Raw genomic sequence first — 42,983 nt, 5'->3', positions numbered from 1 at the left:
CCACAGGAAGTGGCGTTCTTAGTCTTTGATCTTAATGCTCGAAAAATTTCCTTTGAAAAATCGTGGCATCCGCCGGAGGCTTTTAACTTTATTGAGTACGATTTCATCCACCAAGAAAATTGTATATTCTTAATACATCCGTACCAACACTATGTAAGGGGTGAATAAAGTTAAATGGGAAAAATGCTAATGATAATGGGGATTCTCCTTTTAGTTGTCGGTTTTGTCATGCATTTTATTGGGAAATTGCCAGGGGATATTGTAGTGAAAAAGGGAAATACAACCTTCTATTTTCCGATTGTTACATCCATTGTAATTAGCATTGTGTTATCATTGATTTTTTATGTATTCGGTCGGTTTCGTTAAAAAGTAAGTGGAAATAAGGTGAAAACATGAAAGTAGATTTATTTGATTTTGATTTACCAGAGGAATTAATTGCGCAAACTCCCCTAGAAGATCGAGAGGCATCAAGGTTAATGGTCGTAGATAAGGAGACCGGTGAAATTGCTCATACTCATTTTCGCACTATCCTTTCATACCTCAATAAAGGAGATTGCCTAGTTTTAAACGATACACGTGTCCTTCCAGCACGACTTTATGGCGTAAAAGAGGACACAGGTGCAAAAGTAGAGGTACTTCTTTTAAAACAAAAAGATGGAGATACATGGGAAACACTTGTGAAGCCTGCGAAACGGGTGAAGGAAGGAACTGTATTAACATTTGGTGATGGAAGATTAACAGCAATGTGTACTGAAATCGGTGATCATGGTGGTAGAATGTTGGACTTTCACTATGAGGGAATTTTTTATGAAGTTTTAGATGCGTTAGGTGAAATGCCATTGCCTCCATATATTCACGAGCAATTGGATGACAAGGATCGGTACCAAACGGTTTATGCGAAGCATCGAGGGTCCGCTGCTGCACCTACGGCAGGACTTCATTTTACAGAAGAGCTTCTTCAGGAAATCCGTGACAAGGGAGTACATACAGCATTTATCACCTTACATGTAGGGTTAGGAACCTTCCGCCCGGTAAGTTCGGATACAATTGCAGATCATGATATGCATTCGGAATTTTATCAGATGACTGAGGAAACCGCAAAATTGCTTAACGATGTGAAAGCTAACGGTGGAAAAATCATTTCCGTAGGAACGACTTCGACTAGAACGCTTGAAACCATTGTGAAAAATAATGGAAAATTCGTAGAGTCCAGTGGTTGGACAAGTATCTTCATTTATCCTGGATATGAATATGAAGCGATCGATGGGCTTATTACGAACTTCCATCTTCCTAAGTCCACACTCATCATGCTCGTGAGCGCGTTAGCAGGGCGCGAGAATATCCTTCGAGCCTATAACGAAGCAGTAAAAGAACGTTATCGTTTCTTTAGCTTCGGAGACGCTATGCTTATTAAATAATTGGAAATTTCGGGTGATGATTCACCATTACCCATTTAAAGGAGACAGTTATCAGTGACAGCAATAAGATACGAACATATTAAGACTTGTAAACAGACGGGTGCAAGATTAGGAATTGTACATACGCCGCATGGTTCTTTTGAAACACCTGTATTTATGCCTGTTGGAACCCTTGCAACAGTTAAGACAATGTCACCTGAAGATCTAAAAGAGATGGGAGCAGGTATTATTTTAAGTAATACCTATCATCTTTGGTTAAGACCAGGACATGAAATCATTAAAGAAGCAGGTGGCTTACATAAATTCATGAACTGGGATAGGGCAATCCTTACAGATTCAGGTGGATTCCAAGTATTTAGTTTAAGTGAATTTAGAGAAATTAAGGAAGAAGGCGTTCATTTCCGCAATCATTTAAATGGAGATAAGCTATTTTTATCACCTGAAAAAGCAATGGAAATTCAAAATGCTCTAGGATCTGATATTATGATGGCATTTGATGAATGCCCTCCATATCCAGCTACCTTCGAATATATGAAAAAATCAGTTGAACGTACGAGCCGGTGGGCAGAGAGATGTCTAAAAGCTCACAGTCGTCCACAAGACCAAGGACTATTTGGTATTATTCAGGGAGGAGAATATGAGGAACTTCGAAAACAAAGTGCAAGAGATTTAGTATCCTTAGATTTTCCTGGGTATGCAGTCGGTGGTTTATCTGTTGGGGAGCCTAAAGATGTGATGAATAGAGTTCTCGAATTTACAACACCGCATTTACCAGATGACAAGCCTAGATATTTAATGGGTGTAGGGTCACCGGATTCATTGATTGACGGTGCAATCCGGGGTATCGACATGTTTGACTGTGTTCTTCCAACCAGAATTGCTCGTAATGGGACGCTTATGACTAGTGAAGGAAGATTGGTTGTGAAAAATGCGGAATATGCACGCGATTTTAGACCTTTGGACGAAAATTGTGATTGCTATACTTGTAAAAATTATAGTCGTGCATACATTCGACACTTAATTAAGACAAGTGAAACATTTGGAATTCGACTTACTACTTATCATAACCTGCATTTTCTGTTAAAATTAATGGAGCAAGTCAGACAAGCGATTCGAGAAGATCGTCTTGGAGACTTCCGTGAAGAATTTTTTGAGCGATATGGTTTCAATAAACCAAACGCGAAAAATTTCTAACAAATATAAATGAAAAAATCACTCGGGAGGTGAAATGAATGGAAGGTATTTTAGGAACAGTTGGTCCGTTAATTCTTATGTTTGCGATTTTCTATTTCTTGTTAATTCGTCCACAACAAAAACGTCAAAAGGCTACAGTACAAATGCAGTCTAACCTTGCAAAAGGTGATAAAGTAATTACAGTTGGTGGCCTACACGGAATTATTGATTCAATCGATGAAAACAAGATAGTCATTAAATCTGGCAATGCGAATCTTACATACGACAAACAAGCAGTACGTGATGTCATTAGGGACTAATTAAATTCAACAAAAAAGAGCGTTTATGCAACGCTCTTTTTTTCTATGCTTCCCTTTTGGTTGGTGTGGTCATATTCACTCCGAAAATTCCACCAATGACAGAAGCCGCTAAAAAGCCACCATGATACAACGATTGCTCCGCTGTGAAAGTACTATCATAGCCTAAGAATTGCACGATAAACACAAAGATGGAATACAAAATCCCAGTTCCGCCACCAATTAGCCAGCCTTTTTCCTTCCCTTTTCCGCCTGATACAAAACCCCCAATAAAAAGCGCAAGGAAAGAAGTACCTAAAATCACCCAAGAAATGGATGATTCTTGAAGTGAAGTAAAGCGCAGTAATAGTGAAATTAGTAAACTTGATACAATGACAATTACAAAAATTGCGACTACACCATAAACCATTGCAACTCCTATTTTTCTCATGTCTATTCTCTCCCCCTCATCTTCACATAACCCTTAGTACGAGCATATTCATGTCCACTATGAATTAGAATAAAAAGTACAAACTTTTCTTGTCCAACAAAGCAGTACTGGAAAAACCTATGAATTATGTTTTTCTTAAATTTGTGCAAAATAACATGTACTATGTTTTTCTTAAATTTGTGCAAAATAACATGTACTATGTTTGTTAATCATTTACTCATTGAGAGGGGGCTTTCGTTATGGGGGAATACCTCGTCATAATGGGGAGGACTGTTTTACTATATATTATTATTCTTATTATTTTTAGGTTAATGGGTAAGCGAGAAATTGGTGAGCTTAGTCTTCTGGATTTAATCGTATCTATGATGATTGCTGAAATGGCTGTAATTGCGATTGAAACGACAGATGATCCACTTTTACATTCCGTAATACCGATGGTTTTACTTATGGTGATCCAATATTCTCTTGCCCTCCTTTCATTGAAAAGTAAGAAAATCAGAGAAATCATCGATGGTCGACCAACCGTAATAATAAACAGGGGTAAAATTGATGAACATGCCATGAGGAAGCAACGTTATAATCTTGATGACCTGATGATGCAGCTACGTGAAAAAAATGTGAAAAATTTAGCGGATGTGGAGTTTGCCATATTAGAGTCTTCAGGTGAGTTGTCCGTTCTGGCAAAAAGTCAAAATCAACCTTCTGATTTATCTGATTATTCAATTGATTTACCTCTCATCCTTGATGGTCAAATCCAAGATGATCATTTAAAGCAAATTAATAAAACGGAAGCTTGGCTGAGGTCTGAGATAAAGAATCTGGGACATAGCGATATTAAGAAAATCTCATTTTGTGGCTATCATCACGGGAAACTACATGTAGATATCAAAGACGAAAAAAGGTAACCGTTTCGGTTACCCTTTCGTCTTTATAACAGCCATGCAAGCTTTGGTCCAATAAATGGTATTCTCTTCACTTCCTCTTTTGTTAAAAGTTTAAAAACAAACAGGAAGACGATATAAATGAATGAAGTTACGCTAATTGCTGCAAGTGTCCTGGTGGCAAGGGAACTGTCTGTTAAAAATAGTTGATAAAAATAGTGTCCACCAATTCCGGAGAGGACCATTGTTATGCCACTCTTAAGATAATCCCGAATATAGAAGCTATAGGAGATGACTTTTACAATCGTTGAAAAATGAAGCAATGTTACAAGCATCATCCCTATGACAATTGCGAGTGCTGCCCCCATTATTCCAAGGGAAGGCCTTGTCGCAAGAACAAAAATAGCAGCAGTTTTAATGGCATTTCCGATAAGACTATTAATCATTGCAGCTTTCGCTAAATCAAGCGCCTGAAGGGTAGCTTGAAGAGGTCCCTGAAAATAAGAAAAAATAAAAAACGGGGCCATAACCTTAATATAGATAGCTGAATTGCTATTCCCATACATAAGTTCCATAACAGGTGAAGCAAACACATATAAAACAACAATTGCCAAGCCACCTGACACGAGTGATAAACGCAACGCCTGTTTAAGGCGGTATTCAATTAATAAGAATTGTTTTTTTGCTGCAGCTTCACTAATTGAAGGAACAAGTGCCGTTGACAGTGAAGTAGTTATAAAAGATGGAAGCATAAGCAATGGTAATGCAAAACCCGTTAACTCCCCATATTGCCTAGTTGCAAGATGGGTAACGACACCTGCAATCGCTAAACTTTGTGCTACTACAATCGGTTCAAAAAACCAGGAGATTGACCCGATTAGCCTGCTTCCCAATGTGGGAACTGCTATTCTTGTTAAATCATTGAACGTTTCTTTTCCGTGCTTAGCAGATTTGAAAAAGTTCTTTCGGATCCGAATTCTTTTTTTTATTTTAAACATAAAGAATAAATAGATTAATGACATTAATTCTCCAACAACTGCTGAGAGCATTGCACCAGCTGCTGCATATTCAATCCCCATCGGTAAAAATGCTTTCGTAAATACATACACTAGCGTAATCCTGACAACTTGTTCGATGACTTGTGAATAAGCAGGCGGCTTCATATTTTGACGGCCTTGGAAGTAGCCACGGAGAACTGATGAAATCGCTACAATTGGAACGATTGGTGATATGGCTAATAAAGGATAATAGGTTCTTTGGTCAGTAAGTAAAGTCTCGGATAATAATGGTGCAAGAAAAATCATCATAGGTGTGAAGATAATACTTAATGTGCCTGTAATTAATAGGGAGACCACTAGGATTTTTTTTATTCTTCTCTTATCTCCCTGTGCTTCGGCTTCTGCTACCAATTTCGATATTGCCACTGGCAGCCCCATTTGGGTTAAGGTAATAGTAAGTACAAATGTGGGGATTGCCATCATATAAAGTCCCACACCTTCTTCACCAATAAGTCGTGCGACAACAATTCTATTGATAAATCCCAATACTCTTGTAATGAGACCTGCGATAATTAAAATTAATGTTCCTTTAAGGAATGTTTGCTTTGACAATTCGTTTTCCCTACCTTCTCAAAAAAGGTGATATCATTTACAATTAACTATATGCATGGTAAGTGGCCAAGCATGACAAGTATTCGTTCGATAGAGATAAAAATGGGAGAGATGACGAGTGAACCAAACAGAGACTCACATGTATGACAAGTTTCGTGAAACAGTTCGTCCTTTTTTAAAAAGTAAGCTAGAGGAATTCAAACTGTACGGATATGATAGTGTGAAAGAGCAAGAACTTTGGGAGTTTTTAAAAAATAAAACATGGAGAAAAGAAAAAGAAATGAAGCTTTTGCATCAAATTGCTAGCGACATTTTATCTATTAAAGTTGGAGACTATATGAACTATGCAACAGTGGAAGCTTTTAAAGCCCCAAATTGGTTTGAAGGTGAAGGAAAAGACGTATTAGAAAAGCTATTATAATTCTTTTTTTAATCTTTTTTTGATGTGGCAAAGTCATTCACAAAAACTGCAATTGACATGAAAATCGCATTGTTTCATAATTATGTGTAGAGATTAAAGGACATGCTCTAATTGTTTGAACTCAAAAATATAAAATTTTGTACGTAGTTTTGTATGTCTAGCTCACGGCCCCATCGGCTCTCTGGTCTAAGTCAATCGCTCCTGAAGGCAAAATCGCCTTCTGTTAGCGCTCGTCTTATGCTTGTCGCCGATAAATGGGCGCCTTGCGCTTTTCTAATTAAAGGAGGATCTACATACTGATGGTAAAAAAAGGCCGCATCGTGGTGTTTTTCGTAATCGTGCTTCTCTTTGGAGCATTAATTGGACTTAATGGTACAGACACCGCAAAAAACATTAAATTGGGACTCGATCTTCAAGGTGGGTTTGAAATCCTCTATGAGGTAACGCCAGCTAAGGAAGGCGACGTCATTGATAGAGAAGCCCTAGTAAGTACGGTAAATGCTTTAACCAACCGTGTCGATGTCCTAGGAGTAAATGAGCCAAATATTCAAATTGAAGGTAAAGATCGTGTCCGTGTGCAATTAGCGGGTGTAGAAGACCAAGATAAGATTCGAGAAATACTATCAACCCAAGCTAAGCTCACATTTAGAGATGTGAACGATAACGTATTACTGGACGGTTCCCAATTAGCTCAAAATGGTGCTAAACAGGCATTCGACCAATTGGGAAAACCAGCTGTTTCTTTAACAGTTAAAAATGCAGATGATCTTAAAAACGCTACACAAAAAGTTCTCGACCAGGCCCCAAACAATTTAATGGTGATTTGGTTAGATTTTGAAGAAGGTGTAGATTCCTTTGAAGCGGAGAGTAACAAACCAAATCCAAAGTATCTTTCAGCTGCAGGTGTAGATCAGGTATTCAACACGAAAACAGTCTCAATAGAAGGTGGCAACTTTACGGTTGAATCTGCAAATGAACTTGCTTCCTTGTTAAACTCAGGAGCACTTCCTGTTGATTTGACAGAAATTTATTCAACTTCGGTTGGAGCAAAATTTGGTGAACAAGCATTAGATCAAACAGTTTTCGCAGGGGCAATTGGAATTTTCTTAGTGCTATTATTCATGGTTGTATATTACCGATTCCCTGGTTTTATTGCTGCCGTTACATTAAGTATCTTTGTATATTTAAACTTACTTGTTTTTGACTGGATGAACGCGGTGCTAACTCTACCAGGAATAGCAGCCTTGATCCTCGGGGTAGGTATGGCGGTCGATGCAAATATTATTACCTACGAAAGAATAAAGGAAGAGATAAAGTCTGGGAAATCCATCTTGTCTGCATTCCGTACAGGTAGTAAAAACTCATTCCTGACAATCTTTGATGCAAACATTACAACGATTTTAGCTGGTGTAGTCTTATTTATTTTTGGTACAAGTGCCGTAAAAGGCTTTGCTACGATGTTAATCGTCAGTATTTTATTAAGCTTCTTAACTGCGGTTTATGGAAGCAGACTTTTACTAGGTCTATGGGTAAATAGTAAATTTTTAAATAAGAAACCAAGCTGGTTTGGTGTTAAACAAAGTCAGATTCGAAATTTAGCTGATGCCGATGAAGAAGGATATTTCCCAACTCGCTTCGATCGCTTTGATTTTGCAAAGCATAAGAATAAGTTCTTCATTGCATCTGGACTTATGGTTGCCGTGGGGATTGTGGTATTGGTAATCTTTAGACTTAATCTTGGAATTGATTTTGTTGCTGGTACCCGTATGGATGTGCTTGCTGACCATCCGATCTCCCAAGAAGAACTTACAGAAGAACTTAGTAAGCTAAATCTAGAAGCTAAGGAAATCGTTATTTCTGGAAATAATAATGAAATAGGGGTTGCTAGATTCGCTGATGAGCTTTCAAAAAATGAAGTGAACGAAGTGAAAGCCCATTTCCATGATCTTTATGGGGCAGACCCTAACGTAAGTACCGTCTCTCCAACTGTTGGAAAAGAATTAGCACGTAACGCAGTTATTGCAAGTTTAATCGCGATGCTTGGTATTATCATCTATGTTGCTTTCCGATTTGAGTGGTTAATGGGATTAGCCGCGATTGTAGCGCTGGTCCATGATGCATTCTTTATGATTGCGTTTTTTAGTGTCACTCGCCTTGAGGTGGATGTCACATTTATCGCGGCCATCTTAACGATTATCGGATATTCAATCAACGATACAATTGTAACCTTTGATAGAATTCGTGAACTATTAAAGAAGAAAAAGCGTATTAAAACATATGAAGATCTTGCAAGTGTCGTAAATATGGGATTAAGACAGACGTTAAATCGTTCCGTTAATACTGCTATTACTGTTCTCTTTACAAGTTTTGCTTTATTATTATTTGGTGGACAAGCAATCACTAACTTCTCATTTGCATTAACTATTGGTTTAGTGGCCGGTATGTATTCATCCATTTTCATTGCGGCACAGCTTTGGTTAGTATGGAAGACTAAGCAAATTACAAAACAACAAACTGTAAAAACAGAAACAGAACCACAGGTATAAAAAGTAAAAAGTCGTGAGTTTTTCACGGCTTTTTACTTTTTCTTGTCTACTTGATGAGTTGCTTTGATTTTGGTTACACTAAAAAGCATGTGTCATATTCTCAAACTTACGTGGGGAGGATGAGGATTTTTTGAAGGAGAAGGATCGATTTAAACAAGCAGAAAAAGCCATCATCATTGGTGTTGTGGGGAATATTTTACTCGCAATAATTAAATGGGTAGTTGGGGTTCAATCCAATAGCCGAGCACTTATTGCTGACGCAGTCCACTCAGCTTCAGATGTAGCAGGTTCAGTCGCTGTTTACATCGGAGTGCGGGCTGCTAAACGACCACCCGATGAGGACCATCCATATGGGCATGGGAAAGCTGAGTCAGTTTCCGCTATTATTGTTGCGGTACTACTAGCACTCGTTGGTTTTGAAATTGGAAAAGCATCCATTGAGGCATTCTTTAAGCCTGTTGAAGTTCCTAAGTCCATGGCTATTTATGCCGTCGTATTCTCAATTGTTATTAAAGAAATCATGTTTCGATATAAATATAATCTTGGTAAAAAGATTAAGAGCGATGCACTCATTATTAATGCGTATGACGATCGTTCCGATGTATTCGCCTCAATTGCAACCCTTGTGGGTATCGTAGGGGCCATAATAGGAGGATACTTAGGGATAGATTGGCTTGTTTATGCTGATCCTGTTGCGGGACTAGTTGTCGCTGTTCTAATTATCAAAATGGCATGGGAATTTGGAACGGAAGCAATACATAATACGTTAGATCATGTTCTACATGATGAAGATACTACGGAATTTAGAAAGCTGGTTATGTCAGTTCCAGAAGTAAAGAAAATTACAGAACTTCATGCACGAGAGCATGGGCATTACGTAATCGTCGATTTGAAAATTTCAGTTGATCCCTATATGACGGTGGAAGAAGGCCATAAAGTCGGTAAAAGAGTAAAGACAAAGCTGATGGAATCTGCACAAGTACAAAATGTTTTTGTCCATATTAATCCATACTCAGACGATGGATAACGCAAAATAGGATAAATGTCAATCATTGTAACACAACCATTGCTCCGGTATAATAGTGTGGTTAAGGGGTGAAACTTTTGTTACAATCTAAAACTCGTTGGAAAGTAAATGAAGACAACCAGATAAATACAAATCTACTAGTTCAAGAACTACAGGTTACACCTCTAGTAGCATCCCTACTTGTGAATAGAGGGCTCACAACCGTCGAATCAGCACGGGAATTTTTAGAACCAGATCGCTTAGAGTTCCACGATCCATTTCTACTCGATCAAATGGATACGGCTATCGAGAGAATCACGAAGGCAATTGAAAATGAGGAACGAATTTTAGTGTTTGGTGATTATGATGCCGATGGTGTTAGCAGTACGACCGTTATGGTTACTGCTTTAAAAGAAAAAGGTGCAATTGTTGATTTTTATATTCCTAATCGATTTACTGAGGGCTATGGACCTAATGAAACAGCTTTTCGATGGGCAAAATCAGAAGGTTTTTCTCTAATCATAACTGTTGATACGGGAATTTCTGCCCTACATGAAGCAGAGGTTGCAAAAGAATTGGGTATCGATTTAATAATTACGGATCACCATGAGGTTGGTCCTGAACTACCAGTTGCAACAGCGATAATTCACCCTAATAAACCGAATAGCCAATATCCATTTAAAGAATTGGCAGGGGTTGGGGTTGCTTTTAAAGTTGCACATGCTTTACGTGGTGAAGTCCCTACAGATTTATTAGATGTGGTTGTAATCGGGACAATAGCTGACCTAGTTCCCTTACACGGAGAAAATCGCCTCCTTGCAAAAAAGGGAATTAGAGCATTACAAAATACAGAACGACCAGGATTAAAAGCATTATTGAAAAAAGCCAAAATCGAATCCATTGAAATATCCGAGGAAACAGTTGGATTTGCAATCGGACCAAGAATTAACGCGGTTGGTCGTCTGCAATCAGCAGACCCTGCGGTTGATTTATTAATGACAAATGATCGTGAAGAGGCCTCATATATTGCCGATGAAATTGATGAACTGAATAAAGAAAGACAGCAGTTGGTAAATCAAATGACACAGGAGGCAATCCAAGAGGTTGAAGAAAACTATCCACCTTCTTCAAATTCCGTATTAGTCATAGCAAAAGAAGGCTGGAACTCTGGTGTTATAGGAATAGTTGCTTCACGATTAGTTGATCGTTTCTATCGACCTACGATTGTCTTAAGCATTGATTCAGAAAAAGGATTGGCAAAAGGCTCTGCAAGAAGTATTGCTGGGTTTAACCTATATGAAAGCCTGTCAACATGTCGTGATATATTGCCACATTTTGGAGGACATCCAATGGCAGCTGGAATGACCCTTAAAGTGGACGATGTCGAAGACCTAAGAGATCGTTTGAATGTGATTGCGAATGAAGTGTTATCACCCGAAGACTTTCAACCAATTACTACCGTAGATGCAATTTGTAGTATTGATGATGTTTCGATTGAATCTATTTTAGATATGAATAAACTAGCACCATATGGAATGGGAAATCCCAAACCGCTTGTGCAAATTAATGATGTTGGGGTCAATACAATCAGAAGAATTGGCGCAAATCAAAACCATTTGAAAATCGTTCTCCAGGATGATCCACATACCCTAGATGGGGTTGGTTTTGGCTTAGGACATACCTGTGAAGGAATCTCTCCGTTATCAAAGGTTTCGGTGATTGGAGAGCTATCCATCAATGAATGGAACAATAGTCGCAAGCCACAAATTATGCTGCAGGATATAGCTGTTAATGAGTGGCAATTATTTGATATTCGTGGCATGCGCGATTTTGCATCCTACCTAGAAAAATTAACAGATGACAAGCTACAATTAATTGCATTTTCGAAAGGCACGATTGATAAACTTGGATTAAGCAACCATGATATTCGAGTTGTTACATCGATTGAAGAAGCAACCATGCTTCAATGTGAATCAAAGCATTTTGTCCTTCTTGATCTACCAGATGAAGCTGAATGGATCCGAGCAATATTTGAGACAAGTTTTCCAAATCGGATTTATACATTATTCTTCCATGAGCAGGATCATTTTTTCAGCACAATCCCGACTAGGGAACATTTTAAATGGTTCTATGCATTTCTTGCAAAAAAAGGCCCGTTTGATATGAATCGCTATGCCCATGATTTAGCAAAATATAGAGGATGGTCAAGAGAAACAATTGATTTTATGTCACAGGTGTTTTTTGAGTTAGATTTTGTTAAAATAGACAAGGGATTTATCTCTTTATCAAATCAAGCTAAGAAAAGGGATTTGACTGAATCGAGAACATATCAATTAAAAGCAAAAAGAATTGAATTGGAAAAGCAATTATTGTATTCATCATATCAACAATTAAAGCATTGGTTTGATGCAATAAATAAAGGTTCGCATTCGCTTGAGGAGGCACTAAATTAATGGATTTAAAAAAGTTTATCGAAATTGTTGACGACTATCCAAAGCCAGGTATTAAATTTAAGGATATTACTCCTTTAATGAATGACGGTGAAGCGTATAAATATGCTACTGACCAAATCGTGAAATATGCAAGGGAAAAAGAAATTGACCTTGTCGTTGGACCAGAAGCCCGTGGCTTCATTATTGGTTGTCCAGTAGCATACTCTCATGGTGTAGGCTTTGCTCCTGTTAGAAAGGAAGGTAAGTTACCTAGAGATGTCATTAAAGTAGATTATGGACTTGAATACGGAAAAGATGTTCTAACCATTCATAAAGATGCTATTAAACCAGGTCAACGTGTATTAATTACAGATGATTTATTAGCAACTGGTGGAACAATTGAAGCAACCATCAATCTTGTTGAACAGCTCGGTGGTGTTGTAGCGGGTATTGCATTCCTAATCGAACTCACATACCTAGATGGCCGTGAAAAATTAGATGGCTATGATGTTTTAACACTTATGAAGTATTAATTTCTACTAAAAAAAGCGCTCAGGTAGAGTGCTTTTTTTAGTAGAGTTTGGTATTAAATAAGATTTCAAAAAACTGTAAGCAATATTTCGTTTATTTCCCTTTACATCTTTCGAGATTTTCAAGATAATAGAAACAATAATCTTTTTAATTCAATATTTTATAAAAATGATTCAAAGAGCGTTTCTTTGAATCTTTAATTTCTAAAAAGGTGATAAAATCTATGGCAAACGAGAATGTCTTAACTCCTGAGCAAGTGATAGAAAAGGCAAAAGAATATTTGAACGATAAAGATATCGAGTTTATTGAGCGTGCATATAAATTTGCAGAGGAAGCACATAAAGAGCAATTCCGTAAATCTGGTGAACCATACATCATCCATCCTGTGCAAGTGGCAGGTATTTTGGTGGATCTTGAAATGGACCCTTCAACTATTGCTGGTGGTTTTTTACACGATGTAGTGGAGGACACGAATGTCACTCTTCAGGAAATAAGTGATGTGTTTACTCCTGAGGTAGCCATGCTAGTTGATGGAGTTACGAAACTGGGAAAAATTAAATACAAATCTCAGGAAGAACAACAGGCTGAAAATCATCGAAAAATGTTTGTAGCAATGGCCCAGGACATTCGCGTCATTTTAATTAAGCTTGCAGACCGTTTGCATAACATGCGTACTCTTAAGCATCTCCCCCCTGAAAAGCAGCGCCGGATTTCCAATGAGACACTTGAAATTTTTGCTCCATTGGCACACCGACTAGGTATTTCAAAAATTAAATGGGAGCTTGAAGATACAGCCTTACGTTATTTAAATCCACAACAGTATTATCGCATCGTTAACTTGATGAAAAAGAAGCGTGCGGAACGTGAGGAGTATCTTGAGGAAGTCATTGTAGAGGTTAAGAACCATGTTGACGAGGTTTCAATCAAAGCTGATATCTCGGGTCGGCCAAAGCATATTTATAGCATATATCGTAAAATGGCTCTTCAAAATAAACAATTTAATGAAATCTATGACCTCCTTGCCGTTCGGATTGTTGTAAATAGTATAAAAGACTGTTATGCAGTTCTAGGAATCATTCATACTTGTTGGAAGCCAATGCCTGGTCGATTTAAAGATTATATTGCAATGCCGAAGCCAAACATGTATCAGTCTCTTCACACAACTGTGATCGGTCCGAAGGGCGACCCACTGGAGGTTCAAATACGAACAGTGGAGATGCACCAAATTGCGGAATATGGGATTGCAGCCCATTGGGCGTATAAAGAAGGCAAACAAGTAAATCAACAATCTTCTTTTGAAGAAAAATTAACATGGTTCCGTGAAATTTTAGAATGGCAAAACGATGCAACAAATGCAGAAGAATTCATGGAGTCCTTAAAAATTGATTTATTTTCCGATATGGTCTTTGTTTTTACACCAAAAGGAGACGTAATGGAGCTACCATTTGGCTCTGTTCCAATTGATTTTGCATACCGAATTCACTCTGAAATTGGAAACAAAACGATTGGAGCAAAAGTAAATGGAAAAATGGTGACCTTGGATTACAAATTAAAAACGGGGGATATCATTGAGATTTTAACCTCGAAGCATTCATATGGTCCAAGTCAGGACTGGATTAAACTCGCCCAAACATCACAGGCAAAAAACAAAATTCGTCAGTTCTTTAAAAAGCAACGCCGTGAAGAAAATATTGAAAAAGGAAAAGAGCTCGTTGAAAAAGAGATTCGCAATCTTGAATTTGAAGTGAAGGATATTTTGACCCCTGAAAATATAAAAAGGGTTGCTGAGAAATTTAATTTTTCAAACGAAGAAGATATGTATGCAGCGATAGGGTATAACGGGATTACCGCAGCCCAAATCGCAAATCGTTTGACAGATAAACTAAGAAAGCAACGAGACCTTGAACAGGTTGCAGAAACAGTATCAGAGGTAAAGCAAGTATCAAATCGAACTAAAAGACGAGATTCTGGTGTACAGGTTCAAGGAATTGACAATTTGCTCATCCGCCTATCGAAATGCTGTAACCCGGTTCCTGGAGATGAAATTGTCGGTTTTATTACAAAAGGTAGAGGTGTTTCCGTTCATCGTGCCGATTGCCAAAATGTTCATACAACGGATGCTCAAGCGCGACTCATTGATGTTGAATGGGAGAGTAATCTAAATGATCGAAAAGAGTTTAACGTTGAAATTGAGATTAACGGCTTTGATCGTCGTGGTTTACTAAATGAAGTTCTCCAAGCGGTAAATGAGACAAAGACAAATATTTCGGCTGTTTCAGGAAGATCGGACCGTAATAAGATGGCAACAATTAATATGTCGATTTCAATTCAAAATGTCAGTCATCTTCATAAAGTTGTGGAAAGAATTAAGCAGATTCGGGATATATATTCGGTTCGCCGAGTAATGAGTTAACTTTATTCAGTAAAAGGCTGAATAAAGTTAACACCTCCGGTGGAGACATGTGATTATCAAAGGAAACTTTTCGCGCATAAGATCAAAGACTAAGAGCGCCACATCCTGTGGCAACGTCTTTGTGACACACCTCGTGTGGGCCTAAAAAATCTAGGCGCAAATACGCCAAGGCGCCTTTGATTTAAAGAAAGGAATTTATCATGAAAGTTGTTGTACAACGTGCGAGGGATGCGCGTGTAAAAGTTCAAAATGAAGAAGTAGGTTCAATTAAAAATGGTTTAATGCTTTTGGTCGGAATTACACATACTGATACATTAGAAGATATCAAATATGTAGCGGATAAAATTGTCAATCTACGCATCTTTGAAGATGATGAAGGAAAAATGAATCTATCACTACTTGATGTAAAAGGGGATATTCTATCCGTATCACAATTCACATTATACGGAGATTGCCGAAAAGGAAGACGTCCAAACTTTATGGATGCGGCAAAACCTGAATATGCAGAAAAAATGTACGATCTTTTTAATGCGGAACTCCGTGAAAAAGGTGTAATTGTCGAGACAGGTTCATTCGGAGCAATGATGGATGTCCAATTTACAAACGTGGGTCCTGTCACATTGATAATTGAAAGTAAATAAGAAAAGCACAAGGTGCCCATCTATCGGCGACAAGCACGAGACGAGCGCTGACAGAAGGCGCATTTTGCCTTCAGAAGTGATTGGCTTGTGACCTCGATCCGATGGCGACTGGAGCTAGACAATAAAAATGCCTCAAAAGCGATTGCTTTTGAGGCATTTTTCTATAGAAACTCTACTTCGCTTTAAAATATTGAGCTAATCCATAATAAATTCCATTTGAAACATTTTCTTGGAAGTTATTTGTATTTACAGTATATTCTTCTGTCGGATTACTAAGAAATCCTAATTCCAACAAGACAGAAGGGTTTCGGTTTTCTCTTAGAACTTGATAATTCCCTTGACGATGCTGTCTATTTTTGAATCCAGTGTTTTTGACGAGCTCTGATTGGATATTGGAAGCAAGTCCAACATCACTATTTTTATAATAATAGGATGTTACACCGCGTACATTTCGGTCATAAATACTATCATAATGGATGCTCACAAACGCATCTGTGTTTCGATAATGGGAGATACTTATTCTTGAACGTAAGCTAACATAATTATCACTATTACGTGTCATCACAACATTTGCACCAGACGCATTTAGTTTATCAACGACCATTTGTGCAGTACGTAAATTTAGATTTTTCTCGTAAGTACCACTTACTCCAATTGCCCCACTGTCATTTCCACCATGTCCAGGGTCAATTATGATGGTTTTTCCTTTTAAATATTGATTCACACCCGGACGCTCTACAATATTCTGCGTTCCATTAACTGAAACAAGCCAACCAGCAACGTAGCCAATTTTATTTCCAGGAAGGTTTATTTTATACCAATCCCCTTCCTTAGTAGTCATTGAAAAAGAATCGCCCTCGTTTGCTCGAGCTACTACTGAATGTGAAGTTGATGATCCTGAACGAATATTTGTACCATTGTAAAGGATTTTTACTGTGGTTTGTTCTGAGCTTGGTGTTTCAGTTGTTGTACCCAACTGAATGTCTAAATACCAGCTGGCGATCCAACCTTTAGTTCCGTTTGATAGTGTAATATGGCTCCAATTATTTACTTCATCTTCAATCGTTACTTTATTCCCCTGCTTTAAGCTTCCAATGACTTTTCCAGATAACGAACCATTATCTCGAACATTTAAGCTAGATGCTGTAACAATCCCAATTTTCCCCTGGTTTGTCGGACTTTGTGGTGGAGGGGAAGGCTGAGAAGGTTTCTCCTCTGTAGAAGAAATACCTGAAACGAAATCTCTATGTATCCATGCAGAACTGCCACCAAACACAATTTCTAACCAGTTTTCTCTCTCGTTCGTAATCGTAATATTCGCATTTTGCTTTAGCTTGCCTACGATTCTACTTTGAGAATTAGGTTGATCACGCACATTTAAAATAGAAGCAGTAACAGTTCCGGTTTTTTTAGTTGAGTTTGAATTTGAACTTGGATTCGAATTCGTAGAACCAGATGTCTGCTTTGCCGTGATAAATTGTGAGGAAACCCAACCATTATGTCCATTAAATAAAATTTTAGTCCAATTCTCATTTGCTTCAATAAACCTGGCCTCGTTTCCTTTATTTAACGAACCGATTACTTGGAAGCTTGTTCCTGGACCACTTCGAAATCGAAGTCCATCTACGGTCGATACAACGGTTGATGAAGAAGTGGTTGGAGATGAGTTGGATTGGTTTTCTTTTATGAGCCAAGAAGCAACCCAGCCTGATTTTCCTGAAGGAAGCTGTAGCTTAACCCATTCATTTTTCCTTTCAATGATTGAATACTTTTCTCCTTGTTTAACCTGTGCTGTTCTTCCGTAGGAAAGTCCAGGACCTTCTCTTACGTTTAAGACAGGAGTATTGATGACTGCGATTTGTTCAGCATTTGTCAGCTTTCCAGGGTTTGTCGTAACTGAAAAAATAATCGCGAGTAGGAACGCTAGTCCCAATTTTAAAATCTTGTGTAACACTTAAAAGCCTCCTTGAGTAAAAAACATAGCTTTATTACATTTCGCCATAAATAAAAATATTCCTGTTTTTTTAGAAAGAAAATCTTTAAATAGGGAAAAATAAATTCTATCACGAATAAGGGGCGAATAGGATGAGATTTAGCGAAAAAAGTAATAATGTTCAAAATACTGGTGGTAACGTATTCGGGGTAGATTTTCACGATTTTATTCAAAAAGAGCAGTCATCTACCTATGTGGAATTGGCGAGTGAATTTGGTGTTTCCATTAGAGACGTAAGAAACTTAAAAAAGCAATTACATCGTTCTTAACACTATTTTTCATAAAACAATAAAAAAGTTATGCTAAAACTTGACATGAACTGAGTTCATACGTATGATTATATAAAATTCTACAAAAAAATAATATGTTGAACCAGTGATGGGGAAAAGTAGGTAAGACTACACATGAATAGAGAAGGAATGTCATAGGCTGAAAGCATTCCTACATGATGACTTATTGAATGAACACCTCGTAGGTTTCTCTTTGAAAAAGCATAATGCTCTAGTAGGAGTTGAACGTTTCAGGCGTTAACTGATTGAGTGAAGACTTAAAACAACCAATAGTTCTATTGGGGCATTTAGTCTTAACTAGGGTGGCACCACGGGAATCCAAGCTCTCGTCCCTACAAGAAATTGTAGGGATGGGAGCTTTTTTGTTTTTTCACTTAATTCAGCCGGAGCTGAATTATTTTAAAGCTTCCGGCGGAGACATGCGATTTTCAAAGGAAACTTTTCGGGAGTAGGATCAAAGACTAAGAACGCGACTTCCTGTGGCAACGTCTTTGTGACCCACATCATGTGGGCCTAAAAAATCTGGGCGCAAATACGCCAAGGCGCATTTGATTAGGTAGGAGGAGTAAAGAAATGGTTAATATTCCTAGAGGAACACAAGACATTCTTCCAGGTAATGTGGAAAAATGGCAATATATCGAGGAAAAAGCTCGTGATATTTGTAAAAGATTTAATTATAAAGAAATCCGGACACCAATCTTTGAACATACAGAACTTTTTTTACGTAGCGTAGGTGAAACCACAGACATCGTCACTAAAGAAATGTACACCTTCGAAGATCGTGGCGAACGGAGCCTAACACTTCGACCAGAAGGCACTGCTGCTGTTGTTCGATCATATGTGGAAAACAAAATGTTTGGTAGTCCAACACAGCCAACAAAGCTTTATTATTGTGGACCAATGTTTCGTTACGAAAGACCGCAAGCGGGTCGTTTCCGTCAATTCGTCCAATTTGGAGTCGAGGCATTAGGAAGTAATGACCCTGCTATCGATGCAGAAGTCATTGCACTTGCAATGGAAATCTACAAATCACTTGGATTGAAAAAGTTAAAGCTTGTGATTAACAGCTTGGGAGATATTTCTAGTAGAAGCGCACACAGAGATGCCCTAATCGCACATTTTTCTCCAAGAATAGATGAGTTTTGTTCGGACTGTAAGTCAAGACTTGAGAAAAATCCAATGCGAATCCTTGATTGTAAAAAAGACCGTGACCACGAGTTAATGCATTCTGCACCATCAATTCTCGAATACTTGAACGAGGAATCAAGTGTGTATTTCACTAAAGTAAAGTCATACTTAACAGATTTAGGGATTGATTTCGAGGTGGATTCAGGTCTAGTTAGGGGCTTGGATTACTATAACCACACAGCGTTCGAAATTATGAGTGATGCAGAAGGCTTTGGAGCAATTACGACCCTCTGCGGTGGAGGACGCTACAATGGTTTAGTAGAAGGCCTTGGCGGGCCTGAAACACCAGGTATCGGATTTGCTTTAAGTATTGAAAGACTTTTAGCAGCCCTGAATGCAGAAGCGATAGAACTACCAGTTGAAGATCGAGTAGACTGCTATGTTGCTGCAATCGGCGATGCTGCGTCCGCAAAATCTGTAATGTTAGTAAATGAACTTAGAAAAGCTGGCTTAGTTGCTGAGAAAGACTATTTAAATAAAAAAGTAAAAGGCCAATTCAAAGCAGCCGACAGATTACAGGCTAAATATGTTGCAATTTTAGGCGATGAAGAATTAGAAAGAAATGTGATTAACGTGAAAAGTATGGAAACTGGAAATCAAGAAGAAGTCCAAATTGAACAATTTATAACATATATACTTGAAAAAAGTCACTAGGAGTGGGAAACATGTTTGGAAGAACATATTATTGTGGTGAAGTCACCGAGCAAGCAATTGGCGAAAAAGTAACCTTAAAAGGCTGGGTTCAAAGAAGAAGAGACTTAGGTGGACTCATTTTTATTGACCTAAGAGACAGAACTGGAATCGTCCAAATTGTAATTAATCCTGAAGAATCTAAAGAGGCACTAGAAATTGCTGAGACTGTCAGAAATGAATATGTATTGGATATTGAAGGAACTGTTGTGGCTCGTGATGAAGCAACAATAAACAATAATATTACGACCGGTAAAATCGAAATTAAAGCGACTGAGGTCAAAATCATTAATGAAGCAAAAACACCTCCATTTATGATTGAAGATCGCTCAGAGGTTTCTGAAGATTTACGTTTAAAATATCGTTATTTAGATCTTCGTAGAACAGCTATGTTTGAAACCTTTAAAATGCGTCATAATGTAACAAAATCAATTCGAGAATATCTTGACGGTGAAGGATTCCTAGATATCGAAACACCAATTTTAACTAAAAGCACTCCTGAGGGCGCTCGTGACTACCTTGTACCAAGCCGTGTACATCCAGGTGAGTTTTATGCACTTCCACAATCACCGCAGATTTTCAAACAGTTATTGATGGTAGGTGGATTTGATCGTTATTATCAAATTGCTCGCTGTTTCAGAGACGAGGACCTGCGTGCTGACAGACAGCCAGAATTTACACAAATCGATATCGAAACTTCTTTCATGAGCCAGGAAGACATCATGGCAATGGCAGAGCAAATGATGGAAAAGCTAATGAAGGATGTAAAAGGAATGGACATTGAGCTTCCATTACCACGATTAACCTATGAAGATGCAATGAACCGTTATGGCTCTGACAAGCCTGATACTCGTTTCGAAATGGAATTAATTAACCTTTCCGAAGTTGTTAAGGATAGTGGATTTAAAGTATTCAGCAATGCAGTGGCGACTGGTGGACAAGTAAAAGCAATTAATGCAAAGGGTGCTGCTGATAAATATACTCGTAAAGATATCGATGGTCTTACAGAATATGTGAGCCGTTATGGTGCTAAAGGACTTGCATGGCTAAAGGTTGAAGTAGATGAATTAAAAGGCCCAATCGCTAAGTTTTTTGATGCAGATGAGCAGAAGGCCCTAAGAACAATTTTAGAAGCTTCAGCGGGAGACCTACTCTTATTCGTAGCGGATAAACCAAATGTCGTAGCAGATGCTTTAGGTGCACTAAGACTAAAACTTGGAAAAGAGCTTGATTTAATTGATGCATCTAAGTTTAATTTCCTTTGGGTAACGGACTGGCCACTTTTTGAGTTCGACGAAGAAGATGGTCGTTATTATGCAGCTCACCACCCATTTACAATGCCAGCTAGAGACGATCTCGAGCATCTAGAAAGCAAACCATGGGAAGTAAAGGCCCAAGCATATGACCTTGTATTGAATGGCTATGAGTTAGGCGGAGGTTCACTTCGTATTTTTGAACGTGACATCCAGGAAAAAATGTTCAAGGTGTTAGGATTTACAGAAGAGGAAGCAAAAGAGCAGTTTGGTTTCTTATTGGAAGCATTCGAATATGGTACACCACCACATGGTGGTATTGCATTAGGTCTAGACAGACTTGTTATGCTTTTAGCGGGTAGAACTAATCTTCGTGACACCATTGCTTTCCCTAAAACAGCAAGTGCAAGTGATCTGTTAACTGATGCACCAGGTGAAGTTAGCAGAGCACAATTGAACGACTTGTATTTGTCGTTAAATGTTCGAAAATAGCGAACAAAACCCTTTTAGGTCAACTTGTAAACACGTTTGTCGTGTGTTAATATTGTGACATAAAGTTAGAAGTCCTGATGTGTTTGTCGTATAACCTATTGTTTTGACCGAACAATAGATTATACGGGAGCCCGGAGTTTTCGTACTTGCGCAAATGCCTTATATTTCGCTTATAGAGGACTTGCAAAAGTCGAAACAGGGTACCCACCTGCGGTGAGCGGGTTCAAAACTAAGGCATCGACGACACGATTGGGACTTCTACCGATTTACCACATACAAGAACGAATCCTGTTTACTTTTTGTAAACAGGTTTTTTTATGCAAAAATGACATAATTTCATTTATAACTTCTTGAATTTGGTCGAAGTATGTTATATTCTTATTCTGGTAAAAATACAACAAAGCTTTGATGAAATTGATACCTTATGGAGTTGAAGATATGTTACACCAATTTTCAAGAAATGAATTAGCAGTAGGGAAGAATGGAGTTGAAATCCTTAAAAATAGTACGGTAGCTATCCTTGGAGTCGGAGGCGTTGGTTCTTTCTCAGTTGAGGCACTTGCACGCTCTGGAGTAGGACGCTTAATACTCGTTGATAAGGACAATGTGGATATCACCAATATTAATCGACAATTGCCTGCTTTACTTTCCACAATCGGTCAGTCAAAAGTAGACATTATGAAAGAACGTATTGCTGACATCAACCCTGAATGTGAAGTAATTGCACTTAAAATGTTTTATACAGAGGAAACATATGAAGAATTTTTTAGCTATGACTTAGACTTTGTCATCGATGCTTCTGATACAATTATGTATAAAATTCACCTCATGAAGGAATGTCTTAAACGAAATATTCCAATCATTTCAAGTATGGGTGCTGCAAATAAGATGGACCCAACACGTTTTATGATTGAGGATATTTCAAAAACACATACTGATCCAATGGCAAAAGTAATTCGTACAAAGTTACGAAAAGAGGGAATTCGTAAAGGAATTCCAGTCGTGTTCTCTGATGAAAGTCCAATTGTGATTCGCGAAGATGTTCGTAAGGAAATCACGGATGAAAATGCTAAAATTCGTAAGGCAAAAATGCCGCCATCTTCAAATGCATTTGTTCCATCTGCTTGTGGACTGATTATGGCAAGCTATGTTGTTCGAGAATTACTTAGGGACATTAAGATCACAAGAGTAAAGGACGAATAGAAAAACGTGGCCAATTTCGGCCACGTTTTATATATCTAGTTCCAAGCGCCATCGACTCGAGGTCACGAGCTAATCGCTTCGGAAGGTAATATGCGCCTTCTGTCAGCGCTTCACTTGTGCTTTTCGCCGATAGACGGCGTCTGCCACTTTTCTATTTTGCCAACTGCTCAAGATTTCCGTTTTTGTCCATTCGAAAAGCAGGAGAGTTACGGTCATCTGAGTCTTCAAACATAACTAGACGTCTTGCACGATCCATAATTTGCACAAGGGCTTGGTAGTCTTCTTGAATAATAGTCTGTTGGTCAGATAATTTTTCAAGTTTCTTTTCAAGCTCTTTTGTTTGTTGCTTCAAAGATTCATTTTCTCGACGTAAGCGATTATTCTCCATCTCTAATTGATTTGAAAGAAGATCGTTATGTCTTAAGGATGAAAGGAAAGAAATACAATCTTCAAGCGAAATCGCGTTAGTTGATGGTATTAACTCTACCGAAACCTCTTCCACGTACATTGGAACAGGTGTTTCTTCTACAACTGTTTCCTTTTTCACTGGTTTTTCACTCGTTATAACATTATCTTTGTTCATTCTTTCTAATGCTCTTTTTCTTTCTTTCCTTTGTTTTTTCGCAATGGCAATTGCCTGCTCATAATTATTGCGAACTTCTGCATTCCATCGAAAACCACAAGCTGCTGAGGTACGGTTTAATTTATCGCCGACTTCATCGAAAGCTGCTAATTGTGTTCCACCCTCACGAATGTAACGTAATACTGTTTCTGCTAATAAGAGGTCATCCTCATGGGACCATGCATCTTGTCTTACTTTCATAAAACCAACTCCCTATTAATTGTAAATGATAGATTTTTTCTTTATATCTAGCATGACCACGTTAATTTTGTTTTATACATTACTAGTTTTTGTTAAAAAGAAAATGTAGTAAAACACGTATCATAACTGTAATTTGCAATGTAAAGAGAATGTAAAATTTTCTCACAACCTAAAAAAATGGGAACTTTTTCATTTATAATACGTAAGTAGTAATATCGCATAATCCGGAAGATGTGAACGAGATTCTGTAGTTTGAATCTCATAAACTGTAAGGAGGAGAAAATGTGCAACCAGTTTTACAATTGAAAAATGTCAAAAAAACTATTGGTAAAAAAGAAATCATTAAGGGAATAACCTTTGATGTATATTCTGGAGAAGTGTTCGGATTTTTAGGACCGAATGGTGCTGGTAAAACAACTACCATTCGGATGCTTGTTGGACTCATGTCTATCACAGACGGTGAAGTCATCATAAAAGGGACAAATATCGCAAAGAATTTTGAACAAGCTGTTCAGCATATTGGAGGCATTGTTGAAAACCCTGAAATGTATAAGTTTTTAACAGGCTATCAGAACCTTGTTCACTATGCTCGAATGGTAAAAGGGGTAACAAAAGAAAGAATTCTTGAAGTAACAAGGCTGGTAGGTCTTGAAAATAGAATTAATGATAAGGTTAAAACTTATTCACTGGGCATGAGGCAGCGCTTAGGAGTCGCACAAGCACTTTTACATAGCCCTTCGATTTTGATTTTAGATGAACCAACAAATGGATTGGACCCTGCAGGAATTCGCGAGGTTCGTGATTATGTCAGGAAGCTAGCAAGAGAAGATGGCCTCGCTGTAATTGTTTCAAGCCATCTGCTTTCTGAAATGGAAATGATGTGTGACCGGATTGGTATCATTCAAAATGGTAGCCTAGTGGGTGTACAGAAGGTTACGGAATTTGTGAATGAAGAAGCTACCATTCGGGTTCAATTTCAAGTGGGCCATGTAGAAAAAGCACTATCGATTCTATCAACTGACTACCCGATGCTTGAAGTGATTCAAACAGAAAAAGGAATCGAGATTTTAACGGATCAAGAACTGATTCCACAAATAAATGCTAGTCTTGTAAAAAATGAGATTCAGGTCTACGGAATCATGCAGCTTTCAAAATCACTCGAAGATCGGTTCTTAGAGGTAACAGGGGGTAGCGGAATTGGGTAATATCTTCAAACTTATTCAAAATGAAAATATGAAAATTTATCGTCGTGTCTCAACATGGATTATGCTTGTCATTTTGATCGGAGCCGCGCTAGTTGTGGGAATCGTCACGAATGTTACAGCTCCGGATTCTAGTGATGTGAATTGGAAACAAAACTTACAACAGCAGAATGAAGCTTATAAAGCTGATTTAGCGAGTGAGGACCTACCAGAAATGGTAAAAAACATCTCTAAAAAAGAGTTAGCAATCAATGAATATCGTCTCGAACATGATATAGCTCCTGTTGATTCTAAGTCGATATGGACTTATATGGGGTATACAGCGGAAATAGTTTCATTAATTACATTATTTACAATCGTTGTAGGTGCAAGTAGTGTTGCGTCTGAATTTACATGGGGTACGATTAAATTATTGTTAATTCGTCCTGTATCAAGAGCGAAAATTCTTCTCTCAAAGTATTTGGCAACAATCTTGTTTGCTTTATTTTCCTTATTACTACTTTTTGTCGTTTCATTCTTAGTAGGGAGTATATTATTTGGTGGCGGGGATTCTACACCACACCTCGTTTATAAAGATGGTGGAGTACATGAAGTGCATATGGTTTCACATATTCTTGGTATCTTTGGTTTAAAATCAATTAACTTAATTATGATGTCAACATTTGCATTCATGATTTCAACGATCTTTAGAAATAGTGGTCTTGCTATTGGTTTAGCGATCTTCTTAATGTTTGCAGGAGTAAATGCTACAGCTCTTTTAGCAATGAAATTCGATTGGGCAAAATACATCCTGTTTGCGAATACGGATTTATCTCAATACCTCACAGGATATGTTTTAGTCGAAGGAATGACAATGACATTTTCGATTGTCATGTTGATAATTTATTTTGTAATTTTTAACGCTCTTACATGGTTCGTCTTTACGAAACGTGATGTAGCGGCTTAATAAATAAAGGGGGTGAAATAGTAAAGTCTATTTCTCCCCCTCTTTTTGTAAATGCTCAAGCCGATCGTATACTTTAGAAAAATACTTTTCTTGTCCATTTTGTTTCGGTTTATAGTATTTTCTATTTTTCAATAGGTCTGGTAGATATTGCTGCTTAACCCAGCCGTTTGGATAATCATGAGGATATAGATAACCAATGCCATGACCTAACTCTTTTGCCCCACTATAGTGCGCATCACGAAGGTGATCAGGAATCTCTCCGATATTTCCTTTTCTAATATCTTCGATTGCCTTATCAAGCGATCTATACGCACTGTTTGTTTTAGGGGATAAGCACTGTTCAATTACGACATTCGCGAGCGGGATTCGTGCTTCTGGGAGCCCTAGTCGTTCTACAGCCTGACAAGCAGCTACGGTATGAACCCCAACCTCAGGTGCAGCAATTGAAATATCTTCATAGGCAATAACTGTAAGTCTTCGGCAAATCGAAACTAAATCTCCACCTTCAATCAGTCTTGCTAAATAATGCAGTGCTGCATTAACATCGCTACCACGGATGCTTTTTTGAAGACTGGATAACAATGAATAGTGAAGGTCCCCGTCTTTGTCATGGGTGAAGCCTTTATTTTCTACACATTCTTTTACAAGCTCTATATCTACTTCAACTACGTCACTATCCCTTGTTCTTGAAGCCATTACGACATCCTCTAACACATTCATCGCAGACCGCGCATCACCCTTTGTGGATGATGAGATAAGGTCAATTGCCTCTTCTGTTATTGAGATTTGAAAAGAACCGAGACCTCGTTCTGAATCTCCTAAGGATCGCTGAATTAATTCTTTAATATCTTCTTTTGTTAATGGGCGAAGCTCTTTAATCTGTCCACATCTGCTCCGAATCGCCGGGTTTACATCGTGGAATGGGTTTTCCGTTGTTGCTCCAATTAATGAAATAAGACCGCGCTCAACATGTGGAAGCAAATAATCCTGCTGTGCTTTGTTAAATCGATGGACCTCATCGATAAAAAGGATTAACTTTCCTTCCGTTTTTGCGGTCGATACTGCATCCTCAATATCTTTTTTTCCTGCAGTTGTAGCATTGATGGAGATAAAGGGCATATCAACGGTCCCTGCAATTGCCGTTGCAATGGAAGTTTTTCCAATTCCAGGCTCCCCATAAAGTAAAATGGAGGGAACATGTCCATTCATAATCATCCTATATAACGCCGTATCCTTGCCGATAATATGCTTTTGACCAAGAATTTCTTCAATATGTCTTGGTCGCATTCGATACGATAAAGGTGCTTCGATAAGTGATTCAAAAAGCAAAAGATTCATCCCCTTATCCAACAGTTCAAAGTCGATACTCCAACTTTATCATACGTTTCCAATTGATAAAATACAAATGGAATGCAATTTATGATATAATGTCGTGAGTTTAGAAGAAAATCAAACGGGAAATAAAAAGAAGATGTACAGCTAAGGGAGACACGGGAGACGGAGTGAGAAAATGCGAGCACAGACTAGCTTTAGTGACCATATGTTGAAATGGTCAACTTTTTTTATTGGCTTGTTAATTATGTCTTTGGGAATTGTCGTGATAATCAGAGCAGAACTTGGGGCATCTCCTTGGGACGTTCTACATATCGGACTTTATAAACAAATCGGTCTTACCATCGGTTCCTGGTCGATCATTGTCGGCTTTTTTGTTTTGTTTCTTTCCTCATTTTTATTGAAGCGATTGCCTCAAATCGGTGCATTTTTAAATATGATTTCGGTAGGTATTTTTATAGATATGTTCATGATGGTTCCTTTCCTCGTTACACCTGATACCTTTATCGGAAAACTCATCATGATGCTCATTGGCCTTCTTATTAATGGCTATGGAATGGGAATTTATATTTCGGCTAAGGTGGGTGCAGGCCCAAGGGATAGTTTGATGTTAGCACTAACTGAACTTTCTAAGTGGAAGGTGCAATATATTCGTTCAGGAATGGAAATTATTGTGTTAACGATTGGTTGGTTATTAGGGGGCCCTGTTTTCGTTGGAACCTTGATATATTGTGTAGGAATTGGTTATATTGCAGGATTTGCATTGCCACAATGTCAGAAAATGCATAATGGATTAAAACGCAAACTGAATAAAACACCAGTGATTGAAATGAATCATTTTAGTAATTAGGAGTGTATACGTATGAAAATATCAACAAAAGGTAGATATGGTCTAACAATCATGATTGAACTTGCAAAAAATCATGGAAAAGGACCTATCTCATTAAAATCGATTGCAGCAAAACATGAGCTTTCTGAGCATTATCTTGAACAATTAGTTTCACCTTTACGCAATGCAGGCTTGGTAAAAAGCATTCGCGGAGCCTATGGAGGCTATATCCTTGGAGACGAACCTACAAAAATTACAGCAGGTGATGTCATACTCGTTCTTGAGGGTCCAATTAGTCCTGTAGAGGTTTTAGAGGATGAAGAGCCGGCAAAAAGGGAATTATGGATAAGAATTCGAGATGCAGTTAAAGAAGTTTTAGACAATACAACACTTGAAGACCTCGCAAGCTATAGCGATGGCAATGATGCATATATGTTTTATATTTAAGAAAAACATGACATAATCAACTAGTTACTTTTTAAAAAAAAGGAGGGCGCATATGATGCAACATATTTATTTAGATCATGCAGCTACATCGCCCATGCACCCTGATGTTATGGAGAGAATGCTCCCATACATGACAGAGGTTTTTGGCAATCCGTCAAGCATTCATTATTTTGGCCGAAAAGGTAGACACGCCGTTGATGAAGCGAGACAATCAATTGCCGATAGTATTCACGCAAAATCAAATGAGATTGTTTTTACGAGTGGAGGCACCGAAGCCGATAATTTAGCGATTATGGGAACAGCCTATGCGATGCAAGAAAAAGGCAAACATATTATTACATCTGTTATCGAGCATCACGCTGTACTTCACACTTGTGAACATCTTGAAAAACAAGGCTTTACAGTTACGTATTTGCCAGTTAATGAGGCAGGACTTGTTTCTGTTAAGGATGTTGAAGCGGCCCTCACTTCAGAAACCATTCTTGTAACCATTATGTTTGGCAACAATGAAGTAGGCGCACTTCAACCAATTAAGGAAATTGGCGAACTTCTTCAAGAGCATCAGGCAATTTTTCATACGGATGCCGTCCAAGCTTATGGACTGGTTGATATAGATGTAAATCAATACAAAATTGACTTCCTCTCAGTTTCAGCTCATAAAATCAATGGTCCTAAGGGAACAGGATTTTTATATATGAGAGAAGGTCAAAAGGTTGCACCACTGTTATTCGGCGGTGAACAAGAAAAGAAACGCCGTGCTGGAACAGAAAATGTTGCAGGTATTATCGGACTACAAGCTGCTGCCCAATTAGCAAAACAAACAATGAGTCAAAAGAATGCGCTATATCAGGAATTTAAACAGACCTTTATTTCTGTCTTAAAGGATCAAGAGATTGATTTTGAAGTAAATGGCGATGTATCAAAATCATTGCCACATGTACTAAATATTTATTTTCCCGGAACAAATGTTGAGTCCATGCTCGTCAACCTTGATCTAGCAGGAATAGCCGTCTCAAGTGGGTCTGCATGTACCGCTGGATCGATTGACCCATCGCATGTGCTTGTAGCGATGTTTGGAAAAGACTCTGATCGGATCGCTTCATCAATCCGTTTTAGCTTCGGCCTTGGAAATACAATTGAGAACATAAAGACGGCAGCATTAGAAACAGCAAAAATCGTCACACGATTAACGAAATAGGAGGTGGAAACATGAAGGATCCAAAAGATACCCGTGTAGTCGTTGGGATGTCTGGTGGAGTGGACTCATCTGTTGCCGCACTTTTATTAAAAGAGCAGGGCTATGATGTCATCGGGATTTTTATGAAAAACTGGGACGATACCGATGAAAATGGCGTTTGTACAGCAACAGAAGACTATGAGGATGTAATCCGTGTCTGCAACCAAATCGGCATTCCTTATTATGCGGTCAATTTCGAAAAGCAATATTGGGATAAAGTGTTTACCTACTTTTTGGACGAATATAAAGCAGGTAGAACGCCAAACCCTGATGTTATGTGTAACAAAGAAATCAAATTTAAAGCCTTTTTAGATCATGCCATAACACTTGGTGCGGATTATTTAGCAACTGGGCACTATGCTCGTGTTGAATATAGAGACGGAGAGTATAAAATGCTCCGCGGTGTTGATGAAAATAAGGATCAAACCTATTTTTTAAATCAACTTACTCAGGAACAGCTTTCAAAAGTTATGTTTCCAATCGGAAATATTGAAAAACCAAAGGTGCGTGAGCTTGCTAAAGAAGCAAATCTTGCGACTGCTACGAAAAAGGATAGTACCGGAATTTGCTTTATCGGTGAACGGAATTTCAAAGAATTCCTAGGGAATTATTTACCTGCACAGCCAGGTGATATGGTGACCTTTTCAGGGGAAGTAAAGGGTAAGCATGAAGGTTTGATGTATTATACAATTGGTCAACGCCACGGCCTAGGCATTGGTGGAAGTGGTGAACCTTGGTTCGCAATTGGAAAAGACCTTAAGAAAAATATTTTGTATGTTGACCAAGGCTTTCACAATGAATACCTTTATTCTGATTCTATATTAGCCACAAATGTGAGCTGGGTATCAGATAACAAACCAGAACAAGATATAAAGTGCACAGCTAAATTCCGATATCGTCAAGAGGATAATGCAGTAACTGTTCAAAAGGTTGATGAAAATACAGTCAAAGTGATTTTCGATGAACCAATCCGTGCGGTTACACCTGGACAAGCAGTTGTCTTCTATAATGGAGACGAATGCCTTGGTGGTGCAACGATTGATAAAGTCTTTAAAAATGGTGAACGTCTAACATATGTTGGCTAAAGAAACCTCAACTCTATATTTAGGGTTGGGGTTTTCCTATGTTATAATATGAACTGCACAAACGTTAATGGAGTTGATTATGAATGGATTTAAATAAACAAGGTATTGAATATATGCAAGAGGGCAAATACGAGGAAGCAGCAAAATGCTTTTCACAAGCCATTGAGGAAAACCCGAAAGAGCCAATTTTCTATATAAATTTCGGTAATCTTTTGTCAGCTGTAGGTGATCCCGAAAGAGCGATTTCTTTTTTTTACAAAGCACTGGAGCTTGATGCGAAAGCAGGAACCGCTTATTACGGAATCGGTAGCATTTTTTACAACCAGGATGATTTTATCAAAGCGAAGGACATGTTTGAAAAAGCTTTAAAAGCTGGAGTCGACAATAGTGATACATATTTTATGTTAGGAATGACTTTGACTCAGCTTGGTCAGCCAAAATTAGCTTTGCCATATATGAAACGTGCAGTTGAGCTAAACGAAAATGATGTAGATGCATTATTCCAATACGGACTTTGCCTAGCTGGTGAATCCGTCATTGATGAAGCAATCACTACGTTTAATCGTGTAGTTGAATTAGAACCTAAGCACTCTGATGCTTATTACAATTTAGGGGTTGCCTATGCTGGCTTTAAAAATGATCACGAAAAAGCCCTTGAAATGTTTGAAAAAGCTTTAGAAATTCAACCAGACCATATGTTGGCTGCGAATGGAAAGAAAATAGTCAGTGAAGCGATAAGCGAATAAATCACGGGGAGGGAGTACTTATGGAACAACAGGAGTCTTTAGATTTATTTAAAGAACAACGTAAATTCATGAAGGGCACTCATTTAGTTACCATTTTTCATAATGAGCAAAACTTATATTCTGTTGTTCGCATCAGGCTTCAAGAAACAAACGAAGACTATAATGAAAAAGAAGCAGTTGTAACGGGGTATTTCCCTCGCATTCATGAAAATGAAACCTATATTTTTTTCGGTCGAATAAAGGAGCATCCACGATTCGGGATTCAATTCCATGTCGAGCAATTTCAAAAAGAAATCCCTCACACAAAACAAGGTATCGTCCAGTATCTCTCCAGTGATCTTTTTAAAGGGATCGGTAAAAAGACAGCGGAAAAAATAGTAGATACACTTGGAGAAGGAGCAATTTCAAAAATTATCGCAAATCCTTCTATTTTGCAGGAGGTTGATAAGCTTTCAGCGGACAAAGCGAAGGAAATATATGATACCCTTCAAGAGCACCAAGGCCTCGAACAAATCATGATTGGCCTTACCCAATATGGATTTGGTCCACAGCTTTCAATGAAGATATACCAAGTATATAAAGAGCAAACTCTTGAGATACTTCAACACAGTCCTTATAAATTAGTCGAAGATATAGAAGGTGTGGGGTTTGGAAGAGCCGATGAATTAGGACGCCAATTAGGAATCTCCGGAAATCACCCAGATCGAATTAAAGCTGCATGTCTATACATACTTGAACAAGATTCATTACAAGATGGGCACGTCTATCTGACTGTCGAAGATTTAATCGTTCGTGTTCAACAATTATTAGAACAAAATACTCGAGACGAAATAATAGCCACAGATATTTCAAACGAAATGATTAGCTTGACCGAGGAAAGCAAACTGATCATTGAAGAGGACAAGGTTTACCTACCGACCCTTTTCTTTTCTGAAAAAGGTCTTATCACAAATATTAAACGTGTTATGGAACAAACCGAATACGAAGATATTTTTCCGGAATCAGAGTTTTTACTAGCACTCGGTGCACTTGAAGAAAGAATCAATGTCCAATATGCGCCCTCACAAAAAGATGCGATTCAAAAAGCATTAATGTCCCCAATGCTACTACTAACAGGTGGACCTGGTACCGGAAAAACAACCGTTATCAAAGGAATTGTTGAATTATACGGGGAATTGCATGGCTGCTCATTGGACCCGAAGGATTATAACTCAGAAAATCCCTTCCCAGTTGTATTAGTCGCTCCAACAGGACGTGCGGCAAAGAGGATGAGTGAATCAACCGGGCTTCCAGCTGTCACCATTCACAGGCTGTTAGGATGGAACGGCGTTGAGGGCTTTAGCCATGATGAGGACAATCCAATCAATGGTAAATTGTTGATCGTCGATGAGGTTTCAATGGTTGATATTTGGTTAGCCAATCAATTATTTAAATCACTACCAGAGCATATCCAAGTCGTTCTAGTAGGGGATGAAGATCAGCTGCCATCTGTTGGTCCTGGACAAGTATTAAAGGATTTATTGGCCTCAGATGTTTTACCGACAGTACGACTGACGGACATTTATCGCCAATCTGAAGGCTCCTCGATTATCGAATTAGCCCATGATATTAAAAAAGGGGTCCTTCCCCCAGACATCTCGGCACCTAAAAAAGACCGATCATTTTTAAAATGCTATCAAAGTCAGGTTCTCGAGGTTGTTAAGCAGGTTTCGGACAATGCGAAAAAGAAAGGTTACACTGTCAGGGACATTCAGGTTTTGGCACCCATGTATCGTGGTCCGGCAGGAATCGACAGTTTAAATGTCATGCTACAGGAGCTTTTTAATCCACCCATACATGGCAAACGAGAACTGAAATATGGGGATATCATTTACCGTAGGGGTGATAAGGTACTCCAATTAGTTAACCAGCCTGAAAACAATGTATTTAATGGCGATATAGGTGAAATCGAATCAATTTTTTACGCGAAGGAAAACACGGAAAAACAAGACATGGTGGTTGTCAATTTTGAAGGCAATGAAGTCACCTATACAAAACAGGATTTAAATCAAATCACACATGCCTATTGTTGTTCAATTCATAAATCACAAGGTAGTGAATTTCCAATTGTAATTTTACCGATTGTTAAAGGTTATTATCGCATGTTACGGCGCAATTTAATCTACACAGCAATCACAAGAGCTAAAAACTTCTTAATCCTTTGTGGTGAGGAAGACGCATTGCGACAAGGCGTCCAACGTGCAAATGATACAAACCGCCAAACAACCTTATGTGAAAAATTAAAAGCAACCTTTGGGATCATGGAAGATGGTGCTGTAACAGTGCCTGAAGAAGCATTGACCTATTATGATATGATTTTTCAAACTGACCCGAATATCGGAATGACAGGAATATCTCCTTATGATTTTATGGAGGCTGAGTAAGCTTGCAATTCCTCACTTTTCTTTTGGTAACTCTTGTGCAGTATGACTAGAGTTATGAAAGTAAATGATAAGTAATGTTCGGAAGGTGGCGATTATCTTTGCGGACATTCTCATTACTTAAGGATTTACCGGTCTATGATGAAAATTCAGCCGAGATACTTGGCAGAATTGCTGATCTTTGTATCACATCAGATGGCAAGGTGAGTGCCTTGATTATGAAAGGAAAAGGACTATTTGAACGAGATCGAGTAGTCCCCATCCAATGCGTCTCCTCCATTGGAGATGATGGTATCATGGTTTCGGACGTACAGATGCTTGAGCGACTGGACAACGAGGCAGATACACCGACTTATTTTTTACACACTCATCATGGATTATTCCGAAAGCCATTATTGTCTTCAGAAGGACAAAAATTAGGCTTACTTGAAGATGTATATTTTACCGAAGAAGTGGGCACGATTATAGGGTATGAAGTAACGGATGGCTTTTTTGCTGATATTACTGAAGGAAAAAAGGTTGTTAAGACTGAGAAGCCTTTAAAAATTGGCGAAGACGTCATCGTCGTATATGTCTAAATTAGGAATTCCATGATGTGAGGTGTACCCTGTGAAGTGCCCAAATTGTAAAAGTAAAGATATCGGTAAAATTGGTGTAAACCAATATTATTGCTGGGGATGTTTTATCGAGCTATCTGTTAATAAAGGAGAAATATTCACACATCAGGTAGAGGAAGATGGCACACTCAGTTCGTTGGATGATCTGTTTGCTGATGACGACAGAAGGATCAGTATGTAATCCTAAACAAGGAGTGAAGAGGTTATGAATAAAGCAATGACTTCTCTAATCACGATGGGTCTAGGTGCTGCGGCATACGGAATGATGCAAAGAACAGATGTAATGTCTGCCCGCAACATGAAAAAAATGCGTAAACGCATCGCGAAAATGTTTTAGTATGTAAAGTATGTATGGAAAACCCCACGGATGTGGGGTTTTTTGAATTGGTTGGGCATAATCATGCCCGATTGTAAAAAGAAAAGCATAACAGGGTAACGCAAGCGTTTGAATCGTGCCCGATTGCAAAAAGAAAAGCATAAAAGGGAAACGCAAGCGGCATAATCATACCCGATTGCAAAGAGAATAGCATGAAAAGGGTAACGCAATCGCCTGAATCGTCCCCGATTGCAAAAAGCTAATCATGAAAGGGTAACGCAAGTTTCTGAATCGTACCGAATGCAAAAAAAGAAAAGGATAAAAGGGTAACGCAAGTCACCGAATCATTCCCGATTGCAAAAAGCTAATCATAAAAGGTAACGCAAGCGTTTCTAATGCATACGAAACGATCTTAGTCCTTCTTTTTTTCCTCCTTAGGGTAAACATAATACGATGCCTTCCCCATTTTAACGAGATTAAAATTTTTTAAAAGTATATTACGTAATCTCTTTCTAGATATTACCTCACACCACTCCGTAACCACATTCAACCTAATCTTTTTGTTCGGAAAAAGCAAACTTAGCTCCCTAACACTTCTTAACACCGCTTCCGCCTTATGCTCCAACTCCCGACAACTTGGACACACAAGATAGTTTTGATTGGCGACATCTATAAACAACACCCGCGCCTACATAAAATCCCCTTATCCAACTCCTCGTAAGTGTATGCCTGCAACCGCGAATACGGGTTTTTTGTAATATGTAGCTTAGCTAATTTTTCCGCGAATTGCACATGACCTCCGGAAACCCTAAAAGCCGCAACCTTTTTTTAAAATTTTTCAAAAACCGACCAAGTTGCGCATGAAATACAAACGGTGCGTCAATAGGTGCCCCATTACAGATAGAACTCAGGGTTTATGAATATAACTTGAGATTCAACTGACACATTAAATCTCAACTCTTGGAGAAGTTGCCGAAACAGTGATTCACTGCGTGTTATTTGGATGTGGGGATTTTTGATTTCTTTTCCATTAATCATGTGCAGGCGGTCATTTTTGAAGAAATAATCACCTTCGTTGTTTTTAATTTCAAAAATGTTTATTTTCTTTTGTGTGATTAGTAGGGAGTCAATTTGGAAAATGGTATTGTTCACTTTAAGGAGAAGGTTGTTTAAAATGAGGCATCCATTTGGAAGGCCTAAAAGCAATTCATCAAATTGTTTTTCACCGAGCCAACCTTTTTCAAGGTAAGCAAAATTGTTTTCGTCTTCTAATTCTAGTTTCTTGCGGATCCGTAAAAAGCGAAAAAGCATTAGCTCCATATTTTCGCCACGTGGTTTAATAATCAAGCGATCACATCCTTTCAGCATTATTTTACAAAACAATCTGTATTTTTACAATATTTTCTACCACACACTCAGCTCGTATAAAACCACTTAGATTCCAAAAACTACTTTCGAAGGGGAGTGATTGCAGATGAACGAAAATAGGATCAAATGGATTTTTAGGTTATCGTTATCATTACTAGCATTTTTGACTATCTATATTTTTTTAAAATTAGCTCCAATCTGGCTCCCTATTGTGTCACTCTTGAAAACGATCTTAATTCCTTTTATTATTTCCGTTTTCATTACTTATTTGCTACATCCTATTATTGAAAAATTAAGCCATCGGGGTGTTCCAAAATCACTCGCGATATTACTTATCTATTTCATTTTTTTCGGGGGAATTGGAATCACTCTTTACAAAGGCATTCCAATGATTCTTGCGCAGCTCAAGGATCTCGCTGAAAGCTTTCCTGAATTCAGCAAAACTTATAGAGTTTGGTTAAAAGAATTTGAAACGGGAACATCACAGCTTCCTGCTTTTGTTCACGGACAGCTTGATGAATTACTTAATTCAGCAGAAAGTTACGTGGATTACCTGCTTTCACGGACCATTCGTTTCTTTAAAGGACTACTTAATTCAATTTTTATCATTGCGATTATTCCGTTCATCGTTTTTTATATGTTAAAGGATTATGACCAAATGATAAAAGCGCTTTGGTATATGACTCCACGAAAACTCAGAAAAGCGGGTCAACTTTTTTTCAAAGATGTTGATGTATCTCTAGGCAACTATATAAGAGGGCAGCTCTTCGTTTGTCTGCTTGTTGGCACGACAGCAGCGGTGGCGTTTTGGATATCAGGAATGAAATATCCATTATTATTTGGAATTATTGTTGGGGTTACAAACATTATTCCGTATTTTGGACCAATTATTGGGGCAATCCCGGCTGCCATTATTGCAGCCACAATCTCCGTAAAAATGTTAATCATTGTCGTGATAGTGGTTTTCGGACTTCAATTTATTGAAGGGAACTTATTGTCACCTATTATCGTAGGAAAAAGCTTACGGCTACATCCAATTGTTATCATTGCGGCGCTTTTATTAGGCGGTGAAGTCGGTGGGGTCGTGGGGCTCATTATTGCTGTACCAGTTGTAGCTATTTTAAAGGTATTCATCGTTCATGCAAAGCAGCATATTACCTTTATTCGAAAGGAATAACGCCAGCATTGACAAACATTTTTGACTTGAATATAATTGAGAAATGATGAATTTACGAATGAAAACTATGAAGGAACCAGTATGTTACAGTACCATCAAACCAGAGAGGGATTTCCAAGGCTGAGAGGAATTCCAGATGAAGGGTAACAGAACGCTACTCCTGAGTGTAGGTAAACCTACCGGTGAATACCGTTATCAATCTACGAAGGTGATGGACGTCTTCTTTTTTGCGTCCATAATCAGGGTGGTACCGCGAGCATACTCTCGTCCCTGTTTTTAGGGATTAGAGTATTTTTTTATGTCTAAAATGATATTGGAGGTTATAAAATGAAACAGTTAACATCAGCTCAAGTACGACAAATGTTTTTAGATTTTTTCCAATCAAAGGGACATGCTGTAGAACCAAGTGCTTCTTTAGTTCCACATGAAGATCCATCTTTACTATGGATTAATAGTGGTGTTGCTACTTTAAAAAAATACTTTGATGGACGTGTAATTCCTGAGAACCCAAGGATTTGTAATGCACAGAAGTCTATTCGTACAAATGATATTGAAAATGTAGGGAAAACAGCAAGACACCATACTTTCTTTGAAATGCTTGGTAACTTCTCAATCGGCGATTACTTCAAAGAAGAAGCAATTGAGTGGGCGTGGGAGTTCTTAACAAGTAAGGACTGGATTGGGTTCGATCCAGAGAAGCTTTCTGTAACAATCCATCCAGAGGATGACGAGGCTCATGAGATTTGGAATAAAAAAATTGGAATTCCTGAAGAGCGCATCATTCGTCTAGAAGGAAACTTCTGGGATATTGGTGAGGGTCCAAGTGGGCCAAACACAGAAATTTTCTTTGACCGTGGCGAAGAGTTCGGAAATGACCCGAATGATCCAGAATTATTTCCAGGTGGAGAGAATGAACGTTATTTAGAAATCTGGAATCTTGTGTTCTCACAATTTAACCATAATCCAGATGGTACATATACTCCGCTACCTAAGAAAAATATTGATACTGGGATGGGTCTTGAAAGAATGTGCTCTGTCATTCAAAATGTACCTACAAATTTCGATACAGACCTTTTCATGCCGATTATTGAGGCAACGGAGTCCATTTCTGGTGAAAAATATCGACAAGAAAAAGAGAAGGATGAAGCGTTTAAGGTTATTGCCGACCACATCCGTACAGTTACATTTGCGGTAGGAGACGGAGCGCTTCCATCAAATGAAGGTAGAGGCTATGTCCTCCGAAGACTATTAAGACGTGCTGTACGTTATGCAAAGCAAATTTCAATCAATCGTCCATTTATGTATGAACTTGTTCCTGTTGTGGGCGAGATCATGGTTGATTTTTATCCAGAAGTGAAAGATAAAGTAGAATTCATTCAAAAAGTAGTGAAGACAGAAGAAGAGCGATTCCATGAAACATTACATGATGGACTAGCTATTTTATCAACTGTTATTCAAAAAGAAAAAGCAAAAGGCAGTGACACCATTGCGGGTGTAGATGTTTTCCGCTTATATGATACTTACGGTTTCCCTGTAGAACTTACAGAGGAATATGCTGAAGAAGAAGGCATGAAGGTGGATCACGATGGATTCGAACGTGAAATGGAAAACCAACGTGAAAGAGCTAGATCAGCTCGTCAAGATGTGGACTCCATGCAAGTCCAAAGTGGTGTTCTTGGTGAAATTAAAGTAGAAAGTACTTTTATTGGATATGCTGAACTTGAGGCACAATCAACAGTTCTTGTCATGGTAAAAGATGGAGAAATTGTTGATAAGGCAAATGAAGGGGAAGAAATTCAGCTTATTTTAGAAAAAACACCTTTTTATGCTGAGAGCGGTGGACAAATTGCAGATGAAGGTACAATTGAAAATGCGACTACCAAATTAGTAGTTAAAGATGTTCAGAAAGCACCTAATGGTCAAAACCTTCACCGAGTTGTCATTGAAAAAGGAACTTTAGCTACTGGTGACCAGCTTTTTGCGAAGGTTGACCAAGAAAATCGCGGTGGGGTAATCAAAAACCATACAGCGACACATCTTTTACATCAGGCATTGAAGGATGTGCTTGGAGTACATGTCAACCAAGCGGGTTCACTCGTAACTTCAAATCGTTTACGTTTTGATTTCTCACATTTTGGACAAATCAAGCCAGAAGAGCTTGAGCAAATTGAATCAATTGTGAATGACAAAATCTGGAGCAGCATCCCAGTTCAAATTGATTACAAATCTCTAACTGAGGCAAAAGCAATGGGAGCTATGGCCCTATTCGGTGAGAAATATGGGAACATTGTTCGTGTTGTTCAGGTTAGCGACTATAGCTTAGAACTTTGTGGTGGATGCCATGTACCGAATACTTCAACTATCGGGTTATTCAAGATTGTTTCTGAATCAGGTATTGGGGCAGGAACACGCCGTATTGAAGCTGTAACTGGCGAGGCTGCATACCATGTTATTAATGATCAAGTTAAGATGCTTCATGAAGCGGCTAATCTTTTAAAAACAAAGCCGACTGAAGTCCCAAGCAGAATTGAAGCATTACAGCATGAAATTCGTAATTTACATCGTGAAAATGAATCACTTGCTGCGAAACTTGGTAATATTGAAGCAGGTAGCCTTGTAGACAAAGCAAAAGAAATTAACGGTACAACGGTTTTATTTAGTAAAGTAAATGCCCAAGATATGAATAATCTTCGTACCATGGTTGATGACTTAAAACAAAAGCTTGGCTCTGCGGTTATTGTTTTAGGTTCTGTGGACGAAGGTAAAGTAAACTTAACAGCCGGTGTAACAAAGGACTTGATTGAAAAAGGCTTCCATGCTGGAAAACTAATCAAGGAAGTTGCAAGCCGCTGTGGCGGTGGCGGTGGTGGTCGCCCAGATATGGCGCAAGCAGGCGGAAAAAATCCAGATCAGCTTGAATCAGCATTACAATTTGTAGAAGAATGGGTAAAAAGCATCTAAAAACAGTGAATTTGTATCATCCTGGCCAAAAGGATGATACAAATTGTCACTTCTTGTTTCTATTTAGTTGTGATTAGTGTACAATAAATGGTAAGATTTACATGCACGGATTCAAACATCAGAATCTAAAGAGTGAGGTGCAGAACTTGAGCTCATTTGATAAAACTATGAAATTCAACTTTCCAGAGGAACCAGTTGAAACAAATGTAAATGAAGTATTATTCAATGTCTATGATGCTCTTCAAGAAAAAGGATATAATCCAATCAATCAAATTGTAGGATACTTATTATCAGGAGACCCTGCATATATCCCACGTCATAATGATGCAAGGAATATTATCCGAAAGCTTGAGCGAGATGAAATAATTGAGGAGCTAGTGAAATCTTATTTAAAGATTCATCGTGAGGGGTAAGACGAATGAGGATTCTCGGTTTAGACGTCGGTTCTAAAACAGTCGGCGTCGCCGTCAGTGATGAAATGGGCTGGACTGCTCAAGGCATTGAAACAATTAAGATTAATGAAGAACGTCAGCAGTTTGGTATGGAACGACTTGGTGAGATTATCAAGGAATATGAGGTAGAATCTGTCGTAATCGGTTTACCTAAAAATATGAATGGAACGATTGGACCTCGTGGCGAGGCTAGTCAGCATTTTGCTAATATGGTTGAGGAGAATTTCAGGTTGCCAGTTGATTTATGGGACGAGCGTCTCTCAACAGTAGCTGCCGAACGAGTCCTATTATCTGCAGATTTAAGTCGAAAAAAGCGAAAGCAAGTTATCGATAAAATGGCAGCAGTCATGATTCTCCAAGGGTATCTAGATAGTAAAAATTAATGAGGTGGATTTACATGGAACATGGTGAAAAGCAAATAACTGTAATTGATGAACAAGGAAATGAAATTCTATGTGAAGTATTATTTACATTCGAGTCAGAAGAATTTGGAAAGTCTTTTGTCCTATATTATCCAATAAGTGATGATAATGAGGATGAAGAGGATATCGAAATTCACGCATCAAGCTTTAGCCCATCTGAGGACGGAGAAGATGGTGAACTTCAACCAATCGAAACAGAAGAAGAATGGGATCTTGTTGAAGAAATGTTAAATACATTCCTTGATGAAGAAGGAGAAGAATAAAACAGCCGCGTGCTGTTTTTTCTTTTACCCAAAATCCCTGAAAACAACAAGATTTTTTAGAAAAAACTACAAAATTCTAGTGAATTCTTCCTAAAATTGACGAATTAGATAAAAAAATGTAGTATAATAATTCGAGTGAGGGGAGGATTTACGATATATGTCAGATAACGAATCAAAAAAGGATTTATATAAAAAGAATCTACAAGAGCGGCATAGTGAAGCCAAAGTGATCCGTAAAATTGTATTTATCGTATTTATCGTAATACTATTAGCTTTATCTGGAATAATCGGCGGAGGCTATTTATATATAAAATCGGCACTTGAGCCAGTAGACCCTACTAATAAGGAGCCAATCGAGGTTACGATTCCAATTGGTTCATCACCAACAGCAATTGCCCGAATTCTTGAGGAAAATAATGTTGTTAATAATGCAAAGGTATTTCGGTACTACACGAAATTTAAAAATGAATCTGGTTTTCAGGCTGGAGAATATACATTTAATCAATCAATGAACTTTGATGAAATCATTACAAGTCTGAAATCTGGAATTTTTATGGGTGAACCTACTTTTAAGCTCGTAATCCCAGAAGGTAAACAGCTTGAGGAGATTGCAACGATTATTGCTGAACAAACAGGTTATACCCAAGAAGAAGTAATAAATAAAATGGATGACACTGCTTATGTTCGTGATCTTATCAGCAAATATCCAAGTATTTTAACAGAGGAAATATTAAATGAGGATATTAAACATCCTCTAGAGGGCTATCTGTTCCCTGCAACGTACCCGTTTTACGAGAAAAAGCCTTCGATTGAATCTATTGTTGAAACAATGCTAGAGCAAACGGAGAAAATTTTAGTAAAATACGTAGGGTTTATGGAAGGGAATAAGTATATTGATTCAACTCATAAACTATTAACTTTCGCCTCGTTAATAGAGGAAGAAGCGACAGCGCAAACAGATCGAGAGACGATTTCCAGTGTATTTTATAATCGTTTAGATTCTGATATGCCACTTCAAACAGACCCGACTGTACTTTATGCATTAGGAGAACATAAGAGGCGCGTACTATACGAACATCTTGAAGTGGACTCACCATATAACACTTATAAAATAAAAGGTTTAACACCTGGACCGATTGCTAATGCTGGGGAAACATCTTTATCAGCTGCACTTAACCCTGCTGAAACAGATTTTATATACTTCCTAGCAGCTCCAACGGGAGAAGTATATTACTCAAAGACATTGGAAGAACATAATGCTTTAAAAGCAAGGTATATAACAAATCAACAATAGTAACTTTATTCGGCAATGTCTGAATAAAGTTACAGCCTCCGGCGGATGCCACAGATTTTTTAGAGTAAGTTATTCGAGCATAAGATCAAAGACTAAGACCGCCACTTCCTGTGGCAAC

The 42,983-nt window shown here is 38.2% G+C and carries 39 protein-coding genes, 1 other RNA gene and 2 other annotated features; of the genes, 34 read left to right on the top strand and 6 right to left on the bottom strand.

Going from position 1 to position 42,983, the window contains the following annotated elements; genetic code table 11:
- Window positions 1-174: 174 nt before the first annotated feature.
- From V7097_RS08275 to yajC, 4 genes are read left to right on the top strand one after another with little or no spacing between them, the layout of a single operon-like run.
- Window positions 175-366 carry a DUF2905 domain-containing protein gene (locus V7097_RS08275; RefSeq protein ID WP_335703128.1) on the top strand — a complete coding sequence of 64 codons (192 nt, stop codon included), beginning with the start codon at window positions 175-177 and terminating at the stop codon, window positions 364-366.
- Window positions 367-392: 26 nt separating this feature from the next.
- Complete coding sequence (gene queA, locus V7097_RS08270; RefSeq protein WP_335703127.1) at window positions 393-1,418, top strand: tRNA preQ1(34) S-adenosylmethionine ribosyltransferase-isomerase QueA; 1,026 nt, start codon at window positions 393-395, stop codon at window positions 1,416-1,418.
- Window positions 1,419-1,472: 54 nt separating this feature from the next.
- Entirely contained in the window at window positions 1,473-2,612 is a 1,140-nt protein-coding gene (gene tgt, locus V7097_RS08265) for a tRNA guanosine(34) transglycosylase Tgt (RefSeq protein ID WP_335703126.1), read from the top strand.
- A 38-nt stretch (window positions 2,613-2,650) separates the two neighbouring features.
- A complete protein-coding gene (gene yajC / locus V7097_RS08260; protein ID WP_335703125.1) occupies window positions 2,651-2,911 on the top strand; it encodes a preprotein translocase subunit YajC in 261 nt (86 codons plus the stop codon).
- A gap of 43 nt (window positions 2,912-2,954) precedes the next feature.
- On the opposite strand, the gene V7097_RS08255 is transcribed toward yajC, so the two are convergent.
- A complete protein-coding gene (locus V7097_RS08255) occupies window positions 2,955-3,338 on the bottom strand; it encodes a TIGR04086 family membrane protein (protein ID WP_335703124.1) in 384 nt (127 codons plus the stop codon).
- A 239-nt stretch (window positions 3,339-3,577) separates the two neighbouring features.
- Here V7097_RS08255 and V7097_RS08250 point away from each other — a divergent pair, with 239 nt between their 5' ends.
- The gene (locus V7097_RS08250; protein ID WP_335703123.1) at window positions 3,578-4,243 is read left to right on the top strand and encodes a DUF421 domain-containing protein; all 666 of its coding nucleotides are present in this window, start codon (window positions 3,578-3,580) and stop codon (window positions 4,241-4,243) included.
- A 23-nt stretch (window positions 4,244-4,266) separates the two neighbouring features.
- On the opposite strand, the gene spoVB is transcribed toward V7097_RS08250, so the two are convergent.
- Window positions 4,267-5,829, bottom strand: a complete 1,563-nt coding sequence (spoVB, locus tag V7097_RS08245; RefSeq protein ID WP_335703122.1) for a stage V sporulation protein B — start codon at window positions 5,827-5,829, stop codon at window positions 4,267-4,269.
- A gap of 139 nt (window positions 5,830-5,968) precedes the next feature.
- On the opposite strand from spoVB, the gene V7097_RS08240 reads away from it, so the two are divergent.
- From V7097_RS08240 to dtd, 7 genes are all read left to right on the top strand, one after another.
- A complete protein-coding gene (locus V7097_RS08240; RefSeq protein ID WP_335703269.1) occupies window positions 5,969-6,250 on the top strand; it encodes a post-transcriptional regulator in 282 nt (93 codons plus the stop codon).
- 299 nt (window positions 6,251-6,549) lie between these two features.
- The gene (gene secDF / locus V7097_RS08235) at window positions 6,550-8,796 is read left to right on the top strand and encodes a protein translocase subunit SecDF (RefSeq protein ID WP_335703121.1); all 2,247 of its coding nucleotides are present in this window, start codon (window positions 6,550-6,552) and stop codon (window positions 8,794-8,796) included.
- Window positions 8,797-8,926: 130 nt separating this feature from the next.
- Window positions 8,927-9,823 (top strand): cation diffusion facilitator family transporter, encoded by an 897-nt coding sequence (locus V7097_RS08230; protein WP_335703120.1) that lies wholly within the window; start codon window positions 8,927-8,929, stop codon window positions 9,821-9,823.
- 77 nt (window positions 9,824-9,900) lie between these two features.
- Window positions 9,901-12,255 (top strand): single-stranded-DNA-specific exonuclease RecJ, encoded by a 2,355-nt coding sequence (gene recJ / locus V7097_RS08225; RefSeq protein ID WP_335703119.1) that lies wholly within the window; start codon window positions 9,901-9,903, stop codon window positions 12,253-12,255.
- Complete coding sequence (locus tag V7097_RS08220) at window positions 12,255-12,767, top strand: adenine phosphoribosyltransferase (RefSeq protein WP_335703118.1); 513 nt, start codon at window positions 12,255-12,257, stop codon at window positions 12,765-12,767. Before recJ ends, V7097_RS08220 begins: the two co-directional genes overlap by 1 nt.
- Window positions 12,768-12,988: 221 nt before the next feature.
- A complete protein-coding gene (locus V7097_RS08215) occupies window positions 12,989-15,178 on the top strand; it encodes a RelA/SpoT family protein (protein ID WP_335703117.1) in 2,190 nt (729 codons plus the stop codon).
- A 200-nt stretch (window positions 15,179-15,378) separates the two neighbouring features.
- Window positions 15,379-15,819 carry a D-aminoacyl-tRNA deacylase gene (gene dtd, locus V7097_RS08210; protein ID WP_335703116.1) on the top strand — a complete coding sequence of 147 codons (441 nt, stop codon included), beginning with the start codon at window positions 15,379-15,381 and terminating at the stop codon, window positions 15,817-15,819.
- 172 nt (window positions 15,820-15,991) lie between these two features.
- Here dtd and V7097_RS08205 read toward each other — a convergent pair whose 3' ends face one another.
- On the bottom strand, window positions 15,992-17,773 hold the full coding sequence (locus tag V7097_RS08205) for an SH3 domain-containing protein (protein ID WP_335703115.1): 1,782 nt from the start codon (window positions 17,771-17,773) through the stop codon (window positions 15,992-15,994).
- A gap of 131 nt (window positions 17,774-17,904) precedes the next feature.
- Between V7097_RS08205 and V7097_RS08200 the strand changes: the two genes are divergently transcribed.
- The 5 genes from V7097_RS08200 (at window position 17,905) to V7097_RS08180 (ending at window position 22,928) form a co-directional block, all read left to right on the top strand.
- Window positions 17,905-18,081: a hypothetical protein gene (locus V7097_RS08200; RefSeq protein WP_335703114.1), complete on the top strand. Its 177-nt coding sequence runs from the start codon at window positions 17,905-17,907 to the stop codon at window positions 18,079-18,081.
- 97 nt (window positions 18,082-18,178) lie between these two features.
- Window positions 18,179-18,439: a binding site (T-box leader), on the top strand.
- A gap of 236 nt (window positions 18,440-18,675) precedes the next feature.
- Window positions 18,676-19,944 (top strand): histidine--tRNA ligase, encoded by a 1,269-nt coding sequence (gene hisS, locus V7097_RS08195; protein ID WP_335703113.1) that lies wholly within the window; start codon window positions 18,676-18,678, stop codon window positions 19,942-19,944.
- 11 nt (window positions 19,945-19,955) lie between these two features.
- Complete coding sequence (gene aspS, locus V7097_RS08190; RefSeq protein ID WP_335703112.1) at window positions 19,956-21,725, top strand: aspartate--tRNA ligase; 1,770 nt, start codon at window positions 19,956-19,958, stop codon at window positions 21,723-21,725.
- Window positions 21,726-21,793: 68 nt separating this feature from the next.
- A non-coding RNA gene (ssrS, locus tag V7097_RS08185) (6S RNA) lies at window positions 21,794-21,985 on the top strand.
- Window positions 21,986-22,163: 178 nt separating this feature from the next.
- Window positions 22,164-22,928, top strand: coding sequence for a tRNA threonylcarbamoyladenosine dehydratase (locus V7097_RS08180; RefSeq protein ID WP_335703111.1), 765 nt, complete (start codon window positions 22,164-22,166; stop codon window positions 22,926-22,928).
- Between the two features lie 151 nt (window positions 22,929-23,079).
- Here the strand turns inward: V7097_RS08180 and V7097_RS08175 are convergent, their stop codons facing one another.
- Window positions 23,080-23,751: an RsfA family transcriptional regulator gene (locus V7097_RS08175; protein WP_335703110.1), complete on the bottom strand. Its 672-nt coding sequence runs from the start codon at window positions 23,749-23,751 to the stop codon at window positions 23,080-23,082.
- A 284-nt stretch (window positions 23,752-24,035) separates the two neighbouring features.
- Here V7097_RS08175 and V7097_RS08170 point away from each other — a divergent pair, with 284 nt between their 5' ends.
- Both V7097_RS08170 and V7097_RS08165 read left to right on the top strand, forming a co-directional pair.
- Complete coding sequence (locus V7097_RS08170; protein WP_335703109.1) at window positions 24,036-24,956, top strand: ABC transporter ATP-binding protein; 921 nt, start codon at window positions 24,036-24,038, stop codon at window positions 24,954-24,956.
- The gene (locus V7097_RS08165; RefSeq protein ID WP_335703108.1) at window positions 24,949-25,899 is read left to right on the top strand and encodes an ABC transporter permease; all 951 of its coding nucleotides are present in this window, start codon (window positions 24,949-24,951) and stop codon (window positions 25,897-25,899) included. Before V7097_RS08170 ends, V7097_RS08165 begins: the two co-directional genes overlap by 8 nt.
- Window positions 25,900-25,926: 27 nt before the next feature.
- Here the strand turns inward: V7097_RS08165 and V7097_RS08160 are convergent, their stop codons facing one another.
- Window positions 25,927-27,228, bottom strand: a complete 1,302-nt coding sequence (locus tag V7097_RS08160; RefSeq protein WP_438824214.1) for a replication-associated recombination protein A — start codon at window positions 27,226-27,228, stop codon at window positions 25,927-25,929.
- 181 nt (window positions 27,229-27,409) lie between these two features.
- On the opposite strand from V7097_RS08160, the gene V7097_RS08155 reads away from it, so the two are divergent.
- The 9 genes from V7097_RS08155 to V7097_RS08115 all read left to right on the top strand — a co-directional run bounded on the left by V7097_RS08155 (window position 27,410) and on the right by V7097_RS08115 (window position 34,949).
- Window positions 27,410-28,081 (top strand): YczE/YyaS/YitT family protein, encoded by a 672-nt coding sequence (locus V7097_RS08155; protein ID WP_335703106.1) that lies wholly within the window; start codon window positions 27,410-27,412, stop codon window positions 28,079-28,081.
- Between the two features lie 12 nt (window positions 28,082-28,093).
- Window positions 28,094-28,507 carry a cysteine metabolism transcriptional regulator CymR gene (gene cymR, locus V7097_RS08150; protein ID WP_335703105.1) on the top strand — a complete coding sequence of 138 codons (414 nt, stop codon included), beginning with the start codon at window positions 28,094-28,096 and terminating at the stop codon, window positions 28,505-28,507.
- Window positions 28,508-28,562: 55 nt separating this feature from the next.
- Entirely contained in the window at window positions 28,563-29,705 is a 1,143-nt protein-coding gene (locus V7097_RS08145; RefSeq protein WP_335703268.1) for a cysteine desulfurase family protein, read from the top strand.
- A gap of 11 nt (window positions 29,706-29,716) precedes the next feature.
- Window positions 29,717-30,829 carry a tRNA 2-thiouridine(34) synthase MnmA gene (gene mnmA / locus V7097_RS08140; protein WP_335703104.1) on the top strand — a complete coding sequence of 371 codons (1,113 nt, stop codon included), beginning with the start codon at window positions 29,717-29,719 and terminating at the stop codon, window positions 30,827-30,829.
- Between the two features lie 83 nt (window positions 30,830-30,912).
- On the top strand, window positions 30,913-31,575 hold the full coding sequence (locus V7097_RS08135; RefSeq protein WP_335703103.1) for a tetratricopeptide repeat protein: 663 nt from the start codon (window positions 30,913-30,915) through the stop codon (window positions 31,573-31,575).
- Window positions 31,576-31,595: 20 nt separating this feature from the next.
- The gene (gene recD2 / locus V7097_RS08130; protein ID WP_335703102.1) at window positions 31,596-33,998 is read left to right on the top strand and encodes an SF1B family DNA helicase RecD2; all 2,403 of its coding nucleotides are present in this window, start codon (window positions 31,596-31,598) and stop codon (window positions 33,996-33,998) included.
- A gap of 98 nt (window positions 33,999-34,096) precedes the next feature.
- Window positions 34,097-34,573 (top strand): PRC-barrel domain-containing protein, encoded by a 477-nt coding sequence (locus tag V7097_RS08125; protein WP_335703101.1) that lies wholly within the window; start codon window positions 34,097-34,099, stop codon window positions 34,571-34,573.
- Window positions 34,574-34,604: 31 nt separating this feature from the next.
- Window positions 34,605-34,793 carry a hypothetical protein gene (locus V7097_RS08120; RefSeq protein WP_335703100.1) on the top strand — a complete coding sequence of 63 codons (189 nt, stop codon included), beginning with the start codon at window positions 34,605-34,607 and terminating at the stop codon, window positions 34,791-34,793.
- Window positions 34,794-34,817: 24 nt separating this feature from the next.
- Window positions 34,818-34,949, top strand: a complete 132-nt coding sequence (locus V7097_RS08115) for a YrzQ family protein (protein ID WP_335703099.1) — start codon at window positions 34,818-34,820, stop codon at window positions 34,947-34,949.
- An 873-nt stretch (window positions 34,950-35,822) separates the two neighbouring features.
- Here V7097_RS08115 and V7097_RS08110 read toward each other — a convergent pair.
- Window positions 35,823-36,275 carry a nuclease-related domain-containing protein gene (locus tag V7097_RS08110; protein ID WP_335703098.1) on the bottom strand — a complete coding sequence of 151 codons (453 nt, stop codon included), beginning with the start codon at window positions 36,273-36,275 and terminating at the stop codon, window positions 35,823-35,825.
- Between the two features lie 127 nt (window positions 36,276-36,402).
- On the opposite strand from V7097_RS08110, the gene V7097_RS08105 reads away from it, so the two are divergent.
- The 6 genes from V7097_RS08105 to mltG all read left to right on the top strand — a co-directional run bounded on the left by V7097_RS08105 (window position 36,403) and on the right by mltG (window position 42,865).
- Entirely contained in the window at window positions 36,403-37,473 is a 1,071-nt protein-coding gene (locus tag V7097_RS08105; RefSeq protein ID WP_335703097.1) for an AI-2E family transporter, read from the top strand.
- Between the two features lie 58 nt (window positions 37,474-37,531).
- Window positions 37,532-37,748: a binding site (T-box leader), on the top strand.
- A gap of 52 nt (window positions 37,749-37,800) precedes the next feature.
- Entirely contained in the window at window positions 37,801-40,434 is a 2,634-nt protein-coding gene (gene alaS / locus V7097_RS08100) for an alanine--tRNA ligase (protein ID WP_335703096.1), read from the top strand.
- A 146-nt stretch (window positions 40,435-40,580) separates the two neighbouring features.
- Window positions 40,581-40,847 (top strand): IreB family regulatory phosphoprotein, encoded by a 267-nt coding sequence (locus tag V7097_RS08095; protein ID WP_010678229.1) that lies wholly within the window; start codon window positions 40,581-40,583, stop codon window positions 40,845-40,847.
- 5 nt (window positions 40,848-40,852) lie between these two features.
- Complete coding sequence (ruvX, locus tag V7097_RS08090; RefSeq protein WP_335703095.1) at window positions 40,853-41,269, top strand: Holliday junction resolvase RuvX; 417 nt, start codon at window positions 40,853-40,855, stop codon at window positions 41,267-41,269.
- A 14-nt stretch (window positions 41,270-41,283) separates the two neighbouring features.
- A complete protein-coding gene (locus V7097_RS08085) occupies window positions 41,284-41,571 on the top strand; it encodes a DUF1292 domain-containing protein (RefSeq protein ID WP_335703094.1) in 288 nt (95 codons plus the stop codon).
- Window positions 41,572-41,728: 157 nt separating this feature from the next.
- The gene (gene mltG / locus V7097_RS08080; RefSeq protein WP_335703093.1) at window positions 41,729-42,865 is read left to right on the top strand and encodes an endolytic transglycosylase MltG; all 1,137 of its coding nucleotides are present in this window, start codon (window positions 41,729-41,731) and stop codon (window positions 42,863-42,865) included.
- Window positions 42,866-42,983 lie beyond the last annotated feature (118 nt).

Origin of the sequence: Bacillus sp. JJ1562 (assembly GCF_036962705.1) — a bacterium.
Classification (GTDB): domain Bacteria; phylum Bacillota; class Bacilli; order Bacillales; family Bacillaceae_L; genus Ferdinandcohnia.
Note: the sequence above shows the minus strand (reverse complement) of the source record. Positions and strands in the feature narration are given on the sequence as shown.

Coding starts and splice junctions, on each gene's coding strand:
- V7097_RS08275 (WP_335703128.1), top strand. CDS start 175: ATGGGAAAAATGCTAATGATAATGGGGATTCTCCTTTTAGTTGTCGGT.
- queA (WP_335703127.1), top strand. CDS start 393: ATGAAAGTAGATTTATTTGATTTTGATTTACCAGAGGAATTAATTGCG.
- yajC (WP_335703125.1), top strand. CDS start 2,651: ATGGAAGGTATTTTAGGAACAGTTGGTCCGTTAATTCTTATGTTTGCG.
- V7097_RS08255 (WP_335703124.1), bottom strand. CDS start 3,338: ATGAGAAAAATAGGAGTTGCAATGGTTTATGGTGTAGTCGCAATTTTT.
- V7097_RS08250 (WP_335703123.1), top strand. CDS start 3,578: ATGGGGGAATACCTCGTCATAATGGGGAGGACTGTTTTACTATATATT.
- V7097_RS08240 (WP_335703269.1), top strand. CDS start 5,969: ATGTATGACAAGTTTCGTGAAACAGTTCGTCCTTTTTTAAAAAGTAAG.
- secDF (WP_335703121.1), top strand. CDS start 6,550: ATGGTAAAAAAAGGCCGCATCGTGGTGTTTTTCGTAATCGTGCTTCTC.
- V7097_RS08220 (WP_335703118.1), top strand. CDS start 12,255: ATGGATTTAAAAAAGTTTATCGAAATTGTTGACGACTATCCAAAGCCA.
- V7097_RS08215 (WP_335703117.1), top strand. CDS start 12,989: ATGGCAAACGAGAATGTCTTAACTCCTGAGCAAGTGATAGAAAAGGCA.
- dtd (WP_335703116.1), top strand. CDS start 15,379: ATGAAAGTTGTTGTACAACGTGCGAGGGATGCGCGTGTAAAAGTTCAA.
- V7097_RS08200 (WP_335703114.1), top strand. CDS start 17,905: ATGAGATTTAGCGAAAAAAGTAATAATGTTCAAAATACTGGTGGTAAC.
- hisS (WP_335703113.1), top strand. CDS start 18,676: ATGGTTAATATTCCTAGAGGAACACAAGACATTCTTCCAGGTAATGTG.
- aspS (WP_335703112.1), top strand. CDS start 19,956: ATGTTTGGAAGAACATATTATTGTGGTGAAGTCACCGAGCAAGCAATT.
- V7097_RS08180 (WP_335703111.1), top strand. CDS start 22,164: ATGTTACACCAATTTTCAAGAAATGAATTAGCAGTAGGGAAGAATGGA.
- V7097_RS08175 (WP_335703110.1), bottom strand. CDS start 23,751: ATGAAAGTAAGACAAGATGCATGGTCCCATGAGGATGACCTCTTATTA.
- V7097_RS08155 (WP_335703106.1), top strand. CDS start 27,410: ATGCGAGCACAGACTAGCTTTAGTGACCATATGTTGAAATGGTCAACT.
- cymR (WP_335703105.1), top strand. CDS start 28,094: ATGAAAATATCAACAAAAGGTAGATATGGTCTAACAATCATGATTGAA.
- V7097_RS08145 (WP_335703268.1), top strand. CDS start 28,563: ATGCAACATATTTATTTAGATCATGCAGCTACATCGCCCATGCACCCT.
- mnmA (WP_335703104.1), top strand. CDS start 29,717: ATGAAGGATCCAAAAGATACCCGTGTAGTCGTTGGGATGTCTGGTGGA.
- V7097_RS08135 (WP_335703103.1), top strand. CDS start 30,913: ATGGATTTAAATAAACAAGGTATTGAATATATGCAAGAGGGCAAATAC.
- recD2 (WP_335703102.1), top strand. CDS start 31,596: ATGGAACAACAGGAGTCTTTAGATTTATTTAAAGAACAACGTAAATTC.
- V7097_RS08115 (WP_335703099.1), top strand. CDS start 34,818: ATGAATAAAGCAATGACTTCTCTAATCACGATGGGTCTAGGTGCTGCG.
- V7097_RS08105 (WP_335703097.1), top strand. CDS start 36,403: ATGAACGAAAATAGGATCAAATGGATTTTTAGGTTATCGTTATCATTA.
- alaS (WP_335703096.1), top strand. CDS start 37,801: ATGAAACAGTTAACATCAGCTCAAGTACGACAAATGTTTTTAGATTTT.
- ruvX (WP_335703095.1), top strand. CDS start 40,853: ATGAGGATTCTCGGTTTAGACGTCGGTTCTAAAACAGTCGGCGTCGCC.
- V7097_RS08085 (WP_335703094.1), top strand. CDS start 41,284: ATGGAACATGGTGAAAAGCAAATAACTGTAATTGATGAACAAGGAAAT.
- mltG (WP_335703093.1), top strand. CDS start 41,729: ATGTCAGATAACGAATCAAAAAAGGATTTATATAAAAAGAATCTACAA.